We start from the raw sequence: 57,671 nt of genomic DNA on the forward strand, positions 1-57,671 counted from the left end.
ATTACTATAATCATAAAAGGATAAAAGGTAAATTAAATGGCATGAGCCCAGTACAATACCGAACTCATGCCAAAGTTGCATAAATTTAATAACGTGTCTAACTTTTTGGGGTCACTTCATATTATGCTTAGTACCTTTTTACATATATCTAATTATTCAAATATTCCTTTCACAATTACTTGCCTATCCTTGACCATCTGTTGTCCTTTTGCAAATACATGTTCAATATTAAGAGTTTGTTCATTTAGAATAACAATGTCTGCATCACTACCTTCTTTTAACAAACCCTTCTGTGGATACGCACTAATTGCTTTAGCAACATTAGAGGTTACGATTTTTAAAGCATCAGCAAGGTCGATATTTTTCTTCGTAACTAAATGCTTAAAAACAGTGTATAGAGTGTCCACTTTACCTACATCTAACCCAATGATGTTGCTGTTTTCATTATATACAGGTAAGCTTCCATTTCCATCAGAGCTTATCGTAATGTTTTCGACCGGAACTTTATGATTTAAACATTCTACTACGGCATCACTCGGTATGATTTCGTCATTGTTATAAACCTCTGCGTATGTTGATATATCAATACGACCACCAACTTGTGCAAACTGAATAGCTTGTTCAAGTAGCGCCTTCGTTCTTGAAACATGTGTAGGCATGAATTGAGTAATAGGAATGTCAGTTTCTTCTACAATTCGTAATAACTGATCAAGTCGAGCGCCTCCACTTCCTACATGGATATGCACCATACCACTTTTGCCACTTAACATACCTGCTACTCTTGCTTCAGAAGCTAAACGAATTATTTCTTGATCCGCCATTTGTGAAGACCGATGATCTGCAAGCGCGACCTTCACACCAATTACTTTATCAATAAACATAATATCCTTCTTCACACTACCTGTAATCGTGACACTCGGTATTGTATATGAACCTGTATGAATAAATGTCGTTATTCCTTCATGTTCTAAACCATGAGCCTTAGCGAGGAGGGATTCAATATGCCTTGTTTCACCATCTGTTCCGAGCAATCCAACGACGGTAGTGATCCCATTTTTCACAAGATCAGATAACACCACCTCAGGTGTTCTACTATAAAAACCAAGTTCGCCACCACCACCTATTAGGTGAACATGTTGATCAATAAACCCTGGAACGACGATCTTGCCCATTGCATCAATGACTTCCACATCAAATAAATCATGTTCTGCAGAAATATCCTCAGCTATCTTCACGATTTTATCGTTAACCATTAATATGTCTGCTTTTCCGTGATAGTTAGGATTGTATATTTTACCATTCTTAATTAATATGTATGACATCTCTACTCTCCTATCTATTTTTCACCAATCATAACATAATTCATAATACAGTCTACAGCTCGTTTTCGATATAAATCTTTATTGTAAGTATTCATATATGATAAAATATGTTGTTAGTATATATATCTCATATTTTAATAAAGGATTTCCACTGGAACCCTGTTAATTATGAATAAGTGAAGGAGAATATGAATGGAAAAGACACTCATTTTCGGACACAAAAATCCAGATACAGATACAATCTGTTCTGCAATAGCTTATGCGGAATTAAAAACACAAATTGGAATAAACGCTGAGCCTGTACGCCTTGGTGAAGTTAACGGAGAAACACAATTTGCTTTAGACCATTTCCATATAGATGCACCACGTTTAGTTGAAACAGTTTCAAATGAAGTAAACAGTGTCATTTTAGTTGACCACAACGAGCGTCAGCAAAGTGTGGATGATATTGATAAAGTTCGTGTACTCGAAGTTATTGACCATCACCGTATTGCTAATTTTGAAACGAGTGACCCTTTGTATTATCGTGCTGAACCAGTTGGTTGTACAGCTACGATCTTAAACAAGTTATATAAAGAGCACGGTGTAACATTAAAAAAAGAAATTGCGGGATTAATGTTATCAGCGATCATTTCTGATTCATTATTATTCAAATCACCGACATGCACAGAAGAAGACGTAGCTGCTGCGCGTGAATTAGCAGAAATTGCAGAGGTGAACCTTGAAGAATACGGCTTAAACATGCTGAAGGCTGGTGCAGATTTAAGCGATAAGGCTCCTAGTGAGATGATATCTCTTGATGCAAAAGAATTCCAAATGGGTTCTGCTAAAGTTGAAATTGCACAAGTAAACACAGTAGATACAGCTGATGTTCTTACTCGCAAAAGCGACTTAGAGACTGCGATGTCAAATGTCATAAATGAAAAAGGATTAGATTTATTTTTATTCGTTGTAACTGACATTTTAACAAATGATTCAACTGCTATTGCACTAGGTGAATCTGCTAATGCTGTAGAAAAAGCATTCAATGTATCATTACAAGACAATACTGCTATTCTCAAAGGTGTTGTTTCACGTAAAAAGCAAGTTGTTCCACAATTAACTGAAGCATTATCTTAAGAAATGTGTAAGTAAAGTGCTGAAGGAATTTCACTTTCGTGAAATGTAAAGTGAACTATAAAGTAAGCACGCTCCAATACGTTTATACTTTTCAACCTATAAAAAGCTGTTTTTTGCACGTCACTTGTTGGCATGCTTAAAACAGCTTTTGTTCAATCTAACATTTACACAATATAGATTAAACTTCTACGACTTTTGATCTCATGAGTATATTTTGTTACTCAAATTAAATAAGTTTCCCTACATAGTTCATCTTCTCAACATCAACTGAATCAAATGATCCATCTAGTATCTTTCTAACATCACTTAACGTATCCTGAAGACTTACCGTCATTCCTTTCTGTCCACTATAAGACTCAGCAACATAGAATGGTTGAGTTAAATATGCCTCAAGTCGTTCTCCTCTCTTATACGTCTGTACTTCAGAGACTGGTAGGCTTTTTGCTCCTTTAATATTTACTATTGAACGCAATTCACGGTAGCGACGCAATAATTTTCTTGCACGTTGTTGAATCGTAAGATGGGTTTGGTCAATATGTGCTCCTTCAAGAACTGAGGATGTTGAAAAAATGGGGTTCACTGCTGGAAACTTACGCCTTGCTGCAAGGTCAGCGTCAAATTGCCATAATGTTTCTAAAGGACCATACGGTAAGTCTTCATCGACTGCCTCTCCCTTTAGATCAACAAGGAAAGTAGTTACTGATTCTACTCCTACATCGTGTAGTCGTTCTTGCAAACGATGTATTTCACCTGAAATAACATGAGAGCGGTCTGATACAAAAGTAATTTCTTTCGTTTTCCCTATGCTAACCATCTTTTCATAAGCATCATCGATTGAATTTATTACGAGATCCACAATCTTTTCTATATCATTTATTTCTGGGTGCTCGCCTTCTGGTTTTAACATAATTGAATAATAGCCTTCTTTTTTTAGTCGCTCGAGCATTTCAGCAATGACGACTAGCTGCCCCATTCCAGGACGGGCTACTAAACCGATAGTTCCTCCTTTCGTTAACGGTGCAAATAAATCTAATGCTTTTATTCCCGTTTCAACCATGTTAACCTTCTCCCCTCTTAATATTAATTCGTCTAAACTACATTCTGCCAATGATGCAAGTGCAACCAACGTACGAACTTCAGAACGCCCAACAGGAATTTTTCCGGTACATAAATTAGATACAGTAGCTGGCCGTAAACCTACAGATTTTGCAGCACTCGTTAAATTCGGAACTCTTCTACGCAATAAAGTAACATTTAGTCTTAAATTTTCCATAATAACACCTCCTTACTTTATATAGTAATATTTATTTCTTTTGAAAGCAACATTAAATTACTTTTAAGAGTAATTTATTTTTCGTTACAGTTGTATTTTCTATGACCTTCAACGCATAAGATTATTTGTCATTCACAAAAAAATTGAGCTGTGTAGCATACGAACCCTTTTACTACACAGCTCTTAGTTAGCTTAAACATTCCTGACACTTCAGACAAAATAATTAAAACTAGATGCATTTAAGCCCTTATTTACAACAGTCTACATAGATGAAGCTCGATGTTTTCCATACAGCTCCATCGCTGGATGTGAGCCCTTTGTTATGACATCTCTTAATATGTTTGCTAGCACTCCGCTATAAACCATTCCGTTATCACCATATGCATATATAAAATAACAGCTTGGGAATTCTTCATATTGTCCAATCATAGGTAATCCATCATGGGTGCCACCATAAAAAGCACCTAAATAATAATCTGGATTAACTGCTATGTTTGGGAACAATTTATTGAATTCCTCTACTAATTTCTTCTTTTTATGAATAATTTTCGAATCACGATCATTAGCATAGTGGGTATTCTCGTCCAAGCCTCCAATAATTATTCGACCGTCAGTTGTTGTCCGCATATAAATGTAAGGGCGAGCAGTTTCCCAAATCAGTGTTTTGTTATACCAGCCTGAAAAATCATCTACAGGATTAGTTACGATAGCATAGGAACTAGTTAAGTACCCATTTTTTTCTTTTTTAAATTCTAATCCTTCATAGCCAGCAGCAATAATCACATGTTTTGCTTTAATAGCATGCTTATTTGCTGTAAAAAAAGTTGTTGAACCGTTCTCTAACTTATGACCGTTAATTCTAGTTCGCTCAAATATTTGAACTCCTCTCTGTTGAGACTCCATTAGCAGACCATGCGTATATTTATAAGGATTAATTTCCCCATCATCATAAATATGCAAAGCCAATTTCTTAGCAAAAGGATACCGCTCACTAATCTGTCTTTCAGTTAATAGATCGACATGAAAGTGATGTTTATGAAGAAAGTGATATTCTTTGTTTAACTTTTCTACTCCTTCTTCATCACTAGCATAATAAAGGCTATCTCTACGGTTGAATTCCGGGTCTATTTTCATTTGCATTGCAGCTTTTTCGATGTCATTCATTGCTTCTTCACATAATTTTGTATGTAAAATAGCCGATTGTTCACCAAAACTATTGACTAGTTCGAATAACATTTTATCTCCCAAATATTGTATTAAAGCAGTGTTTACAGCTGTACTGCCTTGTCCAATTTGTCTTCTATCAACAACAGCTACTTTTAAACCAGTTTCACTGAGTAAATAAGCACATTGTGCACCAGAACTCCCTCCACCTATAATAAGAACATCACAATTGATGTCTTCTTCTAACACAGGATATGATGGAGGATTGTTATAAGTTGTCGGCCAATAAAATTTACCACTTTGCAAGTCCATAAAATAGCTCCTCATATATAGTTTCTTATGCTCTTTTCGTAGGCTTCTTTACTACAATTTTCATCGTTTTAAAAGAGAGAAGGTACCAAAAATGCTACTGAAAGGCCCATGGCATAAAAGTAATTTTGCAAACTAGATCAACACCAGAGGCTTATTGCGACTCTCATTGTTTTATTACTTGTTTAGGCTCTACGTTTATCCATCCGAAAACAGCTTAAGTAAAATACTCAATTTTTGCTTCTGGAAAAAATTGATCTACATAACTTTCCAATGTATCTTTAAGTTCTGCCTCTTCATCTTTTTGATAGATATATTTTCCGATTCCATACCTCCCCCATTTATACCTTCTATCTTCTTCCTCCATTTTGAGCTTTGATTTTGGATAGTTTTTTTCAATTACCCGTTTAGCTGGCTTCGTAAATCTATGTTGAATCATCTCAAAGGTAATATCATTTCTTTGTGTTTTTGGTAGCTGTTCATCTAGTTTGATGAATAAATTTCGATATCCCTCTTTCCACCCTTCATGCAAATAAATAGGAGCTACAATAAAACCTAATGGATACCCTGCTTCTACAACTTTTTTAGCTGCATCAATTCGATCTGATAATGGCGATGTACCTGGTTCAAAATTTTTTATGACATAATCTGCATTGATACTAAAGCGAAAGCGAGTTTTTCCGTTATGGTTAGCAGTTAACAAATGATCTACGTGGGAAAATTTTGTGACGAACCGTAATTTACCTAAGTCACTTTGTCCAAAATACTCTATTGTTCGTTTTAATGTATGTGTTAAGTGATCGATTCCTACAATATCCGAAGTACAAGAAGCTTCAAATCTTGTCTCCTCTGGTGAACGCTCATCCATATATTGATGAGCTTGATCAAGAATTTCTTCTACATTGACGTACGTTCTAATATAAGGTTTACTTCCCATCGTCGTTTGTAAATAACAATAATGACAATGTCCCATACATCCAGTAGCCAAAGGAAGTGCATATTCAGCAGAAGGCTTCGACGAATCAAATTTCAACGTTTTTCTAACACCTATCACTAACGTTGATTTAGCGTTACGATATTGTTGCAAGTGACCTTCACCTGGTATATTTCTTACTTGATTATGAGAGGTCGTTTTTCTTATTTCGATACCTAAATCGTTAAATTTATCTAAAAGCTCTTCACCCAGCTTGTAAGTTATAGCATTAGGTTCATAGTAGACAAGCTGTGGCATAAAGGGCTTTACCATATATTTCACTTCCTTATCGTAAATTCGAGAGTAAATCGAGGCTTACTGTTTAGTCTAGTTCGTAATCAAATATATTATTGAACGCTTTCTCTGCTTCTTCATATGTAGGATAAACTGCATCATCCTCGTCAATTAAATGAAAAGATTCATGAAGAAAAAGTGCAACATCATTTTTATTTTCTGGATGTGCTACTATTTCTGCTTGCTCAATATTTGCAACATTCGGGGTATGAGGGTTGCGATATATCACATACACCTGATCTCCTGCTTTAACATGTTTATTATCCATATAGTTAACCTCCTTTTAAACAATATCGTTTCCTCCCATGGTGAATCTATGTATGATGCTATAAACAAGCTTTTCTTACATTAGTCATATATTCTGTTGTGTATGTATTAAAAAAACCTTTAAAACAGCTATTGTTATTTATTTAAATTTATTGTAATATATAACATATTTAGTTTTTATCAGCCTTGATAAGGATATGAGCTACTTTTACGGTTTCCAGAGAGGGAAGAAAAGCTGAGATCTTCCTAACGCAGGAAAGTATCTTACCACCTTTGAGCTGTATTGGGGAATAAAGTATCCAATACCGTCTTTGCTACGTTACAGCATTTGAGCCATAAGTTTTTTTACTTATGGGAAGTTGGGTGGAACCACGGATTTAACGCATTCGTCCCTTGTTGAGGGATGAGTGCGTTTTTTATTTATAAAAATAAATTGCTTGCTATGATGAGGACAACAATTATTTTTACGGCTTCCAGAGAGGGAAGGATTTGCTGTGACCTTCCTAGCTTAGGAAAATAATTTACCACCTTTGAGCTATATCAGTGAACTTTAGTAGCTGGTACCGTCTTTGCTACGTTACAGCATTTGAGCCATAAGTTTCTTTCTTATGGGAAGTTGGGTGGAACCACGGATTTAACGCATTCGTCCCTTGTTGAGGGATGAGTGCGTTTTTTATTTACAAAAATAAATTGCTTGCTATGATGAGGACAACAATTATTTTTACGGCTTCCAGAGAGGGGAGGATTTGCTGTGACCTTCCTAGCTTAGGAAAATAATTTACCACCTTTGAGCTGTATTGGGGAATAAAGTATCCAATACCGTCTTTGCTACGTTACAGCATTTGAGCCATAAGTTTCTTTCTTATGGGAAGTTGGGTGGAACCACGGATTTAACGCATTCGTCCCTTGTTGAGGGATGAGTGCGTTTTTTATTTCTCCAAATTTTTCGCATATTGTTGTTTGTCGTAATAAGAAATAAACATTCAATAAGGATTAGTGATATCTTTTCGTCAATATAACTGCGTCTAATGTTCTTATTATGATCTACAAAACAACATGTACGAAAGGAGCTTATCTATTTCAAAGGAGTGTATATGATAATGAGTGAAAAATTTATTAAGATCCAATTACCAGACGGAAAAATCAAAAAGTATCCTCCAGGTATGACAGTGGCAAATGTAGCACAATCAATTAGTTCTAGTTTAAGAAAAAATGCAATTGTAGGGAAGGTCAATGGGCAACTAGTTGATTTAAGCTACAGGCTACAAGAGGATGCAAAATTCTCTATATTTACTATAGATTCCGAAGAAGGAATACATGTTTTAAGGCATTCAGCAACACATATATTGGCACAAGCCGTGAAAAGACTCTATGGCAATGTAAAGTTAGGCGTTGGTCCAGTGATAGAAAGTGGGTTTTACTATGATTTAAAACTTGAAAACAGTTTAACTTCCGAAAACTTACTAGCTATTGAAAAAGAAATTTCAAACATCATAAACGAGAATTTGGAGATTACGCGAATTGAAGTTTCTTATGAGGAAGCTGTACGGTTGTTTAAAGAACGAGGTGAGTCATTTAAGTTAGAAATATTAAAGGACATTCCTTCAGATGAAAATATAACTCTTTATCGACAAGGAGAGTTTATTGACTTATGTCGTGGTCCTCATCTCCCATCCACTGGTTTGATAAAAGCCTATAAATTATCTCATGTATCAGGTGCTTATTGGCGGAGCGATAGTCAAAATGAAGTTCTACAACGAGTGTATGGATTAGCATTTAAAAAGAAAAGAGATTTAGATGATTATCTACATTTCTTAGAAGAAGCTGCTAAACGCGATCACCGTAAAATTGGAAAACAATTGGAGTTATTTATGTTTTCAGAAGAAGCACCAGGCATGCCTTTTTATTTACCAAAAGGTCAACTAGTTAGAAATGAATTAGAGAATTTCTCTCGTGAACTTCAAAGCAATGAGAACTATGAAGAAGTTCGCACTCCGTATATGATGAATCAACAATTATGGGAGAAATCAGGTCATTGGGAGCATTACCATGAAAATATGTACTTCACTGAAGCTGAACATAAAAAATTTGCACTGAAGCCGATGAATTGTCCAGGTCATATGCTCATTTTTAAAAACAATTTATACTCTTATCGAGATTTACCTATACGTTTAGCAGAATTCGGCCAAGTTCATCGCCAAGAATATAGCGGTGCTTTAAATGGTATGTTTAGAGTCCAAACATTTTGTCAGGATGATGCCCACATCTTTGTTCGAGAAGATCAAATTGAAAGCGAAATTAAACATGCATTTTATTTAGTTGACCAAGTATATCGTACTTTTGGCTTTGACTATTCAGTAGAACTTTCGACTCGTCCTAAGAATTCATTAGGTGACGACAACCTTTGGGAGATTTCTGAAAATGCTTTACAAAATGTACTTGAAAGCCTTGAAATTAATTATTGTATAAACGAAGGTGATGGGGCATTTTATGGCCCAAAAATTGATTTTCATATAAAAGATGCGTTAAAAAGAAGCCATCAATGTGCAACAATCCAACTTGATTTTCAAATGCCTGAAAAGTTCGATTTAACATACATTAATGAGCATAATGAAAAGGTTCGACCCGTTGTTATTCATAGAGCTATTTACGGTTCCATTGATCGTTTCTTCGGCATTTTAATTGAACATTTCGCAGGAGCATTTCCTGTTTGGCTTGCTCCGATACAAGTACAAATTATTCCTGTATCACAAGTTCATCTAGATTATTGTTTGCGAATTCAGTCAGAATTGAAACAAATAGGTGTTAAGGTGAAGATTGATTCAAGCAATGAAAAGCTAGGTTATAAAATAAGGGCAGCACAGATGCAAAAAATCCCGTATATGGTTGTGTTAGGAGATAATGAAATGAAAGAAAACAAAGTAAATATTAGAAAATACGGTAGTAAAAAATCAGAAAGTGTTCCCTTCAAATCATTTAAAAAGAGTATTGTACAACAAATAAAAGAGCGTCGTATTATTGTATAAGAAAATGTCGATTCCTTCACTAATGGAATCGACTTGTTTTTTCTGTTAAAGCTTACTATGCGGCTTTAATCAACACTTCTCATGAATATAAGAACAATCAATATGTTTCTCTTTCAAATACCGTTGTTATTCCTTCTTTAATATTATTATCATCAACTAACCTGTTTTGGATTTGTTCTTCCCATATACTTTTATGAGTTAAACTTCTCAAATCTATCCCATACCATTGTTCAAGACTTGTACGTGAAACTTTATACCTTTCATCATCAAGTGTAAAATATAAACCTTCTAAATTATCAATGAGCGCAAAAGCAGCTGTCGCATTGTAAATAAAAGCTCTTTCAACATTTTCTTTGTTACTTATATTTATTTTTTCCTGATAGATAATTTCAAAAGTAAGTAACTCTGGATACGATTGATAAGTTCTTTGAAAATCGTTTAATGGTAAGTGATCAAAAAGCATACCGAGATTTGCAGCATTTCCCATGTATTGATTTTTATAACTTAGAATACGGTCAAAGTCATGTGTTAATGGGTCTTGTTGTTCTATGGCATATTGTTTTTCATTCGCATTTATTTTTGGCAATACGATCACATTGACAACTCCATACAACCCTAACCCTGAAATTAATAACAATATAATTAATTTGCTTCTAAAATTCATTTCAGCCACCTACTTCATATTTTTGAATAAGCTTTACGGCTTTACTGAAAAGTAAAGGGATAATAATTGAAATGACCGGTAATACAAGGCTGATAACTAAAATCATAAATTGGTATGGTCCATTAATATCAATAGATCTCCCAATCCAAATATCACTTCCAAACTGCATGCCAATTGTACTTATTGAGCAAACAACTATAAATAATATCCATATATTCCAAACAATTTTTTTATATAAAAATGCTGATTTTAAATTGAATCTTGATACTTTATTAATGAAAGCCTCATCTTTCATACTACTGAATAGTAAGAACAATATCCCGATGATGAACAAGGAAATGAGCAAAACAGTCGACAGTAGCTTACCCATTCCAACAATGCTCATAGGTATCGTGACGATCCAAGAGATAATGACATACAACAAACCGTACTGGAGCATTTCAGTTTTATATTTATTTGTAAAAACATCCTTGTGATCTCCAATTAACATTTGGATACTGTCAATATTTTGTGTTGCAAGTTTAACTGCTTGATGATAAGCTATACCATCGTTAGTAAGATCTGTTACTTTTGCTTCTAGATTACTTAATATTTCATCCTTCAATTCTCTAATTTGTGCACTTTCCACATACCCTTTAAATAAGCGGTTTACATGCTTTTCTAAATCATTCACCTTGACGCCTCCTTTCACTCAATTAATTGATCAATTAGCGTTTTTGCAGTTTTCCAAGAACTAAGGTTCTTTTGATAAGTTTCTGTTCCCAATGATGTTATCTTATAATACTTCCTTCTCCCCCCTTGGCTTTCATTTCCCCAATAAGATTGAATTAGCTTCTGTGATTCCAGTCTTTTCAAACTTGTATATAACGAAGTTTCCTTCAATTCGTATGTTCCATTACTTTTCTTTGCAATTGCTTTTATTATTTCGTAACCATAATTATCGTGTTCCAACAGTACGCAAAGAATAATCGTATCAATATTTCCACGAATTAACTCTCGACTAATGCTTATCTCACTCATTGCACTCACCTCGCAATTACAACATATTACTATGTATGACGTAGTACTTTATTATAAGTAATAATAATACACTTTCTATAAATTGTAAATAGATTCCAATAAAAAAAATACCACACGTTTATGTATGGTATGTCATATTACTTAGCTTGCTGTATTTTGTTGTCACTTATTTCTTTAATCTTTACAGTACAGCAGTTCGATTCAGCTTTATCATTTTTTATCAATTTATTTATTAAACGTAACATCGACTTCACCTCCTTACTCGGATATTCCTACCTTAATGATTAGATCATATAGAAAATAAAGCCTGAAATGGTTGACATAATGACTACAGATAGAACAAACGTGGTAACTAGCTCTTTTTTGAAGATTGTTTTTAATAAAATGACTTCTGGTAAGCTGGCTCCTGCTGAACTGATCATCATTGCCATTACTGGACCTAACGCCATCCCTTTCATTATTAATATTTGAGAAATCGGAATCATGCTAGAAAGCCTTATATATAACGGTATACCAACGATAGCTGCAATAGGAATTAACCACCAGTGCTCATTTCCAAATGCACTAGAAATCCATTCTGTAGGTACAAGACCATGTATAACTGCACCAATTGCAGCACCAATAATAAGGTATGGGTATACATTTTTCATGAGATCAATGGTTTCCTTGATTGCTAGTTTAAAGTTAAATTTTTTCTGTTGTTCCTCATACCCAGACATCACAACATTTTTGACATACTTTTCAAAACCTAGTGCCTCAAGAATAAATCCAATAATAATTGAGATCATTGTTGTGACGATTGTATAAATAATCGTTACCTTCCAACCTAGAATAACTCCCATCATCGTTAAAATAGTCGGGTCAAGAACAGGTGAAGCAAATAAGAAGATCATTACGATCCCAAAAGGTAATTTCTTCTTTAACATATTAACTACAATTGGAATTGTCGAGCATGAACAAAACGGTGTTATAAATGCAAATATGACTGCCGAAAAAGCTGCGATTATTTTATTTTTTCCTATTAACTTTTTCTCAATTTTTTCGTATGGAATGAAGCCTTGTAATAAACTAATGACAAACGAAATTACGACAAATAAAACTGTTAATTCTAATGCAATGTACAAAAAGCTATGTAATGTATTAATCCACATTTTCTTCCTCCTAATAATTGGTTTATATATGAATATAAATCAAAAAAAGTTGATATATTAATCAAAAAAAATTGATTAATATCCTAAAAAAAATTACGATTTTGGCCTAAATAAGCAACATAGTTCCTCAGAAAGCAAATGGTTGACTTCGTCCATATTTAGCTCGTAGTAGCTCCATGTTCCTCTCGTTTCTCTTGTTAAAATATTTGCATCATATAATATTTTCAGATGATATGATAATTTAGATTGAGTCATATTTACTAATGGGGCTAAATCACATACACACATACCCCCTTTTTGAGTTAAAATATTCATTATTTGTAACCTTTTTTTGTCCGCAAGTGCTTTAAACTTCATTTCATAAGTTTCAAATGTTCGTTCTGCTGATATATCATTTAATGGAATAATGTTTTCCACCTTATCACTCCTTTTTATATATTGTTCTAAGTATACTGCTAGCACCTTTTCTTCTATATGACGATGATAAGCGTTGTCTTTCTGTTCGTAAACTTTGTTGCTTTTTTTCACTTGTATTTAAGTATCTACTTAATATAATTGTTATAGTCTTTAGTGAAGAAAAGATGCATCCGAAAATTAGTTTTATTTATGCTAAGCTCTTATTACGAAAAGCAACAATTAATCTGAAAACAGCCATCTATAAACAAAAAATTTACTAAGACTTCTTAAAACAATTTTTTTTGATATAACCATCATATATGGCATGTTATTAAATGTCAATGATTAAATCAATTTTTTTTGATGTATTTATTTATTTTTGAAATAATACTTTCATAATACACCTGCTCATGTGGCACAAATTCGGCTTTGCTCACAATTTGATCTATAGTCAATCTTCTCCCATTCTCATCAATTTCAAATCCAACTATGTTTAAATGTGTTCTATCTCCTAACCACAGTTCACTGAATTGCTTAAAATCGGCTTTCACAATTCCTGATACTTCTTCCTTTTGTAGCTTGAAGTTTTCCATATTACTTTTATAATCGAATAGAAAAACATTGGCTATTTCCTTATCGACTAATTGTTCATGAATCACACAATATTTGAAGATTCCTAATGAAACAAGTTCTTCCATCATTACTTCAATACCAAGCTCTTCATGAACTTCTCTCACTCCATCGCTCATCGTTTCATGAGCTAATATATGTCCAGCAGCTGTAATGTCTAAAAGGTTAGGATAATCCTTTTTAATTGCACTCCGTTTTTGAAAATAAATATAATCTTTTCCAGCATCTTTACTAATAAACCAGCAATGAAATGTTTCGTGCCAATAACCAAATTTATGTACTTCTTCTCTAGTGGCTACACCACATTCATGTTGGGACTCGTCAAAGACCTTAATTAATTCCTTTTCCATATTAAACTCCCGCTTATGTATATAGTTTTTGAGTTGACTCAGATGAACTTCCTACTACTTTTTTCGAATGCAAATTAACTTTCAGCCATTTATATAGCTATAATTCTATTAATTTCGTTTCCTACCTAAATTCACTTGGATCTGTTAATTTAACGAGGGTTTTCCCAATCTTCTAACAACCCCCATGTGACTACAGGATCCCCATTTAATGATTTCATTGACCCTACATATACGTTCTTTGATAGTTTTGCAGTTTTTTCATAATGCTTAGCAATTTCTTTAGTTGTCGCTGAGACATTAATGTTAGAAATTTCATTAAAATTTGTCCAACATAATGACCCTTCATCGCTTTCGATTAACTTAGAGTCTTTAGACACATTGCCAAAAAACACATATTGTATCCTTATTTCTTTAGTTTCACTCAATCGATGAACAATGTATCGCAAAGTTAAGTTATCTATGCAACTACTAGATAGACCTGTTTCTTCTTCTATCTCCCTTAGACAGGCCGATTTAGGATCACATAATTCTTCCCCTTCAATATGGCCACCAATTGGCACTAACAAGCCTGCTAGAAATGTGTCTTTTGGTTTTTTTTGAAGAAATAACACTTGTTGCTCCTCATTGATTAGAAAAGCCACTGCCATTTGCCGTAGTTTCAAATGCTCACCCTTCTCTATTTAAAAGGTCATTCTCGTATTGAATGTTCGTACTAAAGTTAAATATGTATATAACTAATGCTTGCGACATCTTTTCTTCTTTAAAATCAACCTCTATGGGATGAAATCTCCATTTTGCGTCAATATGTAAGGCTGTTTCGCATTGATTGTTGTTTTTCATTAAGCACATATACATCTAGCATTCGTGGCATCTTTGCTACTTTTACAATGGTTGAGCTCTTATAAAACTCATCATACAGTCCATTATTAATAAAATTAGCAACAAAGTTTACGAAAAGAGCTATTGTAATAAAAAATAACTACACAGCTTAATTCTTCATTTGTGGGGAATCAGGGTTCATTTGCATAAATTCAATTGCATTACCATCGGGATCTTTAACCCAACATTGATAGTTCAAATCTAACCCTTGCAAAGGCTCTACATCTAATTTTAAGCCATTTTTCTTTAAATGATTTGCAATTTCATGGATGTCAGTAACTTCTAAACATAAATGAGCATAACCAATTGTACTTCCATCTACTTCATTCGTTTTTTTACCACCATAAAATAACTCAATAAACTGCCCTTCTCTTATTTTCAAATAAACAATCCAAGGTTCATCATCACTATTCTTTAATTCAAATAACTTTTGAAACCCCAAAATATCACAGTAAAAATGGAGCGATTTTTCCATATTCTTAACAGTATAAGCGGTGTGACCTATCCCTTTAATCAAATTAATGCCCCCTTAAAATTATTAATATATTTAAATAGTACGATACCATACAATAGGTCTTCAACTATTTATCGACTACTAATTTAAAGTATGTAAATATTGTTTAGGGAAGAAATAATCATTAAAGAGATGATACTAAGTTACTTTTAACTTCTTGACCCTCACGTAAGGTGATGGCGTATCTTTGAATTATCATTAGTCAAAGGAGGAAGTAACATGGAATATTATCCAATGCCATTATTCGTCAAGCTTTCAGTAAAAAACATGGATGATTCTCTGAAATGGTACAACGAGGTTGTCAACTTTAACTCAATATTCGAGCTACCAGATAAGGAGGGTAACACAATTATGGCTCATATTCGTGGTGAAAAGTATCAAGATATTTTGTTGCTGAAGGATAATAGCCAAGATAAGTGTAGTAAACAAGGGATCGTTGTAAACCTATCAGTAGAGGATGTTCATCAATTTTTCGAAAGAGCTTTAGCAGCGAATACTAAAGTAATTGAAGGTCCCATTGACCAACCATGGAATGCACGTGAACTCATTTTAAAAGATCCAAATGGCTACACGATCACACTTTCTATGCAAATAAACAATGACAAATCAATGGATGAAATAACAAGGGGTCTGTCCCATCAACGTTAACACGTCAAAGCAAAAAGGGGGGCTGACCCCCTTTGTTATTTAATGTCAACGTTGTGATAAACTTGTTGAACATCTTCTAAGTCTTCTAATACATCTATTAACTTCTCGAATTGCACCTGTGCATCTTGTGGAAGTTCTACCTCGTTTTGTGCGAGCATTGTAATTTCAGCTACTGAAAATTCAGTGATACCTGCATTTGTACAAGCTTCTTGTATTGTATGAAATTGATCAGGTTCTCCATAAATGATAACAGCGTTATCTTCTTCTAATATGTCACGAACATCTAAATCAGCTTCCATTAGTAGTTCGAGTACCTCATCAGCTGTTTTACCTTCTAAACCAATAACAGCTGTTGCATCAAACATATATGCAACTGACCCACTGACACCCATATTACCACCATTTTTACCGAAGGCAGCTCGTACATCTGATGCAGTGCGGTTTACGTTATTCGTTAATGCATCTACAATGACCATAGATCCATTTGGTCCGAATCCTTCATAACGAAGTTCATCATAGTTTTCATCAGAACCACCTTTAGCTTTTTCAATGGCACGTTCAATAATGGCTTTCGGCACATTGTAAGTTTTTGCACGCTCTAGAACAAATTTTAAAGTTTGGTTTGCTTCAGGATCTGGTTCACCCTGCTTGGCAGCCACATAAATTTCTCGACCAAACTTAGCATAGATACGACTCGTATTCGCATCCTTTGATGCTTTTTTCTCTTTAATATTGTTCCATTTACGACCCATTTCTTTTCACTCTCTTTCATGTTTGAATCTATACAATATAACTAATGAAGTTCTTTAAATGATAGCAGTCAATAATTTTACACAGACATTCTTACCACTTAAATTAGTTTTAATTATTTGCAGTAACATCCAATTTAGCACGTATATTGATTATAGCATAATTAAGTAAGTGATTTTTGATTACATATTGAAGAATTATTGGCATTGCTCAATACTAAATTAGATTAAATTAGCTGTGAAAAAGCCTGCTGAATCAAAATTGATTTCAGCAGACTATATCATTAGTAAGAAACATTTCATAGTTCCTTTATTGCATCAAATGTATCGATACTATAATCGTATTGAGTAACTTCACCAAACCCATACTTAGCAAATACAAACGGTATTCCCGCAAACTTCGCTGCTGTTCGGTCACCTTCAGTATCACCTACATAAATCGGGTCTACTAATTGATTTCTGTTGATGACCAGCTTGATGTTTTCACCTTTTGATAGCCCAGTTCTTCCAGGATTCTCATAATCAATAAAATACTTATCTAGCTTATGATATTTGTAAAATGCTTCAATATAACCGTCTTGACAATTACTAACGATAAACAATTTGTAAGTTTGAGATAACTCACTAAGGACTTCTTCCACACGGTTATATAGTACCCCACCGTGATTTGCTAAGTGGTTACATTCAACTTGACAGCATTCTGCTAATATTCGTTGTTGCAAACTTGCCCCAAGATGAGGGAATAGCTTTTCCCCAATTTCCTTCGATTGCAAGCCCATCGTGCCAGTTAAATCGTCTACTGTTATACTGTAATTAACTTCATCATATCTGGCTAATACATCATTCCAACAAGTTAAAATCTCACGACTAGAATCCCAAAGTGTACCGTCCAAATCAAAAATAATGCTATCCATATAATGCCCTCCAACACAAAGGGACAAGAATTATAGAGGACTGCTCTCGTCCCCTTGCAAGTTAATTTTTTTGTCGATTACACACATACGATTGTCCAAAAAGTCACCTCTTTGTTTTCGTATATGATTACGGTTGTAGTCGAAGCAACCGGGAGGCATCCGCCGAAAAATCGATAAACCTCCTCCTCGTCAACTAGAGCAACTTACCTTACCTAGTTCAGGCGCTTTTTCACCAATCATTCTACCCTACCCTTCTATTTAAAATATAATTATTATTCTACAATACTTTCGTTTATGATACAATGCACAAATTGAAATTTTATTAAATTTATGAAATAATTACCATCAAGTATTATTAAAAGGAGCTAATGATAATTCTTACAATTTTTCTAAACCCTTTCGACCATTAGACATCTTTTATTCGAGATCCACCTTCTTACTTAAGCAATCTAATGAAAGTCATTCTTGCTTAATTGAGGAGGAATAACATGAATAAACATATAAAGATTTTACTATTAGGAAGAGTTATAACAAATTTTGCAGATAGTTTTTGTATGATCGCTACTATATGGGGTATGTGAAGACTATATCGAATTCACCAATGTTAATAGGGGCTACTAGTGCCATTGCCACCCTGCCAATAACTATACAGTTTCTTTACCGACCAGTTATTGATCGTCTATCAAAAAAGAAAATTCTTTGTATCGCTATATTAGGGCAAGGTAGTTTTATGTTTTGTTAGCCTTTTTACAATATTTTATTTATCTAATCTTATTTAGAAGGACATAATTACAAAAAACCCTTGGTTAAACACAATGAGGCTTAGGCGTTTTCTATAAGTATCATTATCAACTAATAACAGGTAACTGCTTTTTCTCCGCCCAATCGAGAATAAAAGCTTTTTGACGTGGGTTTAAGTTTGGGGGCAGTTCTTCTTTCAAAAAGAATCTATGCTCCCGACTTTCACTATCCATTTGCTTTAATTCTCCTTTATAACAGCTCGTTTTAAAGATGATTTGCACGCTAAAAACTTGATCACCATTAGGATATTTAACGAAACATGCTTCACCTGAATATATACCGAATAAATCTAATTTCTCTACTTGTAAGCCGGTTTCTTCAAACGTTTCTCTTTTAGCTGTTTGTTCAAACGACTCTCCTATTTCCATAACCCCACCAGGGATACACCAATTATCCTCATCATTTCGATGCTGTAATAAAATTCTTTCTCCATCTTCGATAATCACTCCACAGCCAACGGTAAAAAGAGTTTGGTGACCGATGAGCTTTCTCATATCCATAATATAATTCATCTGCGATACCTTTCCTTTGTGTTGTATGCATAATTGTTGTTACTTCATAAAATTTTTAAAATGTTATTTTCCTTAAAGAGCTTCTTTTTTCAAATACTCCTTTATAATGGGGTAATCAGGTGGACTTATATTTTCCGGGAGTTCATTAAGATGAAAAAATTGTAGCTCAGCTACTTCACTTACACCCTTCTTACACACACCATCATATGAAGTACATATAAAAACTGAAACTACATTATACACCTCGTCACCATTTGGATATTTATAATAATATTCTTCACCTGAAAAAACATTAAAAAGCTTAAGAGACTTTGCTGTTAACCCTGTTTCTTCAAACAGCTCACGTCTTGCCACTTCTTCTAGCGTTTCTCCCATCTCTGAAGAGCCTCCTGGCAACCCCCAACATCGATTATCTTTGCGCAATTGTAATAATACTCTATTATTTTTATCAAAAAGAATGACACATGCACCTACCATAATTAGGGGACGATTACCTACTAACTTTCTTAAATCCATGATATAGCCCATATTTTTTCTCCTCTAACACTATGTTTATTTGCTAAATTTTAGTAATTATATCATATTTTTATATTAGATTTAATAACAAAGAGGTTGTTTTCTTATTATATGAGCTAACCTTCTTTATAACACTGACATTCCTTTGAAGCTCCCATACAAATAAATTGTTTTCGCATTGGTTGTTGTTTTTCGTATTAAGAAATAAATACGCATACCAACTTGTATTCATGGCATCTTTAACTCTCTATAGCAGACGAAAGGCGCATATCATCTCATTTTACTATTCTAATAAAGTTAGTAAGAAGATTCTTACTAAAATAAAAACACATGAAAATTCGTTACATCTCATGTGTTTTCTTACAAGTATGCTATTGCCACGGTTTTTCTACTATCTTTTAACCTTTGCTTTCAATCCATATTTTTCAAACTCTTCGTGAATCATCTCTTCTTCTAATTGAAGAAGAAGTTCAGAAATATCAAATTCATTGATTTGTGGTATATCGACAATAATTTCAGCTAACTTCTTACTTAAAAAAGCCATTTCCTTGCCTGCAATTAATTTTTTCTTATATCGGTTGAAGGACTTATCTAAATCATCAATTTGTTCATATAGTTTATCTATGCCTTCATACATTTTCACTAAAGGAAGTGCTGCTTTTTCACCAACACCAGTGACGCCGGGAATGTTATCGCTTTTGTCCCCTAATAATGCCTTCACATCAACCCATTGATTTGGAGATATTTCGTATTCATTATGAAAGTCTTGTAATCTGTAAATGGTATCACCTTTAGATTTAATTGCAATAACTTGTGAAATATTTGGATCTAATAACTGCAATAAGTCACGATCATTACTGTATATATAACACTGCTTTTGATGCTCGCGACTCCATTTTGTTGCTAAAGCCCCTATTACATCATCTGCTTCATAGCGATCTACAGAAATTTGAGAAATCCCAATTTTTTCAAGTATTATTTTTGACGTTTCGAATTGCTGAATCAAAGGGTCCGGTAGTTCGCCTCTTGTCGCTTTATAATCTTCAAACATTTCACGCCTAATAACTTCATCACGCTTTACATCCCATACGATTGCTACATGTGTCGCTCGTAGGTCTTCAATTAACGCAAAGATTTTATTAAACTTGACTCGTAACGCGTTAATGTATAACCCTTGGCTATTTTTTGCAAGCTGATCCTCATCCCTACCATAAGAAGTTGCAAAATAACACCTACTTAATATATTGAACCCATCTATTAAAAGTAAACTATGATTTTCCATTTTATCGTCATACACCCTTTCAATAACAGCACTTACTTCCTATCATTTTATCATAACGATGTTGGATATAACTTGCTAAGATGTTGGAAAATCCGGAGACCTATTAACTGAACCATTACGTATCAGACGAAGAATTCACCTTGAATGGATAAAAAATCTTTCGGCATTGGTATGACAAAACATAGAGTCCCCCTCCATGCTCCATACAACCAAGCCTAATCATCTATCACTGTTATTTCTGCATTTTGCTAATACCATTAAGATATGTGCTTACGATATAATGCAGGCTATCATCAAGGCTCAGATTCAATCCAAACCCAGCATGCTGCTCTAATGAAGAAAATCCATGTAAGATGCTCCTTAGACCTCTAACGGTATGAAGTGCGGCTTCATCCTCTAATCGAAAAGTTTGCAGGACAGCTAACACAAGGTTAACGATGTTACGGCTTGCCTTTTGTGCTGCTTCATCAGATGCATCAGGTGCCATTAATGTCGCTTCATATAATCCACAGTTCGAACGAGCAAAGTTCACGTAGGCTTTCGCTAATGAATGTACAGCATCTTCCCCTGCGATCCCTATTACAGCACTGGTCAGTTCATTATGAAGTTTCTCAAGTCCATAAATGGCTAGCTGTTTCCTTAATCCAGGTAATCCATCAATATGGTTATATAATGATGGAGGACGAATGTTCAGCTTTTTTGCTAATACAGCTAAAGTTACTGCTTCAAGCCCTTGTTCATTTGCAATCTCTGCTGCAGTTTGTAATATTGTTTGTAAATCTAAACCTGTTCTAGGTGACATGCTCATACTCCTTTGTCAATTGAATTAACCGATCTTTCTTTCAGCTTCTCGAATAGCATGATTCATTGCTGAGGATGGATTGTTTAGTAGGTTTCCATGACCAACTGCTAGTAAGGCTGGTTTATACTTCATTAGCTTCTTTGCACTTTGAAGTGCTTGTTCTTTGTTCCATGTTGCCATTGCTGGGAAGGGGAACGAAACTCTTAATTGTCCAGCAACAGCTATTCCTCCCTTTATTTGAAATGTATCTCCAGCAATTAATGTGTTTGTACGTATATCTAAGAAGGTTAGGGAACCTGGGGTATGCCCAGGAGTCGAAATTGTTAGTAATGAACCAATTGCATCTCCCTCATTAAGTAGCACATCTGGTTTTGTTTGAATACCTTTAGGAACTCCACCTCGAATAGGAGTGTTTGGTTCATCAGCTTGTAAAGATTTGTCTCCAGCTAATAGTTTAGCATCACGACTTGAGATATAAACCTTTGCATTTGGGAGTTTATTTTTCAAGTTATCTAAACCACCAACATGGTCATCATGGGCATGGGTTAAACATATTTTTGTAATCGGTTTACCAATTGATTCAGCAGTACGCAAAATCTCCTTGGCACTGTAGGGCAAGGCTGCATCAATTAATGTCAATTCATCATCTTCCTCGACAAGATAGCTATTCACAGGCAATAAACGGGGTAAAAACGTCAACTGATACAAATATTTTTCTTGCTTTTTCCTCATTTCATTCTCACCTCATAATCATAAACTAATAACGTTAGTTTTATATTAACTAATGGTATTAGTTTTGTCAAACATTATATTTAATAAGGCAGTTTTAGAAATAAACCTAACATAACTTGTTGGCTCCTTTTCTTCTGTACAATAATGACTAACAATATAAAAATATTTTTTGTTACTAAATTGATATAGCAACAAATTTTAAGAAAAGAGCCTTTAGTAAAATAATATGTAAAATGAGCAATATTAGCTATAATCTCCAGTCATTTGAGCAATATATCCGACATAAAGAAAATAATTTTAAAAAAGGTAAGACTCCACATATCCAGTGAGTCTTACCTTTTTTAAAGAGCTTCATATAACTTTATTCGCTAAAAAAATCTCCCTGATCTTTTCAACATTATTTGCAATGTAAGTAGGTTTAACATTACTCAGTTCTTCAAATGAGCCGTAACCATATGTAACGCCTACGGAATCAATTCCCGTATTATTCGCGCCGATTATATCATGCTTACGGTCACCAATCATAATAAAATCATTCAGCTCATTTTCGTTGTACTCATCTAAAACGTGTTGAATAATTTCTGTTTTTGATGCCCTTGATCCATCAAGATTGCTACCAACTACTAGGTCGAAAAACTGTTCAATATGGAAGTAGTTGAGTATTTTTTCTGCAAAAACTGTCGGCTTTGAGGTTGCTACAACTAACTTATAATTTTGTTCCCTAAGTTGACTTAACAGGAGAGGAATATTTGGATATAGGACATTCTCAAACATCCCCTTATCCTTGAACCTCTCTCTATATAATTCAATTGCTCGTTCAATTTTCTCCTCATCAAAATGATAATAATCTGCAAAAGAAACTTGTAAAGGTGGACCAATAAAGCATTCAAGCTTATCGAGATCATCCTCAACAATATCCATGTTCTTCAATGCATATTGAACTGATTTGGTTATGCCTATTTTAGGATCTGAAAGTGTTCCATCTAAATCAAAAAGAATTACTTTGTAATTACCCATGTTCAAGTCCTTTCTTAACACATTGTATTTGTTCTATTCTGCTAACGATATGAGATTCCTAGCTCTTCACTTAATAATTGCTGGTTTTCCTTATGGAAATCTTTCATCATTCTAGGAAAGCAATATTTCTCTATCATTTTTTCAATTTGTTCCTTGTTGTTTTCCTGGAGCAACGCTCTAAGCTGTTTTATGTACGTCATTGATTCTAGTTTTCTTTGTTTGATAATGGACTTATCTTCAGTTACAGCCCCATGCCCTGGAATCATTAATTTGATATCGTGCTGCTCTAAAATTCCGTCTACTTTATTTAGCGTGAGTTCATACGCTTTACTGCTATGGTATATGAGAGGGAATTCGCAATCTGAAAGATAATCACCTGCTAGAAAAAAGCCTATAGGTTCAATAACTGTGAATAATCCACAATCAGTATGACCTTGTGCTTTATAAAAAGTAAGTGTTGTACCTTCTATAGTCAATTGCTCTCCATCCACTTGAATGACGTGGTTAACTTTCGGATAAGTAATTTCATACCCTCTCTCAATGTAGTTCCTATCATCGAAGGAATAGATTTGTTCAAGAATACGTTCCTTTTCCTTATGGTCTTTGTTTACTAGCTCAAAACTAGCAATGATCGTTGCATCTGGAAAAGCTCCATATCCGATAATATGGTCCCAGTCCGAGTGAGTAAATAATAGATATAACTTTCGATCGCCTTTATTTCGATATACATATTCTTTTATTTGTTCTACCTCAGCTGGTAACCATGTTGGGTCAACAACTAATACAAATTCTGGCATCTCAATAACTGTTGATGTCGTTTGAAATAATGCGCTTTGAAACACTGTAATATATTGATTTTTAAATATTATCATCTAACTCCCCCTCGTTAAGTCGATCTTTTATATTTGATAGTCATTGTTTTAAACGTACACGCAAATTGATTTGTATCGTTCTTAGTACAATAACATTATGGCTCCTTTTGTAAACTTTGTTGCTATAGAGACTAACTTAGGACAGCAGCAAATAAATTTTTGCAATTGACTATATGTTAAAAGAGGATAACTTGATTTGTACGTACTTATTTCTTAGGGCAACAGCAACAATCGATGCGAAAACAGCCTATAATTAATGAAAAAATACTCTATTAAAAAACCCTATGCTTGTAAGCTAGTACGAAAACAAATTCAACAATTGACAATCTCTTACTATTATAAGGTTATCCTCTAACGGTTAATAGTACCTTTCCTATATTCTCTCTTGATTCAATATATTCATGGGCTTTCCTTGCTTCTTGTAAAGGAAACTCTTTGCCAATTTTCATCGTTAATTGTTTGTTTGATAAATATTTTATAATTTGCTTAGCAGCTTGTTCTAGCAGCTGAGGCCTTTCCTTTCGGGTGGTACCTAAACTGAACCCTAGTACAGATCTACAACTTGAGTGAAGCTCACTTGTTTGAAAATGTCCTACTTCACCACTGGAATTTCCAAATTGGATCAGCCTGCCATACTTCGCTAAGCATGCTAAATTTTGTTCCGTAATTCGACCAGCGATAGAATCTAAAACAATATCTACACCTGTCCCATTCGTAAGCTCTTTTACTTTGTATGAAAACCCATCATATAACATGACCTCATCAGCCCCAGCTTCTCTCACAACTGAAAATTTAGCCTCATTGCTAACTGTACCAATCACTTTTCCTGCACCTAGTAACTTTGCCAATTGAATCGCTGTTGTCCCTACTCCTCCTGCGGCCGCATGTATAAGGACCGTCTCCTCTTTTTGAACCCTAGCAATATCATGAAGTAGCTTATACGCTAAGATTGAAACTGTTGGGCAAGTTGCAGCTGTTGAAAAATCAATATCTTCATGAAGAACAAAGGTTAATGATTCTTTAGCCACCACGTAATCAGCATAAGAGCCATTTGAAGGAAACGCGATCACTCTTTGGCCAACAAATATCCTCTCAACTTCATCCCCAACAGCTTCCACCGTTCCTGCTACATCCAAGCCGATCGATAATGGAAAGCTTCCATGACCTTTGTTCCCTTTTCTTTTTTTTATGTCTGCAAAATTAACACTCGTTTTCTCTACACGAATTAATACTTCATGTGGACCTGCGACAGGAATTTCAACGTCTGTTAATTCAAGTACTTCAGGACCACCAAATTGATTAATAACAATACTCCTCATTCTAATCCACCTCTATAATCAATTTCCATAGAATACCCCATCAATTATTTTATCTTACACTATAAAAAATCTATAATAGCAATATGTTATTACAGCGGATAAGAATTAATTATTATACGTTCTTTTATAAAAAAAAAGAGACAGGGTATGTATTGTGGGAGTCTGAACAAGTTTTCAGGGTGGTTTCCTCGTTCTTTGCTATCTTCATTAGGTGTGTATTCAAGCACTAATGAATTCTTCACTAACTATTGTAGGAGATGCTCCATAGTGGTTTGTCGATATGCACACGATGATGGACTTTAACCATGTAGATATGCTATATCTGTCATATAAAAAATAGAGACACAAATAGTGCCTCTACTTCGCCATTAAAATATCATCTAACACCTTTTGAACTGCATAACCTTCTTTAAAAGATACTAGCTTAGCTGCATCGCCTTTGATCGCCTTCACCAGTTCGTCCACTACGTTTTCTTTGTCAACACTATCAACCGTAATGATGTTTCCATTGTCATCAGCTCTAGTCTGTGAAAGGATTCCCCAATTTTCAATTTCCAATGTTCCTTGGTCTCCGAAAACTTTTAGAGAAAGGTGCTCCTTTTGACCAATACCTGCTAACCCGTTAAATAGAACGGGAATTCCACCTGATAGCTTCATAGAACTGATAAAGCTTGTTTCACACAAGTTTTCATTTTCAGGATATTCAACACTTGATCGAACAATGCTCATTTCCCCGAAAACGTCATGTATGATTTGAATAAAATGAGGAGCAACTTCTCGAATAAATCCTCCTTGTTCCCTGTTAGAAATCCATTCGTTTTGCTGCCATTTGCGAGGCCACTCCGTAAAGTGCAAGTTAAGCTCAATTTTTTTTACCGACCCGAGCTCACCATCCATGATCTTATTTTTGAATACTTGGAAAGCCTGACTATATACCATCGGAAAATTCATGGCATGCACAATATTAGCTTTTTCAGCCTCTTCTACCATTTCCAATGCTTCTTCAGTAGAATTTGCAAGCGGCTTTTCGCATAGCAGGTGTCGGCCGTTTCTTATTACATCTATTGCTATTTTATGATGGAATTTAGGAGGAACTCCCACATAAATTAACTGAATACTTTCATCCTTAAGCATATCTAAATGATCCAAGTATAGAGATACATTTGGTAATTCGTCCTTAAATTTGTTTAAACTTTCTGCGTTTCGATCACAAAGTGCCGCAATATCGATTTCATTCTGCTGTTGAAATTGTCGTAACACTCTTTCACCGATTGCTCCCATGCCAATTAAACCTACTTTTATTTTCCCGCTCAAAACCGTCACCTTCTGTCTCGTTGTTTTATTAGTCTTTTTCGTAAACTTTATAGCTATTTAGTAAGGCTTTCGTTTCGGAAGCTTTGTTGCTATTGTTCCTAAATTTGAAGGTAAAGATGTTGTTTAACGGAACAGTTATCCTTTTTAAAAAAGAAAAGATGTCACGAAAGCTAGTTGTATTCATTTTTAATTGTTGTACGAAAAACAACAACTTATGCGAAGACAGCCTTTAGCTAAAAGATACGAAAGGGCAGAAGATTTCTGCCCCTTGATGCTCATTTTCCACAGCACGGGCGGTGAGCGTCCATAACACCTTCCTCACTTTTCCCGTGGTTTCAAACACATTGGAGGTTAACCTCTGACATTTCGAATAAAGCTTTCTAAATTTGATACATCTGTTATGTTCTGATTACACTCTTCACTGTTCATACACATATAGTTTCCATAAGATTTATAATAATCAGGTGAAGTATTTTTAGGTTTTGTTTTAGATATTGCTGAAACGAACACAACCTTACTGAATCCTTTACATAACGAGCATATATTCTTTTTGTTCGTTATAGTAAAGTTACCTTCTATACCCATTAGTTCATTGTCTAGTTCATAAACGATAAACAGTTTATTTTTTGATATATCAAGCCAACCGAGATAGGTCAAGAATTGAAAATCTATACTTGCTAAATCAGGTAGCTTAAGTTTTTTATTTTTTGAGAATAGTTTTGTTAATTGTTTTTTAGTCACTTGTGGAAATTCTAACAGCAATGGCTCTAATGAATTTATATACTGTTGAAACTCCTCAGCTGTTTCTAAATCTATCATTTTCCTTAACATTTTATCTTGTGAATCCGTCGTATGAGAAATAGCATCAAGAACTTTAGATAGCGCACTATATTTCGCTACTTCCATTACATTTAGATCAGCTGTAGTCTTTAAAGCATGTTGAATAATCCCTGCTTGTCTCTGAATTAGATTATATTGATGGTTCCTAATAAATGGTTTACTCATAATATCTTCCGCTCCTTATTTTATAAATAAAATGAAGGTGCAAAGCCACATTTAGGAAAGAGCTTACGGGCGACGTTAAGAGGTTGCTTAAGCTTTGAACACTCGAGTTACCTCAATGTCCACCCATGCAAAGAATCGCCCCCAACCGCAGGCTTTGCATGGGACATATTTAACTTTGGCAAAGATAATTCGTTTGCCATTTTTCATCCACCCCCTTAATTGTTCATTATATATAAAATTTAGTCTTCATACATCATTCTTAAAAACTTTTACTCGATCATACAAATTTCTCTGCTATTTGGTATTATATCAAAGGAATAAAAATTTGACTGCGTTAAAACAGAGGGTTAAGATACTATTCCATGAGCCTAAACCATGACCACCAGTCTGTTATATAGTAATGGAAGCGCGCCTTACTCGACATAAAAATTTATGAGAAAATATAATCTATGTCACTCCACCCATAAACGACTTCATTCAATTTCTTCCCGGCTATTTCAATTTCCAACGAGTCAATTTTTTTACCACCAAGAGCTTCATAAAATTGACACGCGCTATTATCTTCCAAGACAAACACAACCATACTATGTATCTTTAATTGTTTTAGATGTTCGATAACTGGCATTATAAGTTGTTTCCCTATGCCACATCCTTGAAAATCTTGCAACAGATAGATGGCATATAACTCTCCCTCGTAGTCATCATACTGTCTAGACCTCTCCCTTCCACCATTTGCAAAGCCAACAATTTGACCTTGATTATTTTCCGCAACATATACGTTTCCACTTGGGATAATCTCTTCCCATAGTTGTTCCCGACTTTTATAGGATAACTTGTTTAAATACTCGTCTGTTACAATATGTTTGTATGTAGTCTTCCAACTATCTACATGTACTTTTGCAATTGACTTTACATCTTTTAAAACTGCTTTTCTAATTTTCACCTTTTCTCTCCCCATCACTATTCAGACTTAGCTCCCAACGTTCCTCAACCATATTAATGTTAGATAAAACAACTTCTTGTGTTTCTACTATTTTAAATCCAAACTTTTTATATAGATTTCTTGCAGCTGTTAAGTCACTATTTGTCCACAAAATTATTTTCTTATACTTTTTTTCTATTGAGAATTTGATGGCTGTCTTTATTAATTCGCTACCTATACCTAGACCTCTTGAAAGGGGGTCTATAAGAAATAAACCTAGCTGAGCAATTTCGCTATCAAACTGATTAATACAAACTGAACCTTTCAGATCTCCATCTTTTTCTACTACCCATATATTTTCTCTAACATGGGATCTATTGACGATATCCCAAACTTTTTTCTGAATAAATTCTTTAAATGATTCATCATAATGGTATTCCTTATGATAAATCTCGTAATGAGCACTAATAATATAATTGATATCTTCAAGCTTATATCTTCGAATCACTGTTATTCCCCTTTGAATAAAATATAACTTAATATATGTTGTACCATGACCTATGTTGGATTCTCAAGTTGACCAGCTCTCTTCCATACCTTCCGATAATCGACTCTTCCGTTACTATCGAGTTCTAAATTTACATATCGACTGTTTTTAGACTTGTACACAGTATGATAACGATGGTATAAAAAACAGATAGCGTAGTTTCCTTTCAAATACTCTTCTGTTTGAAAGTACGTTTTCCATCGGTCAGATTCATCAGTTAATTGTTGTATGTAGGAAACTTGTCGGTCAACGTATTGTCTCATTGGTTCATTTAGAAAGTGATAAATATTTATGACTTGTGATTGAAGTGCAGTAATTACTGATAATAGCTGGTCATCTGCAAGAGCAATCCCTCCGACAAATAGATCAAAATCTTGAAACTCTTCATATCCGCTAAAACGATGAAAATCTACTAGTTCAATATGTGAAGTGATATTTACTTTAAGTAATTGCTTTTGCAGGATTTTGGCTTCCTCCTCAAAATTTACTCCATCTCGAATTTGCTGCACTCCAATCTTCAGTATTATTTCTGTATCACTTACCATGCTACAATTCTTAACATTAATAACACTGTTTTCAATTGACCGATCTGTTACAAAACTACACGCAGCTCGTCTACTTTCTTTTTCGGCTAAATAATCCTGCTGATTTAACGAGCTACTGATTACCTCACGAAAATCTTGATCTCTCAGTGGCCCATTTTCCTTACAGTTAAATGCAATAAAGGCTGCTCCTTTTTCTAGCATTCTTACTTGCTCCCATGATTCGTCTAAAGAATGTAATAATAACGGAAGTCCCTCATCTCCTTTAAATGGAGTTGGGGTTTTAATAATCTCTATTCTATCTAACCACGGCCTAACTCCAAAATATTTGGCAAATACCTCTAACCGAATTTTATTTTCATTGTGTTGCGTAATTTTATAAGGTCCGCTTCCAACAGGAAATCTACGGAAGTTCTCATAATCATTTTTAACCACTTCTAGAGGTACAATGGAGAATTTCATTCCCGATAAATGACGCGGAAATAAATAATCAACATTCTTTAATTGAAACTGGATAACATCCTTGTCAATTATTTCTATATATTCTATGTTAGTCATAAGAATATCCTTTTTCGGATACCTACTAAAAGTTAATTTTACATCCTCACTTGTTAACGCTCTACCATGATGAAACTTTATCCCTTTGTGTAAATAAAAGGTCCACAGCTTTCCATCAACACTTTCCCAGCTATGGGCAATACTTGGTTTTAGCTGACTTGTATTTGGATCATATTCTACAAGCCTATCAAAAATTTGTTGTACCATATGGGAATCGTGACGGGATTGAATATGTAGTGGATCCATCGATAAATCAGTTTCATAAAAAGGGTATGTCAGAATATCTAAATTTTCGCCAGCTTTATTTCTTTGTTGTAGTCGTGAGAAGCCTACATGCTTTATAAACCACTCTTGGATATCAATTCGTGAAGAATCACCTAAATTTTCCACAATGCGAAATGCTTGTTGATATTGACCTTGTTGAATTTTTTGTTTTGCGTAATTGAGACAAAGCTGCTCATTAGAATAAATAATCGTAATTGTTGGCTTCTTCCCTCGCCCTCTCTGGACTTTCCAATTAATATAACCTTCTTCATTTAAATACTGAACAATCGTTTTCACATGACGCTCTGAACAAGTTAAGAGCTTAGATATATCAAAGATGGTTGTTTCATTCCCAACTCCAGGTTTAAAGTGTTCAGTAAGTTTTATTAAATAATCAAAGTATTTCATCTTATCCCCCAATAAAAGGTGAACAATTTAATTTAAACATCTCACTTTTTATTCACCTTTTTATATTTTACACTACTAATGCGTGTTTAAAAAAGAGGACAACAACGACTGAGAAAGAAAGGGGAAGAACACCCTCAACTACTACACTAAACGACAAGGGGGATATGAATGTCAGTTCAGACCGCACAACAGCGGAGCGCTCAATTAACATTATGGAGAAATAAAAACTTTCTACTTATTTGGTTTGGTTCAATGATTTCAAATTTCGGCATGCAAATGTATATTATTACAATCCCATTGCTCATTTATGATATAAGTCAATCAGCACTAGCGATGAGTACTATGCGTGCGATAGAGTTTTTCCCAAATATTTTTATTGGGATGATTGTGGGCGTGTTTGTAGATCGATTTAATCGCAAAAAAATGATGGCCTGGACGAGTTTTATACAAGTTGCATCAATGACTGGAATTATCTTACTACTCCTGACCGATCAGTTGGCCATCTGGCATTTATACATACTAGGATTTATTCTTTCTTCGGCAGGATATACATTTGGAAATGCTAACCATTCAGTTTTACCACAAATTGTTACAAAGGAACAATTAACTTCTGCAAATGCACAAATGTCATTCGTTAATACTTTTATCCAAATGATCGGGCCTGGATTAGCTGGTGCTGCTCTACTAGTATTTTCTTACACTTCAACTTTGATGGTATACATGGTATGTTTATTCATACTTCACATTTGTGTACAGCTTATCAGTTTGCCTGCAGATAACCACGCGACAAAACAGCATAATTCAATGTTACGTGATATAAAAGAAGGTATTGATGAACTGTTCTTTAATAAGACGTTATTAACACCAACAATCACCATACTATTTGTAAATTTCGCAGCGAGTCTTGTAACAGGGGTACTTATTTTTTATGTAAAAGATCAACTAGGAGCTACATCTGCTCAAGTCGGGTTAATGTTTAGCATTTCTGCTATTGGAGGGTTACTAGGTGCTGCGATTATTAACCACATTCGTAAACAATTTGGAAGAGGAAACATTTTTACATTTTGTTTACTCATTGATGCATGTGCAATGGGGGTACTTATAGTTGCTCCAACATGGTGGGCAATTGGAATTTCACTAGCCATCCGCACGTTTGCAATTACAATGAGTAATATTGTATATTTTACAATCCGACAAGAATTTACACCTAATCACCTATTAGGTCGTGTTTCAGGTACGTCATCAATGCTTATGAAACTTACACTACCTCTTGGATTATTCATTGCAGGTTTGTGGGCAGAGTGGTTTTCAGTAAGAATTTTATTTGTTTTCTCAACACTAATTATCCTAATTATGTTTATAATGCTTTATTTTCATTCTTTTCGGAAGCTACAATAGTTAAATAATAGTGAAAGAACAGGCGGAATAACCAATCCACCTGTTCTTTCACTAATTATTACTTATTTAAAACTAGAAATATATTACCCACATAGAAAAGATGATTAACTATTTGAAGTAGTTAAAGCATCTTTACATTTCATCTTTTTTCCAACAGTAGCGATATATGTTTCAACTATAAATCTTTACTTACCGTAATTTAATAAGTAACTTTCTACATATTGCTAGCTTAATCCACCCACATCTAGTCATGCCTACTATACTATGTACGATACATGCACGACTGATGAATGATATAGATATTACTTATTTATGAAACAGACAAAACTCTATAAATTACTCAAATAAAAGAATATTAGGATCCTGCTTGTAAAAATGAACAAGTATCGCATGTAACTGCCCTCTATGATGATATAGGTGAGCGACAATTTCTAATAACCAATCAAAACGGGTATATGTAACTCCCCAGTATGAAGTAGTCCTCACCATTAATTCTTCCTCACTATATAATGCGTACCTTTCTTGCAATAACTGAACGTTATTCATTAACTCCTGGTTAATTTCCTCTTTGCTACTAATTACTTTTGATGAATAATAACTTTCCATTTCTTCTATCGTCTTTTCATCTGAAATATGTAAATCAGCTTCACAAATCATGGAGATATGTTTTAGTAGTTCACCGATTGACTGTTTATTTTCAGTAGGTCTTCTTGTTAAATCAGTATCCTCTAGCTTGTCAAGTATGTCACATATTGATTGAGCAAGAACATTTATTTGCCTAAAGGCACTTTTACAAAATAGATTCATAACCTCACCTCAGTTGACGCTCCTAATTGAGTGTCTATATATTAGTAATTATTTGTTATTTTACTAGATAAGATATCCACCAAAAACATTGACCAATCGCTATGTCTAAATTTCTAGCATAAGGTGTAAAAATTTCACCCAATTCAGCTTCGTTATAATAATTTTTAATTACTTCATATTGTGAACCGTTTTCTAATGTTCTTAATTTATATGTATCTTTACTACCTGCTTTTTCAATTAAGGAACCACCAACTGATTCAATATATATATTATCAGCCAAAAATATTTGTGCTCCTGTACCAACTCGTGTATGAAGTTGTTTTAAGAATTCTTCAATTTGATTTTTAGGAATATGAGAGAACCAAAAGTTAGCAAAACTCGCATTAAAATTTCCTTGAACTTTATTCAACTCGTATGCATTTGCCTGCTGAAAAAGAACTTTATTAGATGGTAGATTTTTTTCTACTGCTATCTCTAATACTTCACTTGAAAAGTCAATAGCAGTAATTTTGGATGCAACTTGAGCAACAAACTGCGTCCAATAACCCGTTCCACACGCAACTTCTAGCACATGTTTGTTTACAAATAGTGTACTCATCGATTCACGAATCGCCTTTTGCTCCTTCTGTCGTACTTCATCATTTCTGTAATATACCCTTTCATACTCTTGAGCACGATTACTATAATATAAGTTCAATTGAATTCCCCCTTTGCACAAATTGGTTTATTTTAACATAACAAAAAGGCTATTTCAATACAGATATCCATTTAAATTTGCTTTTATTTAGTTTCTTAACTTGCTGTTTTTTCCTCAAATTTGAACAGCTACGCATCGTTTTGTTTTGGTTATTTTCATCTAAAAATTTACAGTAAAATGTTTTTTGATGAATGCTCATTAATTATAAAAGTAGAAAAAATGCCATGAAATCTTATTGTATACAGATAGTATCACCCAGCACTGACCATTAGTGAATTTACTTTTTTATTTTGTAGAAAATATTGTAATTTTTCAAAATATTATGGAACTTTTTCTATTTAGTTCCGTAAAAATAATTAGATAAATAAAAAAAGTGCTATTCGGCACATAAGACTTTTATCATCTGGTAGTTTAATAACTTATATTTCAACGTAATTACTACAAATTGGAGGGATAGTATGTTTTCGGAAAAGCACAATTTGATGTTTGCAATAGGGTTGGTATTCACTTTATCAAGTATAATTGCTCCTGTTTATCTTTATTTTTTCCAAAGGTTATTTGGTATAGCTGACAATTTTAACCATTCATGGTATTTTACCCCTCTTACTCCAGGGTACATAATGCTAGCCTTAGGATTCGGACTGATCGGAGTGGGGCTGTTCATTTATGTCTTTTTAGTAAGTAAATTAGTGAAAAAGATAATTGCAAGAACAGTACTAGTTATCTTTACTACTGCCTCAATCATTTTGATGTATTTTAGTTTGCATAGTTACTTATATATGACGACTGATGGGATATTACTTAATGATAAATTTTCATTAACAGAAGAGTTATATAAATGGGAGGATATTGAAGTTGCTTCTTTTATTGGCATTGGTAATGGACATAAGGTTATTAAGCTTACATACACGAACGGAGTAGAGCTTGAGCTTCAAGATGCAGTTTACAAAAGTAATATGAAGATTATTAATGAAACTTTAAAGAAACATGATGTAACAATAAGAGTCAGTAACGAAAATGATAGGAAATAGTACTTCCTTACCTTTCTACAATTCCCAATAAAAATTCTCTACTATATTGCAATTTTTGTAGATAAATGGTAAATTTTTTGTAACTTTGAAAAGGAGGATATTATGTTTTCATCTAAACACACTATACTATTTTCAATAGGAGTCATTTTATTATTATCTTGCTGGCTAGCTCCTTTTTTCATTATTCGGATTTTTCAATCATTGTTTGTTGAAGGTTTGGAATATTCATGGTATTTTGCGCCGAACCTATCAGCATACTTTCTAATTGGAATAGCATTAGGTCTTATAGGGCTAGCCTTAATGCTTTATGTATTTTTATCAAGTAAAAAGGTGAAGAAGCTTATTACAAACAGTATGTTGCTAGTTGTAACAGTGGTTTCTGCAATCTTGATCTTCTTTGGCATGAATGATTATCTTTATATGACAAATGATGGTATTGTAGTCAATCAAACCGCCTCTACAAAAGAAAAACTATACAAATGGGAAGATGTTGAAACTGCTAATTTAATTGCAAAAGAAAATGGAAAAAGAGTGATAGAATTTAAATATAGCAATGGTGAAGTAAATGAATTCCGTGATAGAGTTTATGTTCACAACGGTAAAATGATCAACCATATTTTAAGAAATAATGGTGTTGTAGTAGAGTTCATTAACAATAGTAAATAATGCTGAAACATTTAAAGTACTGCCTCATAAGCCAAATTTTTAGCTTATGAGGCAACACTCTTACAGATACATTATGAATAACTCATTATTAGTACATCACCTAACTTTACTTTACTTTCTTCCTACCATCATTCAATTAATCTATCCCACCATTCAGTCATGTATAAGTAATTATGAATCATGGCATGAAAAGCTACATTGTTAATTAAACCTTTCATTCTTTTATTCTCAAAATGATACAAGATTAAATTCTATTGTTGTTAGAGAGCTTAACCGAGTGATTAAGGACTATACTTTCTTACAAACATAGATCATTTCTTGACTACTTTCATTTAACGGAGTTTGATCCCAAGAGCCGTATTCATCAATAATAATGAACCCATGTTGGTTTAATAACCTTTCCATTTCTAGCGGAAAGACATAGCGTAACGAAATACTATCTTTTTCTGTAGTAATCACATCTCCATCATTATTAATAATTTCTCTTCGAGATTCACAATGTAAAACTTGTGTAAGTGAATGATACGACTCACTGCGATATTCAACTACGCTTCGGTTACGCTTATCTATATACGTAGTTTTCTTTTCCGCTTGGTCGTCCCAGTCCCTTACATTTGGATACCTTGTTCCAAAAATAAATATCCCTTCTTTTGAAAGGTTACTATGTACAGAAGTTAATAATTGATCTTGTGAATCATTCGTTAAAAAGTGTTGAAATGAGTTTCCCGTCATGTACATAAACGAGCTTTTATTTTCTAGGGATAGCTTCATACAATCCTGCATCATCCATTGAATTGAAAACTTCGTATCATTCGTTTTCTCTTTTGCTCTTTTCAACATACCATCATTTATATCGATACCTATCATGCTAAAGCCACGTTTAGCTAATGGTATCGTTATTCTACCGGTACCACAGGCTAGATCAACAATAGTACCTCGCTGCTTCTCTGCCCATTCCAACAGTAGTGGTAAATCTTTCATATAATGTTCAAACTGGAGGTCGTAGTATTCTGGATCTCGATATTTTTCCATGTTATCTGCAAAAATATTGTTTTTGTGTTTGCTCATCTTGTTACCTCGTTCTCATCTTTAAATGTATATAACTCTTCTACAGTCGCATTTAATATTTTTGCGATATCCATTGCTAACTTAAGAGACGGATTATATTTACCGTTTTCAATATTCCCTATTGTCTCACGCCTTACACCAACAGCATTAGCAAGCTCACTTTGTGAAATGTTATGCTTAGCCCTATATTCTTTCATTCTAGTGATCAAAATCAATGCCATTTTGTAAACCTTTCTTCTCTCTTCGTTCGTATATCTCTAACGTAGTAAAGAAAATTAATACCGAAGTAATGAATGGAAATAGTAGTAAAAATCTAAATTTCAAACACTGCAAGACTCTCTTTTACTACGATAAAATCAGACTTTCTATTGAAAAACCTCTCGTTCCATCGCACAATTGGTACTCTCACTTGAAAAGTGACACCTATATTCATTTATAACTAAATCCCCTTCAATTTAATCATTCGCTATTATATTCCAAATAGCACCTTTTTTTATATTATGTAACAGCGAATGATTATATAAGAAGATTAGAAAGATCATACTTCACCATTTAAATACGCTTATTCTGGCTGGCAACAAAGTTCGCCTTCACCCTTCTCTAATGCAGATTTCAGACTTCCGAGCGCTCCCTGCCATGCCATTTCATGCCATTTAAATGCTTCTTCCCAAGATGCTCCGAATCCCCACCCAAAATGTTCAAGTGTAACCTTAGTTTTTTCTTCCTCTTCTTCAAAAAGAACATTTACAAGTGTAAGGTCATCTTGGTTGTTCATAATGGAAGCAAACTGATCAGGACCTTTCCAAGTGAATTCTAATTGCTTTGTTGGAACAAATCTTTTTATTTTGCAACCTTTCGTATTCATACCTTCAACATTTTCAGGATCAAAATATAACTCAAATGCTCCACCTTCCTTAGGTTCAACTACAGTTATAGGTGCAAACCATTTGGAAACTCTATCGGAATTCGTCCATGCATACCACACAAGATCTAATGGAGCATTAATAAGAACATCCTTTTTCAAGATACTTTTTCCTGTAGATGTTTTCAACAAAACCCTCTCCTTATATATGGAATTAATTTTATTGATTGCGAGAATATGATGTAATACTATACCCTCACGCACTATTGACCTTAGTCTAGGATGTTTTTACGTTGATTGTTGTTTTTCGTATTTAGAAATACACCGTACACAACTAGAGTTCGTAGCATCTTTACTTCTGTACAACGATGACTTACAATATATAATCACTAAATGGATAAACAATAGGAATAAATTTCAAGAAAAGAGCCTTAGTTAAGATTAGTAATTTCCTTGTTGTTTTTCTAATCATAACGTACACTTGCTTCATGAAAGTAAACAGATTGATTTGTGAAGCTCAGCGAAAATAAAATCCTTTGACAGTTCTGAATGTACAAATATAATCAATTAAAGTTTGAAAACTCAACAAGTTCAATTTGATTTCCTGCTGGATCCTCTATGACAAGGTAACGACCTGGTGGGCATGGTTTAGGTTCACTGAATAGGAGCCTTACCCCTCTGGATTTTAACTCCGTCAAATCCTTATCAAGATCCTCTGATATAATACCAAATAACACATTTTGGTTTGATGCAGTATTTTTCTTCCCTGTTTCCTCTAGAACAATTGGTACTTCATCTTGTACTAAACTAACTATCTTGTCACCATAATGCTCAGACACTTTAAAGTCCAACATCTTTGTATAAAAGTGAATTGCTTCTTGTAAATTATCTACTTTAACCGTAATGACACAAACTTTGTTTAACATAACATGACCTCCTTATTGTTTACATCCTTATTTTATCAATAATTCAGAGATAAAATTTCTCCTAGTTTGCTTTTTTATAGTAACTACGGACAAGGTATTGTGTATCCTCTGCAATGGGAAAAGAAGGAATGTGCCCCCTCATTATAAGCAAATACAGTCTAAGACAAACGTATTGATATGCACATCCTTTTCAAGTGATTTTTTACAGTCATTTTTTCCGCACTTTTTGTACCTCTTCTAATAATAATTGTGGTAAGTTAATTAAGATCGGAGGATCGAACGGCAAAGGGCTCCTTAACTTAATGTGTACCTCCTTATCTGTAGTACCTGTAACTTGAATCGGGTCATCGTACATCCCACGGAAGGCATGTTCTAGCAAGAAATAATCTTTAGGATTCAAGCTTAGTGGTATACCTACAGCAAGAGCATAATAAGTCCCAGTAGGGATTTGAGAAAATATACAGCTCGATTGTTTTTGAGTAAATGCAGTTCCAATAACTGGTCTTTCGTCAGGGATCGGTCGAGGAAATAAGCCAACAAATATAAACCCTTTAAATCCAGCTGGTGCTTCTATATGACAGGTGAGAACTGGTGGGTGAAAGTATTGATTAACTGAATTTTCTCCTTCTGTGTATTGATTAACAAAATGATATAAGTCGTTTGTAGTTACCTGAAACTGCTTCGGTGGTAAACCTACAAATTGTTTGAATTTTGCACTAAAGCTTCCTAGGCTGCTAAAACCTATGGACATCATCGTCTTGACAATAGATGGAGAGGAATGTCTGACAAGCATTTGCTTACCCGCCTCAATGCGTAGCGCAGACAAATAATGACGAGGTGATATTCCTGTTACTTCTTTAAAAAACCTTGAAAAATGGAAAGAGCTATAGCCCACAAGTGATGCTAATTCTTCAGTCGTAATCTCTTTATCTAAGTTTTTTTTCATATATTCTACCGCTTGGACAACAGCTTTGACATGATCATCATTACTTGTCAAGTTGTTCACCTGCTTCAAAAAATCTATTTTTCTTTTTCAGTATGAGTTTTCTACATCACATCATTTCTTCTTCTAGTTGACAGAATGCATTACAGGTATCATTAGCTGAAAATAAGTAGCATCCTCACTTTCGTAACGCTCCATTTTTTGACCCTTAGGAATAAACCCATACTGCTGGATAACTTTCATATAATGAAAACAAATATACTCATTATGAATAGGATACTTGATCGTAGTGAAAAGCGTAGGTGGATAAGATTGGAAATTAATTCCTTCTTCGCTTACTTCATTATAATAACTCTTAATTTGGAAGCCAATTTCTCCTGTCATTTGAGTGTTATTTGTTTCATGTGTTCTTATGTAAATTTCAGGCATAATCGTCAAACCAAGTTGTAGAGCTTTATGTCGATCAGACTCAATAAATGCGTGAAATGGACTCATTTTTCGTTCAACTGTATGTGTAAACCATATAAAATCTTTAGGTTCATTCCATTTAACTAAGTAAATACCTTCATTCTCTGGATGAAAGCCTCCTAAGTACTTTTGTGCAATATGTAATGCAGAAAGCTTTGATTCGATATTTTCTCTCCAACCCATAACAAGCTTTGATTTTGTTTCTTGATCAGCTGTTAAATATAGTTGAATATCAGTGATAGAAACATCTGCCTGTCGAAGCGAATGTATAAACTGAGCTTGCTTAATTTGATTTTCTGTATACATACGGTATCCGTTAGCTAATCTTTCTTCAGGGACAAGAACTTGTTTCCGGTCATAAAAACGTAAAGTACTAGATGGTATACCTGTTTTTTGAGCAAAATCGTTTATCTTCATCTACATTCACATCCCAATTAAAGTTAGCTGATCTGATACGTCCACAGATTTATGCGGTTACCATCTGGATCATACACATGAAAACCAGCCCACATATTTGGATTCCCAGCAATTTGGGACGTTGTTACTCCTCTTTCTTTAAACAATTCATACGTGTTGAAAAACATGTTCTTTTGTTTTAAATCAAAATAAACTCGTACAGTTGGGTTAGATTGTTCAAAATCACTGTCTATCATTTCTTCTAATAATATTTGTATTGGTTTTCTCTTCCCATTCCATGATGAAGTAAAAGCGTGCATAAGGACTGCTCGAGTATCTGGAAATCTAGTTATTATTTCCATTCCAAAATTATCTATATACCAGTTTGCTGATCGCTCAAGATTAGAAACTCCTATAATGGTAGATATTGTAGTTCCAAATTTAATTAACCTAGCCTGAGGGTACTCTCCTTCAAGCTCGGGGTTATGTATAGCTGTTAATCTCGCACCATTAAAAGCGCTTATATCAAATGTTTTTATCCCATTAGCGAGTTCCCTTACATCAGAAACAATAATATTGTTTGTTTGAAAATAATCCAGCGTCTTATCAATATCTCCAACATCAAATGTTAGCCGAGCATGACCTTCATTTTGAGCATCCTTTTGAAAATGCTCTATATTTGATTCAAACGATTTCAATGTAATTTGTTCAAAATGATCACGAATAGGAAGACGAAAGAATGCTTTTTTTCCTACATGAGTTTGGAATTGGTCGATACATTCCCACCCCATATACTGCACATACCATTCAACCCCCTCTTCAAATTTATCAGAATCGACCATAATGAAACCACCGTCCCAACCAATAGATGAACATAACATATTGAGCACCTCTTTCAAAAAAGATATTTTCATAAGAGAAAGAATGGGTAGATTATAGGTTTTTCGTACTTAGATATTAGCACGTATACATCTAGTGCTCGTGGCAAACTTTTAAAATTATTGAGTTCAAAAAATAACTATTTATATTGTCCATTTTTAGTAAAAGTAGTAACCATATTTTACGAAATAAGCCCATTCCACATACAATATTAGAAATTTTTCTCTTATTGAAATTTATCATAAAGGTTGAAGTTGGTTTAAGGTCAATGTACTTTATAAACGATCTTGTAGAAGAGATACTATCTCTCGAACAGGTTGGCAAATCATCTCTCAATTTTGTGTGAGCCTAAGTAATGAAGTCTCCATCATAAATTTTCTACTTTTTTTCAATAAGTCCTTCTTTTAAAGACAAAGGTAAGAAATCAGAAATTCTACTTAATATATTCGTTTAGCTCTTCTATAGCATGGAGAGGTAATGTATACAATGTATGTGTGTCTGCTCGATTCATAATAGAGCCACTATCTGAATCTAACCATAAAAAATATTGTTCAGTCGATTCATCTTCAAAATTTAATGAAACCACATAGTCAGAACGACTAACATCAACTATACCAGGCATTCTATTTGCATCTTTAATTGCTGCCACAAATGTTTGAATGGCTATGATATTTTCTGATGTGTAATAAATTTGAGGTTTGTTCACATTGTTCGTAATAGTGACTAATACACTTGAAATCGTTTTGCCACCTAATGTTACAATCGAAGCGTTGGGTTGTTCGTTTCTTTGTGATTCGCTACAACCTATTAAAGCAAAGGTGAATATCAAAACAGAAAACAACGTATATCTATGAAAGGTCATTTCATTGCCTCCTACCTTTTATTTTTTATAGACGATATCCATCATCAAACGTTACAAATTAAAGTTAACTAGAAAAAATCCAATTCCGCTCAAAGGAACTGGATTTTTTATTAACAGTTAGTTTAAGAAATTTCACGTAATTTCACACTATAAAACCTCATTGCTTTTGGTACACCTTGGATCTCGAAAATTCCGTTCAAGATTAAATGTCTCACTCGATATTCAAAAAACAAATCACCGTGGTATTGCTCTAAATGACCAATGGCATGACCTATCACTGTAGCACACTTCAAAAAATCAGTATGTTGTCGTTTTTGATGTAATTCTTTTGCGGTATTAATAATATATTCATCATAGTAATCTTCATCAACACTAAGTATTTTTCCTTGTTCCCATATTCTCAGTACTTCATGAGTCGTTGATAGCTCTACCCATACTTCCTCAAGCTGTTTTCGTTCTTCCATAGACATAGGCTGCTGAAGCTCACTATTTTTCTCATAAATACTTAATAATTTATCAGTAGCAAGCTCTCCTGTATGCAAAGGCTTATAATTAATTTCATGATTTTTATATACGTCTATATAAGATAAGGAAGAATTTATACAAAATATAGGGTTACGCTTATCTTTTAACAAGTGCAAAACAAATCTTAATCCAGTTTGTTCATGAGCATTTTCTCCAGCCCAAATAACGATGGGAATATGTAAAGGAATTGCAATCAACTCGCGTATTGTATCTTTAAAGCGTATAATATCTTTCTCTATTTCCCCATCTTCAAAAATTAAATGATTTTTTAACCAGTGATATCTATTGCTTAAACCGTTAGAATCCCCTAAATCCGTTAATGGACCTACAGAGAAAGTGTCTCGGAAAGAGATAATCTTCTCAGTATGATGCTTGTCTAAATTTTTTAACCCATTTTTAAGACTACCTCCAGCAGAGACACCAAAGACGATATGTACTTTTTCAAACTCTTTATAATTTATAGGTTGTTCTCTTTTTATACGAATAAAGTCATCAATAGTCTGTTGAAGATATTTTATGAGATGCTGTGCCTCTTCATTGTTTGGTTCTTTTTCCATATCGATTCTACGTAAAATAAAATACAAAAATGTTTTTGCTTCGTTTTCTGGTAGGTTTTCAATCATGTTTTTTAGCTCTAACATCGTTTCATCTCCCCTTAAGTTAAGCTATTCTATGTAAGAAGAATATCTCCTTTCAAAGTTACACAGACAGTTTGGTAGAATTTTGTTGATTGTCCGATATCTATTTGATTTTGACCCAATAATATACGAATTTGACCTATAAATATTCAAAATTGACCGAATTAATTCGAATGTTGACCTATAAAGCCTTATATTTGAACCATAAAAAATATTAACTTTCAGTTTTTTATAATTGGTGACAAACATAATGTCACTAATACCTTGTTATAATGTCTTTAGATACTTGTTAAGGAGGTGACACAATGTGAAAAGGGCTGACAGGCTGATGGCAATACTCATTGCATTACAGCATAAATCAGAAACTGCACAATCTTTAGCAGCTAAATTTGAAGTATCAAAAAGAACCATCTTACGAGACATGCAAGCATTATCCGAAATCGGCATTCCTCTATATTCTATGACTGGTCCTAGTGGAGGTTTTCATTTAATGGATGGCTATCAGCTACCACCACTACAATTTGATGTAAAAGAAGGGTTAGCTATACTATTCGCTCTTCGTGCAATGACAAAAATACAAGACACTCCTTTTAATCAAGAAAGATGGACAGCACTAGATAAAATTAAAGCAATCATACCTGATGAAACATTGGAACAAATAGACCCAATTCTTAATCATGTCGAATTAGAAGTTCCTAATAGAAATTACAAAACCCCTTTGTTAATGTCATTGCTAGAATATACGGTAAACTCACAGTGGTTGAACATAAAATATAGATCCAAAAATCATCACCGCTGGGTCAAAATCCTCCCTAAAAGAGTATACACTGCTCACGGATTTTGGTATTGCGAAGCCTACTCTCATTTGCATCAAGAAGATCGCATTTTTAGAGTTGACCGCATGGACAACATTGAAGTCATTGAATCAACAGACAACATGACACCTAGTCAAAAACCTAGTGAAGAGGACGCAACAAGCCCTGCCCCTCCTATACGAGTTATTGCAAAATTAACTTATCAAGGTGCATTACAATTGGAGCAAGACCCTCATATCGGACATCTAGTAAAAAACATCACAGATAACGAATGGGAAATTGATTACATGTGTCCAACAACAGAGTGGAATTATACTGTGAACTATTTTTTCTCTCTCGGATTAAATGCTCATGTGGTAGAACCAGAAGCTATGCGAAATGAGATTTTCCAGCTTGCACAGAACATGTGTCATCGTTATTCAGATAAAAGGAATTCAATTGGAAAAGAAAAATCAGAAATTAATTTAAAGGAGCAAATCTAATGAAACTAAAAAAATTCACAACAAACTTTATTGTGGAAAATATTAACCAATCCATAATATTCTATCAAGATGTGTTAGGTTTTCAGATCGAGATGATCGTAGATCGTAATCAAAATACCGACAATCAAATAAATGAAAATAAAGACTATGTTTTTTCCATTATGAGCAAGGATCAAATACAGCTTATGTTTCAAACACCAAAAAGTATGGCAGAAGATGTACCTGCATTTAAAGACATAACATTTGGAACATCTGCCTGCTTTTATTTAGAAATAGAGGGAGTGAAAGAATTCTATGAAGAAATCAAAACAAAAGTTGAAGTCGTAAAAGACTTATACACAACTTGGTACGGTATGGAAGAATTCCATATCAAAGACTGCAACGGGAATATAATAGGGTTTGGAGAAAGAAGAGAAGACACATAGTTAAAGGATTACCATGTGGAGAGCCTACCCCACATGGTTTTTTATAAGACTCTTTTCGTAAACTAAAGCTTTTCGAGCTACATTTGTTGCACTTTCATTCAATAAGTTCTGTCAGAGAAAATTAGTACAAAAACAACACCTAATGCGTAAACAGTCTTACAAAATATAAGTTATTGATCGAATTTCCCTCTTAAGCTATCATGCTTTCAAACATTCAACTAAACCGTTTCTCTCTTTTAATCTTTCATTGTTTCCACCATATCGATACCTCACCCTCTTTCATCATGCCCAAGTACTCCTTGCCATTATTGCTTCACAACAATAGTTTTACTAGCCTTCATCTAAGCACTTCATTACTGTATCACCGAAAGACCTAATATCCGCTAAGTAGTCGTTCCCAGGGGGTGAACCAAAACTATTAAACATACGGACTGCTACAGTATCATATTTAGGAATAACCAACACGGCAACATTTGTGTATCCTAAAATCTGATACGACCCTTGTGGAACAAGTGCTCCAATCTCTGTCTTTTTTGCGGGCAAATCTTTAACAAACCATAAAAAGCCGTTCTGCGGAAGGTCATCATGTATTAATTTTGGACTTTGAAGGGATGTAGCTAACCTCAAAAGCTCTTTATTAATTAGCTGTTTCCCATTTATTTCACCTTGCTTTAAATGAATATACCCCCAATATGCAAGATCTCTCGTAGATACATACATATTCATTTTGTCGCCGTCTTCACTTTTGTGAGATGACCAATGTCTGTCACTATCTCTAATTACTTCTACTAACTTGTCATTATATTCTCCATGCCACCCTGTTTCATTTAGTTCTAAAGGACGGAACACTTGTTCATTAAGAATTTGAGCGACTGTTTTTCCTGTAGTATTTTTGACAATTTGCGTTAATAAATTTACCCCTATATTTCGATAAGCCCAATTTTCACCCGGTAGAAATTCTCTAACGATCGTTCCGTTAGCAGTTTCCATTAAACCATGTGTATGTGTAAGCAAATGTCTTATCGAAGTGTACTGTAATGACTCTGAAGTTTTCATTGGAAGATACTTTGTCACTTCATCATCTATTGATTTAACGAATCCATGATGGACAGCATACGCGACAGCAAAACCAATATAGCTTTTTCGCACAGATGCGACATGAAATTGAGAATCTTCTTGAATTAGTCTTGCAGTCGGAGCTTTTGAATGCTTACCCCAATATTTTTCTAAAACCATTTTATTCTTGTGAATAACCATCACACTTGAACCTGTACAATTTACATTATTGGAGGAATTTCTCACATGAGTGAGCAAAGAGTTGAATTGGTTAGTGATTTTTTTATCAACGTTCATACTTGATTCCCTGCTTTCAATAAAATATCCTTTTATTACACCAGTATTATACGATGGTGTAAATATCCAAAAATTACGATAAACGCTATTATATGTCGATAAGACGCTATTTAGTTGATATATATACATCATTCATACCAAATACTTACTATTTCGTTAATATACTCCTAATATTGTTCAAGCTTATTGAAAGCGCATTCAATACCGTGGTAGCATAATTTTACATAGCACATAAGGAGGGTAATCAATGGCAAGCTTATCAATTACATCCTATCTATTACTATTTAGTATGCCTTTGTTAATTGCATTATCTGTTTTGACTTATCTACTTGAAAGGAGGAATTCATAATGCATGAAGCAACTCTTATTACTTTCATTGTATATCTCATTTTAATGCTCGTTATCGGTTTTATCTCCTATCGTTTAACAAAAAACTTATCAGATTATGTATTAGGTGGGAGAAATTTAGGTCCAGGAGTAACGGCACTTAGCGCTGGGGCTTCTGATATGAGTAGCTGGTTGTTATTAGGTTTACCTGGATCAGCCTATCTTTCAGGTATGAATGCGCTATGGATTACAGTAGGATTAGCTATCGGTGCCTATTTAAATTGGCAATTCGTTGCTCGACGACTTAGGGTTTATACTGAAATATCCAACAACTCAATTACGATTCCAGATTTCTTAGAAAACCGCTTCAAAGATCGATCAAAGATTTTACGCATCACGTCTGCTGTTGTTATCCTCATATTTTTCACCTTATACATATCTTCAGGAATGGTTGGCGGAGCCATTTTGTTTGAAAACTCATTCGGTTTATCGTATAGCTCTGCTTTATGGATTGGTGCACTCGTCATTGTTTCATATACATTTTTAGGTGGTTTTCTTGCTGTTAGTTGGACGGATTTTGTGCAAGGTATTTTAATGTTTCTTGCTTTGGTTATTGTCCCTATAGTAGCCATCACCGAAATGGGGGGGATCGGTGAAACGATAGATCGAGTAGCATCGATTGATCCAACTTATTTAGATGCTGCTGCCGATACAACCTTTATTGGAGTTGTTTCCTTATTAGCTTGGGGACTTGGGTATTTCGGTCAGCCACATATTTTAGCAAGATTTATGGCTATAAAATCCGTAAAAGATATTCCCACTGCTAGGTTAATAGGGATGACTTGGATGATACTAGCTGCGTTAGGTGCAGTTTTTACCGGGTTTGTCGGAATTGCCTATTTTGCAGATGTACCTTTAGCAAATCCCGAAATTGTATTTATTGAATTTACGCAAGTATTATTTGATCCTTGGGTTTCTGGGTTTTTATTAGCTGCAATATTAGCTGCAATTATGAGTACAATTGACTCTCAGTTACTCGTATCATCAAGTGCAGTCGTTGAAGACTTTTATAAATCGTTGTACAAAAAGCAAGCTGGCGATCGTGAGTTAGTGTGGATTAGTCGATTATCTGTTGTAATCATTGCTATTATTGCCATCCTTCTAGCCTCAAATCCTGAGAGCTCAGTACTAGAGCTAGTAAGCTACGCTTGGGCAGGTTTTGGTGCTGCATTCGGTCCAGTAATCCTCTTTTCGCTATTTTGGAAGCGGATGAATGGAAGTGGAGCGGCTGCTGGGTTGTTTGTAGGGGCACTGACTGTTATGCTTTGGAAAAATGCTGAAGGTGGCCTGTTTGATCTTTACGAAATTGTACCAGGATTTATTTTTGCATCATTAGCCATCGTGATCGTAAGTTTAGTAGGAGAAAAGCCCTCTAAAGAAATTGAAAACGAATTTGAACAAGTAAAATGAATTATCGTATAAAATATAAAGAAACTACTCTCGTATCCTAAGGGAGTAGTTTTTCATTTGAGCTATAGAGAGATATTTTCATAACATTAACACTTACAAATCATTAAGTGATTTCCGTCAGGATCTTTGAAATTAAAATAATGATTATGTTCAATTTCAGAAGTTAACTGAACCCCTTTTTGTTTCATATATGTATAAGCTGCCTCAATATCTTCTGTATTAAAATGAAATAATGGCGTTTTAAAAATATTTTCCTCTGAAAATATTTTACTGTCTAATACAATACCCGAACCTTTCATAGGCATTACATATATATGACCAAACTGAACTTCTCCGTCTACAGGTAAACCTAAAATGTCACAATACCAATCACGTGCATTTTCTATATTACTTACTGGAATAAAAACGGTCCCAATTTCATTTAAAACAGGAATACTCATCACCATACCTCCTACTTTTTTTAAAGACTCATTTTGTAAACTTTGTTGCTATAGTTCCTAAATCAAAAGTAATAAGATAGACTTTATAGCTATCGTTTTACAGTACTACGAAAAACGACAATCAATGCGAAAATACCGCTTGATCCCCTTCTAAGTAAGATACCATAAATACAATTATTTCAAATAATAAGAATTTTTACAATATATTTTTTTAGTGTTAAACTCTAAAATATTTATCAAAAATGAACTTATTTGATGACTACGAATAACATTATATTCATTTGAACTTTAACTACTTGTTCCTTCTACGTTTTTTTATTGTTGCGAAGTCCTAGTACAAGTAGAAAAAGAACAACGATCATGCGAAAACAGCCTGTTTTAAAAGAGGAAATGGCTCTTATAATCAAATTACAGTAATAAAAAAAAGTGGGTGATGAAAGGCTAGATTTTTAGACGAGAAACCGTCAAACGTTGCGGTAAGCTTGGAATGAAAGAGGTATTTGTTGTTTCTATTAATTATGATAATGATGTATGGAAAATTGTAAAATGAGTTCAAGTTCTTAAAACAAGCGCATGAAAACGAAACCTGATCATGTTAAAGAATTGAACAAGTCGGAATACTTTTTTCGATTCTTCAAGATCAGCTAATGTTTCAACAATTAAATCTTCAATCTCATCTACTGTTTTGTTTGAATAATCAATCCCTAAATCCTGTGCATATCTACGGAATGGTTCTGATGGAGATACCATATATTGTTTGGCAGTTTTCATGACTTATTCCTCCTTGTAAATTTGGGTTTAGCTTGATTTGCTACATATTATTATTGTTCTATGATTCTAATCGTTTGCTTTACATACTAATTATTGTACAAGCTAAATCTTAAATCTAAAGTATGATAAAAATGAAGAATTTCTTAAGAACATTTATTTCAAAATCTTAAATACAAAAAGCACAAATCATGCCTTACTGTGCTTTGTTGAAATGAGACAGTATAGAATATTGTAAGTTATAAGGGAGCTTTGTATATTTCATTAATTTCAGACACCACACGCTCAGCTGATCGTAAAGCTCCTTCAAGATGTCCCCCAAACTCAGAATCAGTTTCTGTACCTGCAAAAAATAACTTCTTTTCCCACGCACGAATTCCTGTCGGTGGACCATACCTTGGAAAATCGCTAAGTGAAGTGATATCCTCTGCTACCGCTGTCTTATTATCAGTTGACCAATCCTTATATAGCAAATCTACCGGGTTATTCGCTGGTGCTCCAAATAGCCGAGTCAACTGCTCCACGACTAGTTTGAATATCTTTTCTTCGCCTAGTCCTTGACGCATTTTCGCTGTTATCCTAAAGAAACCGAAAAGTGCTCCTGAACCAATTTGAGGTGAAGCATCATGTATTTCCTGCAATGGACCAATCCAGCTCGTTACTTGACCAGAAAGTCCATGTTCTCTCCAAAAAGGTCGGTCATAAACCGCAATCACCTTTGCCTGTCCTCCCATCCACGTAGGCTTATTAAGGAGGCTCCCCATAAGTTCCGTTGAGAGAGAAGGTGAAAAATCAATGTGATTTGCTACAAGTCTAGGAGGCAATGCAAGAATGACAGCTCTTGGTCGAAAATATTTTTTTTTGCTTCCAACGAGCGCTTCAACAGTAATTTCTTCAACACCTTCCCATCGAATTGTTGTTACACGCGTGTTCATCTCGATTGTCCCGGGAGGTAGCGTAGCTGCCACGGCATCAATGAGAGATTGTACTCCACCTTTGAAGCGGGTAGACCTCTCAACAGCTCCTTCTGGTAACAAATATCTCTGTGCTGGTTCATTCTTAAACCGTTCCAAAAGATTAGTTCCTTTGATGTGCTGATCAAATGTATGTAACCCAAGTTCTTTAACAAGGCTAGTTATAACCGGCTCATAGTGCGGCCAGAACCATGTCGGTCCCAAATCAAACTTGTCAAGACCGTGAATACCTAGCCCCAAATTACTTAAAACTCTACCTCCAATTCTCCCTCTACTTTCCAAAACCCTACAATTGATGCCTTGTGCAATTAATAAAGAAGCAGCACGTAGACCACTTAAGCCAGCACCCACAATTATGATAGGATCGTTCATCTTTTTTTACCTCCATTTTGAAACTTTAAACTTGATATAATATTAAAAGCCTTAGATTTACTATTAATATATTTTATCTACTAATAGGTAAATTTTCAACAGAAATGATTATAACCATCAACCAAACCCCAAGCTTACGTTTAAAATTCATTTGAATATAGAGTTTAGCGTACGCTCAGCACAAAGTATGACAACAAGGCTGACTCCATATCACCAAGTGAAAGGTGGTATGGAATCATCAATGGAGCGTATATCATATCCTTGATCAAGTAGATAAACAATTACTGCTTCTATATGTTCACATGTAGCTTTTGTATCATGAAATAAAATAACTGGTTGTTCATTCTTTAGCTCAAGGTTCTTGACATCATTAATAACATTTTCAACCATTCTTTCATCTTGGGTTACCCAATCTTCGCTATCTATGTTCCAATCCCATATTTGATAGCCAATATCTTGAATCGCTTCCTTCCACCCTTCCTCAAAAAAGGGTTTACTTCCATATGGCGTACGAATTAATGTAGTATCAATACCGGTTATTGTTTGGAGCGTTATTCGTTCTTTTTCCATTTCATTAATAACATTTTCCAGTGATGCATATACATGACGAGCATCATGGGTCACACCATGAAGGCCGATACTGTGACCTTTCTTTATTACTTCTTTAACGATGTTTGGATATTTTCTCATATAGCCATCGAGCATAAAGAAGGTTACTTTTACATTATATTTATCAAATAGATCTAAAAATTTCTCAGTATATTCCGAAGGGCCATCATCTATAGTTATATATGCAACCTTACTTCTCGATGTAGTTTCCTCTGAATAATCTTGCTCAGCTTTTACAGGACTAACCGAATAGAATAAACAAGAAAGTAGAATGAAAAGAATCATGAAAACCCTGAAAAATATAACGACGATGTTTAACTTAAAAATTGGTATAATACAAAGTTTCTTAGTATAATGTTGATTCACTTTCCTTCTCCTCCCTCATTATTATCTATATTCTTCCACAATTAACAGGCCGATTATCCTTGTACAAAAAAATAAATAGTTGAATTTTGTTTCTATTCAACTATACAAACATTTTGTTTGTAGACATGGCTCTCTTTGTAACTATTTTCACTAAGACAACATTGTTGCTATTCTTATTAAAAATGGACAGTATGAAGAGTTTTAATGAAACTTCACTTATTGTATATTAGTAGAAAAGATGCCATGAACGCCAGGTTGATACGTGCTTAAATCTTAGATTGAAAAGTAAAAATTAACTCGAAAACACCTATAGTCATTTAAAGACACTTATCGGTATTTTTTCTGTTAATAAAATCAGCAAGGACCTGCATAAGAATAGTAATAAATGCCAACTTCATGATTCATTTTCTGATGATGTAGGGAAATTGCAAATTTGATGGGTAAGAGAGCTATAAATGTTCCTACAAAAAGGAAAGTAGGTGAATTTGTGCAAATCTTTGTTTATTCTTTTGTTGCAGTTATTATTATTGTTGGGTTTTCTTCCACATTGGTTAGCAAGCGGAAGCCAACATTGTACTGGTTACCAGGAACAATTTTATCCGTTATTACTTTGGCATTCGCGATAATTAGTTTTTTTACCCTTAATGGCTGGGAAGCTATGGGCTTTTTCTTTTTGTTTATTAGTGTGCTTTTCGGCTCCGTAATAGGAACATTCATTGTAAAGTTTAAGAAAGCGTCGATACATTAACAAATAGTAGCTATCTATATGCACTTTAATTTCTCAGCAAGGTTTTTTTGTAAGGTTGCTGTCTATCATACAATAAATACTCCTTCTATATATACCGACAATCTAGCACTAAAACCTATTCTAGCTGTTCTAATGTAGCACAAGTAGCAACTAAAGATTTTAAAGAAGAACCTTCAATTGAAGGTTCTCAACAATTTATGTGATTCTACGAATTTATCGGAGTTACTCACTTTAGATGCTCAATGATTTTATATTGCATTTTTCATATATCACACAGTTTGTATCGTAAATAGGAATAGACTTTATACAATGGTCAGTATTCTTATATAATTTGGAGAAATTATTAATGCTGAAACAAGTGAAGTTACAGTTAAGTTTCAATAGACTAAGTCTCACTAACTTAATAATTTGCTAACATGCTCTATAATACTTTCACTGTTTTCGAATTGTATTATTTTATCTTTATAATCCGTATTTCTAATAAAATTCGGTAGGAAGTCTTGATTATATTTTTTGTTCCATTCAATTAACTGTTGTATGCTTTGAGTTGTTTCTTTTTTAGTTGAAGGTAATAAACCTGTTTTTCTTTTTTGGAATCTACTCCAAATTCTATTTTCCTGTATTGATAACGGTGTTTGAAGGACAAATATTTGATCAGCCAGTGCGAAGCTAGGGGCTAACCAAGTGAAATATACTCCTTCTATAATCCATGAAGGGTGTTCCACAAACCCTTTCAGATTGTTATCCCGCATAGGTGCAGAAGCTTTTATACCATACTCTTCTGCTTGATGATCCCAAAATATTTGATCTAAATCTAAGTGTGGTATTTTATACATTTCACTTAACTGCTTAGCAGTATATGTTTTCCCACTCCCTGCTCCACCAATAATATGAACTCTTATATCCATTCACCCCTTTCAACTACTCTAAAGTCAATCATTTCTGTTCTTTCACTTACAATGTAATTTCCTATTAGACAGGTGAACTCCTGTCATTTATACTACATTGTTGCCCTATGATTTGAGCAATAAAGTAGATTTAATTACGCAATAAATGCTAGATAAGAGTTCCAGTAATCTAACTAAACAATAGAAATAGAATGTTAATTAATAATTCTACTCTTTACTATATAAACCTTCTTTATAGGTTTTTGCACATCAAATGTTGTTTAAGTCTAAAGCCATACAAACTTAACGTTTGTGGCTTCTTTTCCCCATTAATATGGTGACAACTGTATAAATCTATATCTGGTGTCTTATGTTAGTAACATGAGCAATATATAAGACTTTCGTTAATAATTATAGAATCGTCCCTCATCATAACCGACGATTACATTTATTTGAGATATCTTTTACACTATAAATTCATAAACATCAAAAAAACAGCAGCTTCCTCAGCTACTGCATCTAATCATTTGTACATCTCATTTCATTTAAATATTTTTAATATCCCGAACATGAAAGCAATAGCTAATCCTATAATGGAGATGAATCTGAGGAAATAGAGCTCAAACATGAAACTAATTATTACAATAGGTAGTCCAATCATAATCATAAGAGATACAAACTTCCTATAGCGAATCACTTCTTCTGAAAGCTCTGGTTCTCCCTTGTACATCCATCTATTCCCAAATAACATACTTTCCTCGGGAGAAATATAAGCCCAAATTAACAATGCATATATAGGAATCATAAAAATAACTGTTAAAATCGCTGTAGTCATTAAGTCTCCTCCATGAGTATTACATTTTACTTTATATTAAATATAGTAGACCCCCACCCACCTGAAGGACCTCATATAATGGCACCATACTTAAGTAAATAACGGCTGTTGTTGCATTGATTGTTGCTTTTCGTTCTAAGATAAGTACTGATACATCTTTTTTTACTTTTATTAACATTGAACTCTCTTAAAACTCATCGCACTGTCCATTTTTAATAAAAAATCCTTTAAAAAGTAATACGTTTTCTTGCTACAAAGGTTTCACCTATTTCGCTATTTTACTGAGCAGTCTTATTAATATGAAGAAATATAACAAAACAATTGGAACAATGGCATGAATAATAGCCCGAACAATAACAATCCAAATGCAAACTGCAAAAGTAAATCACCTCAGGGTAATAGCATTTTGATAGTGTCATTACTTGTACACTCCCCTAACCTCCTTCTCTTTACTATCCTTTTGGCAATTGATTCATTTTGCTTAACAAATACTTATAAAAAAATAGGGGAATTTCCCCCTTCGAATAGAGAAGTTCCCCGATATGTAATCTCCTTTCCCTCATTTACAATTGAATTATGGTAATTGTTCGTGAATAAGGAGGAGTTTACATGCAAGCAAAAGCTGCAGTCAATCAAAAAACAGGAAGCCATCTAAACAATGCGTTTGCATCGAACTTTGCTAAGTCAATGTTCTTATCAGTAACAGCACTTGCAATTTTATCTTTTATAGGGACTAGGATGTTTACACATATAGATTTGAACCTCTATGGATATATGGTTGGAACAATCGTCTTTCTAGGAGGCTTCTTCTATCGATTTATTGCTTGGGGAGAACGTCCACCAACAAAGATCATTTTGAAAAAAGGGCTAAAATTGTTATTTAGAAAGTCTACACCAAAAACTTCCGTTGATCATCTTGCAACATACAATTTCATCTGGAATAGGGGAATTTACCGATGGACTCAACACGTGTTAATTGGATGGGGATGTATTCTATCTTGCCTCGTCACCTTTCCTCTCGTTTTTGGATGGATGTATTTTACGATGGATGACAATGGCTTCTATAACATTATTGCATTCGGCATAAAAGTAATGACTGTCCCTGCGGAGGGCATCATTGCAAATCTTTCTTATAATGCACTAAACATCACTGCGGTTATGGTCATTACAGGCGTATGTATGGCATTGTACCGTCGCCTAAAAAATATGCAAGCAAGAGCAGAGCAGAAATTCCTTTATGACTTCATGCCTCTATATATGCTACTTCTTGTGAGCATAACAGGTTTATCTCTAACGTTTATGAACATTTTTTTAGACGGTGCGGGACAGCCAGCAATGTCATTAATTCATCAGTGGTCAGTCATTATTACGTTAATCTATCTACCATTCGGCAAGCTAGCACACATTCCTTTCCGTCCAATGAGTGTACTTGCTCGAAACTATAGAGAGCATTATGCTGAGAAGTCGATGAAAGAATGTAAAGTTTGTGGAGATCAATTTGTATCATCAGAACAATCGCAAGATGTCGTCGATGTTCTTAACGTGAATGATATTCAATTCACAACGAAAGATGGTCATCAGCTAGCGGAATTGTGTCTTCCATGCAGAAGAAAGTATCGAATTGCACAATTTTCAGGGTTCCCTACCCATGAAGTGAAGGTCAAGGAGGCAAACCAGAATGCAAAGGGATAAGTTTTATAAGGAAGTTGAGAATGTATACCATCCAAATGAAACATTAGTCAAAACACATTGCAGCTATTGTGGTATGCAATGCGGGATGAATCTGCGTGTTAATACCCATACAAATAAAATAATTGGGGTTGAACCTCGTTATGATTGGCCAGTTACGGTCGGAAAGATGTGCCCTAAAGGTGTAACAGCCTATCAGCAGACAAATCATAAAGACCGCTTGTTAAAGCCGTTGATCCGTGATAATGCTGCACTCAAAGGTACTACGGAAGGTTTTCGCGAAGCAAGCTGGGATGAAGCGTATGATCTGATTTCAAAGAAATTCATAGAGCTTCAAAAAGAGTATGGTAAAGATACTTTATCGGTATTCAGTGGCGTGTCCATGACAAATGAAAAGTGTTATTTAACTGGGAAATTCGCTCGGGTTGCTCTCGGAACACGCTATATAGATTATAACGGTCGCTTTTGTATGTCAAGTGCAGCTGGAGGATTTCTCCGTACATTTGGTGTTGATAGAGGCTCTACGCTTCCATGGACAGATATCCATGAGACAGACTGCTTATTTATCGCTGGAAGCAATACTGCTGAATGTCACCCAACATCCATGTTTAGGATTTGGAACGTGCAAGAAAGAGGCGGCTATATCATTGTAGTTGACCCGCGTGAAACACCAATTGCAAGAAGAGCTGACCTTCACCTAGATCTACAGCCTGGTACTGACCTGGCACTTGCTAATGGCATTGTGAATCAGCTAATCCAATTGGGCTATATAGATGAAGATTTTATCAATAACCACACAAATGGTTTTGAAGAAACGAAAGAGCTTGTAAAAGATTACACACCAGAATACACGAGCATGCTGACAGGTGTAGCACCTGAAAAAATTATTCGTGCAGCAGAGCTGTACGGTAAGGCACCAAATGCAGTTGTTATGTTTGCCCGTGGAGTGGAACAGCAACACAAAGGGGTAGATAATGTTTCTGGTTATACAAATATGGCGCTTGTTACAGGGAAAATCGGCCGTCCGAAGTCAGGTGTTGCAACTTTTACAGGGCAAGGTAACGGTCAAGGTGGCAGGGAGCACGGACAGAAATCAGATTTACTTCCAGGTTACCGCAAAATTACTAACCCTGAACATGTAAAAGATATATGCAAGGTTTGGAATATTACACCTGATGAAATGCCACAAGCTGGTGTATCAGCTTATGAAATGTTCGAGCTAATGGAGGAGAAAACAATTCGAGGTTTATACCTCCTCTGCTCTAATCCGGCAGTTTCTGCACCAAATCTAAACTATGTTCGCAAAACATTAAAGAATTTAGATTTCATGGTTTGTGCGGATTTCTATCTATCTGAATCAGCACAATTTGCTGATGTCGTTCTCCCTGCAGTCACTTGGTCAGAGGATGAAGGAACAGTTACTAATATTGAAGGGCGTATTATCAAGATTAATAAAGCTCAAGAACCTGTAGGAGAATCGAAGCCTGATTGGCAAATACAAGTTGAACTCGCTGAACGCCTAGGACGTGGTAAATACTTCTCTCATTTGACAACAGCTAAAGCTATTGCAGATGAGTTCAGATTGGCAACAAAAGGTGGTAATGCAGACTACTATGGTGCAACATGGGACAAAATCGATAAGCAAGATGGGGTGTTTTGGCCTTGTAAGGATGAGCATGATGAGGGTACTCCACATATGTTTTTAGATAAGAAATTCTATCATCCGGACGGAAAAGCAAAAATATGTGCACTTCCTTATCGTCCTCCTGCAGAGGAGCCATGTGATAAATATCCTCTTCGTTTAACAACTGGACGAGTTGTCTATCACTATCTATCTGGAAACCAAACAAGAAGAATATCGTTCCTTCAT

At 34.4% G+C, this 57,671-nt stretch carries 61 protein-coding genes and 3 other annotated features (1 of these 64 running past the window's edge); of the genes, 13 read left to right on the forward strand and 48 right to left on the reverse strand.

Annotated features, from left to right (window positions below; genetic code table 11):
* Positions 1-83, forward strand: an 83-nt coding sequence (locus ACSVDA_RS14900; protein ID WP_485884303.1) for an IS3 family transposase, incomplete at its 5' end; no start/stop codon positions are given.
* A 69-nt stretch (positions 84-152) separates the two neighbouring features.
* Here ACSVDA_RS14900 and iadA read toward each other — a convergent pair.
* Complete coding sequence (iadA, locus tag ACSVDA_RS14905; RefSeq protein WP_485884225.1) at positions 153-1,322, reverse strand: beta-aspartyl-peptidase; 1,170 nt, start codon at positions 1,320-1,322, stop codon at positions 153-155.
* A 192-nt stretch (positions 1,323-1,514) separates the two neighbouring features.
* On the opposite strand from iadA, the gene ACSVDA_RS14910 reads away from it, so the two are divergent.
* Positions 1,515-2,441 carry a manganese-dependent inorganic pyrophosphatase gene (locus tag ACSVDA_RS14910; protein WP_485884226.1) on the forward strand — a complete coding sequence of 309 codons (927 nt, stop codon included), beginning with the start codon at positions 1,515-1,517 and terminating at the stop codon, positions 2,439-2,441.
* 226 nt (positions 2,442-2,667) lie between these two features.
* Here ACSVDA_RS14910 and ACSVDA_RS14915 read toward each other — a convergent pair whose 3' ends face one another.
* From ACSVDA_RS14915 to ACSVDA_RS14930, 4 genes are all read right to left on the reverse strand, one after another.
* Positions 2,668-3,714 (reverse strand): ATP synthase beta subunit C-terminal domain-containing protein, encoded by a 1,047-nt coding sequence (locus ACSVDA_RS14915; RefSeq protein ID WP_485884227.1) that lies wholly within the window; start codon positions 3,712-3,714, stop codon positions 2,668-2,670.
* Between the two features lie 261 nt (positions 3,715-3,975).
* Entirely contained in the window at positions 3,976-5,190 is a 1,215-nt protein-coding gene (locus ACSVDA_RS14920) for an NAD(P)/FAD-dependent oxidoreductase (protein WP_485884228.1), read from the reverse strand.
* A 214-nt stretch (positions 5,191-5,404) separates the two neighbouring features.
* Positions 5,405-6,433: a spore photoproduct lyase gene (splB, locus tag ACSVDA_RS14925; protein WP_485884229.1), complete on the reverse strand. Its 1,029-nt coding sequence runs from the start codon at positions 6,431-6,433 to the stop codon at positions 5,405-5,407.
* A gap of 49 nt (positions 6,434-6,482) precedes the next feature.
* Entirely contained in the window at positions 6,483-6,722 is a 240-nt protein-coding gene (locus ACSVDA_RS14930) for a transcriptional regulator SplA domain-containing protein (RefSeq protein ID WP_485884230.1), read from the reverse strand.
* 176 nt (positions 6,723-6,898) lie between these two features.
* Positions 6,899-7,118, forward strand: a binding site (T-box leader).
* Positions 7,119-7,154: 36 nt separating this feature from the next.
* Positions 7,155-7,375 (forward strand) — a binding site (T-box leader).
* A 36-nt stretch (positions 7,376-7,411) separates the two neighbouring features.
* Positions 7,412-7,631: a binding site (T-box leader), on the forward strand.
* Positions 7,632-7,821: 190 nt separating this feature from the next.
* Between ACSVDA_RS14930 and thrS the strand changes: the two genes are divergently transcribed.
* Positions 7,822-9,747 (forward strand): threonine--tRNA ligase, encoded by a 1,926-nt coding sequence (thrS, locus tag ACSVDA_RS14935; RefSeq protein ID WP_485884231.1) that lies wholly within the window; start codon positions 7,822-7,824, stop codon positions 9,745-9,747.
* A gap of 97 nt (positions 9,748-9,844) precedes the next feature.
* On the opposite strand, the gene ACSVDA_RS14940 is transcribed toward thrS, so the two are convergent.
* From ACSVDA_RS14940 to ACSVDA_RS14980, 9 genes are all read right to left on the reverse strand, one after another.
* The gene (locus ACSVDA_RS14940) at positions 9,845-10,411 is read right to left on the reverse strand and encodes a DUF4825 domain-containing protein (protein ID WP_485884232.1); all 567 of its coding nucleotides are present in this window, start codon (positions 10,409-10,411) and stop codon (positions 9,845-9,847) included.
* Between the two features lies 1 nt (position 10,412).
* On the reverse strand, positions 10,413-11,084 hold the full coding sequence (locus ACSVDA_RS14945) for a permease prefix domain 1-containing protein (protein WP_485884233.1): 672 nt from the start codon (positions 11,082-11,084) through the stop codon (positions 10,413-10,415).
* Positions 11,085-11,098: 14 nt separating this feature from the next.
* Entirely contained in the window at positions 11,099-11,431 is a 333-nt protein-coding gene (locus ACSVDA_RS14950) for a PadR family transcriptional regulator (RefSeq protein WP_485884234.1), read from the reverse strand.
* Positions 11,432-11,715: 284 nt separating this feature from the next.
* Entirely contained in the window at positions 11,716-12,582 is an 867-nt protein-coding gene (locus ACSVDA_RS14955; protein ID WP_485884235.1) for a permease, read from the reverse strand.
* A 93-nt stretch (positions 12,583-12,675) separates the two neighbouring features.
* Complete coding sequence (locus ACSVDA_RS14960; protein WP_320210698.1) at positions 12,676-12,939, reverse strand: ArsR/SmtB family transcription factor; 264 nt, start codon at positions 12,937-12,939, stop codon at positions 12,676-12,678.
* Between the two features lie 389 nt (positions 12,940-13,328).
* Positions 13,329-13,958, reverse strand: a complete 630-nt coding sequence (locus ACSVDA_RS14965) for an NUDIX hydrolase (RefSeq protein WP_485884236.1) — start codon at positions 13,956-13,958, stop codon at positions 13,329-13,331.
* Positions 13,959-14,107: 149 nt separating this feature from the next.
* The gene (locus ACSVDA_RS14970; RefSeq protein ID WP_485884237.1) at positions 14,108-14,620 is read right to left on the reverse strand and encodes an NUDIX domain-containing protein; all 513 of its coding nucleotides are present in this window, start codon (positions 14,618-14,620) and stop codon (positions 14,108-14,110) included.
* A gap of 4 nt (positions 14,621-14,624) precedes the next feature.
* Complete coding sequence (locus ACSVDA_RS14975) at positions 14,625-14,807, reverse strand: hypothetical protein (RefSeq protein ID WP_485884238.1); 183 nt, start codon at positions 14,805-14,807, stop codon at positions 14,625-14,627.
* Between the two features lie 139 nt (positions 14,808-14,946).
* Positions 14,947-15,354, reverse strand: coding sequence for a VOC family protein (locus ACSVDA_RS14980; protein ID WP_485884239.1), 408 nt, complete (start codon positions 15,352-15,354; stop codon positions 14,947-14,949).
* Between the two features lie 216 nt (positions 15,355-15,570).
* Between ACSVDA_RS14980 and ACSVDA_RS14985 the strand changes: the two genes are divergently transcribed.
* Complete coding sequence (locus ACSVDA_RS14985) at positions 15,571-15,999, forward strand: VOC family protein (protein WP_485884240.1); 429 nt, start codon at positions 15,571-15,573, stop codon at positions 15,997-15,999.
* A gap of 35 nt (positions 16,000-16,034) precedes the next feature.
* On the opposite strand, the gene ACSVDA_RS14990 is transcribed toward ACSVDA_RS14985, so the two are convergent.
* From ACSVDA_RS14990 to ACSVDA_RS15060, 15 genes are all read right to left on the reverse strand, one after another.
* Positions 16,035-16,751: a YebC/PmpR family DNA-binding transcriptional regulator gene (locus ACSVDA_RS14990; RefSeq protein WP_214484193.1), complete on the reverse strand. Its 717-nt coding sequence runs from the start codon at positions 16,749-16,751 to the stop codon at positions 16,035-16,037.
* Positions 16,752-17,047: 296 nt separating this feature from the next.
* Positions 17,048-17,662 (reverse strand): HAD family hydrolase, encoded by a 615-nt coding sequence (locus ACSVDA_RS14995; RefSeq protein WP_485884241.1) that lies wholly within the window; start codon positions 17,660-17,662, stop codon positions 17,048-17,050.
* 848 nt (positions 17,663-18,510) lie between these two features.
* Positions 18,511-18,963 (reverse strand): NUDIX hydrolase, encoded by a 453-nt coding sequence (locus ACSVDA_RS15000; protein WP_485884242.1) that lies wholly within the window; start codon positions 18,961-18,963, stop codon positions 18,511-18,513.
* Between the two features lie 84 nt (positions 18,964-19,047).
* On the reverse strand, positions 19,048-19,503 hold the full coding sequence (locus ACSVDA_RS15005; RefSeq protein WP_485884243.1) for an NUDIX hydrolase: 456 nt from the start codon (positions 19,501-19,503) through the stop codon (positions 19,048-19,050).
* 379 nt (positions 19,504-19,882) lie between these two features.
* On the reverse strand, positions 19,883-20,773 hold the full coding sequence (locus ACSVDA_RS15010) for a 5'-3' exonuclease (RefSeq protein ID WP_485884244.1): 891 nt from the start codon (positions 20,771-20,773) through the stop codon (positions 19,883-19,885).
* Positions 20,774-21,005: 232 nt separating this feature from the next.
* Complete coding sequence (locus ACSVDA_RS15015; protein WP_485884245.1) at positions 21,006-21,575, reverse strand: TetR/AcrR family transcriptional regulator; 570 nt, start codon at positions 21,573-21,575, stop codon at positions 21,006-21,008.
* Positions 21,576-21,599: 24 nt separating this feature from the next.
* Entirely contained in the window at positions 21,600-22,307 is a 708-nt protein-coding gene (locus ACSVDA_RS15020; RefSeq protein WP_485884246.1) for an MBL fold metallo-hydrolase, read from the reverse strand.
* A gap of 351 nt (positions 22,308-22,658) precedes the next feature.
* The gene (locus tag ACSVDA_RS15025; RefSeq protein WP_485884247.1) at positions 22,659-23,324 is read right to left on the reverse strand and encodes an HAD family hydrolase; all 666 of its coding nucleotides are present in this window, start codon (positions 23,322-23,324) and stop codon (positions 22,659-22,661) included.
* Between the two features lie 41 nt (positions 23,325-23,365).
* Positions 23,366-24,196: an MBL fold metallo-hydrolase gene (locus ACSVDA_RS15030; RefSeq protein ID WP_485884248.1), complete on the reverse strand. Its 831-nt coding sequence runs from the start codon at positions 24,194-24,196 to the stop codon at positions 23,366-23,368.
* A gap of 344 nt (positions 24,197-24,540) precedes the next feature.
* Entirely contained in the window at positions 24,541-25,515 is a 975-nt protein-coding gene (locus ACSVDA_RS15035) for a quinone oxidoreductase family protein (protein ID WP_485884249.1), read from the reverse strand.
* A 357-nt stretch (positions 25,516-25,872) separates the two neighbouring features.
* Positions 25,873-26,838 (reverse strand): Gfo/Idh/MocA family protein, encoded by a 966-nt coding sequence (locus tag ACSVDA_RS15040; protein ID WP_485884250.1) that lies wholly within the window; start codon positions 26,836-26,838, stop codon positions 25,873-25,875.
* A gap of 342 nt (positions 26,839-27,180) precedes the next feature.
* Complete coding sequence (locus ACSVDA_RS15045; RefSeq protein ID WP_485884251.1) at positions 27,181-27,834, reverse strand: FusB/FusC family EF-G-binding protein; 654 nt, start codon at positions 27,832-27,834, stop codon at positions 27,181-27,183.
* A 430-nt stretch (positions 27,835-28,264) separates the two neighbouring features.
* Entirely contained in the window at positions 28,265-28,777 is a 513-nt protein-coding gene (locus tag ACSVDA_RS15050; RefSeq protein ID WP_485884252.1) for a GNAT family N-acetyltransferase, read from the reverse strand.
* Entirely contained in the window at positions 28,767-29,264 is a 498-nt protein-coding gene (locus ACSVDA_RS15055) for a GNAT family N-acetyltransferase (RefSeq protein ID WP_485884253.1), read from the reverse strand. The genes ACSVDA_RS15050 and ACSVDA_RS15055 overlap by 11 nt, the downstream gene beginning before the upstream one ends.
* A gap of 50 nt (positions 29,265-29,314) precedes the next feature.
* On the reverse strand, positions 29,315-31,075 hold the full coding sequence (locus tag ACSVDA_RS15060; RefSeq protein WP_485884254.1) for an ABC transporter substrate-binding protein: 1,761 nt from the start codon (positions 31,073-31,075) through the stop codon (positions 29,315-29,317).
* A gap of 168 nt (positions 31,076-31,243) precedes the next feature.
* Here ACSVDA_RS15060 and ACSVDA_RS15065 point away from each other — a divergent pair, with 168 nt between their 5' ends.
* Positions 31,244-32,473, forward strand: a complete 1,230-nt coding sequence (locus tag ACSVDA_RS15065) for an MFS transporter (protein WP_485884255.1) — start codon at positions 31,244-31,246, stop codon at positions 32,471-32,473.
* A gap of 336 nt (positions 32,474-32,809) precedes the next feature.
* On the opposite strand, the gene ACSVDA_RS15070 is transcribed toward ACSVDA_RS15065, so the two are convergent.
* Complete coding sequence (locus tag ACSVDA_RS15070) at positions 32,810-33,280, reverse strand: DinB family protein (protein ID WP_485884256.1); 471 nt, start codon at positions 33,278-33,280, stop codon at positions 32,810-32,812.
* A 55-nt stretch (positions 33,281-33,335) separates the two neighbouring features.
* Positions 33,336-33,977, reverse strand: a complete 642-nt coding sequence (locus tag ACSVDA_RS15075) for a class I SAM-dependent methyltransferase (protein ID WP_485884257.1) — start codon at positions 33,975-33,977, stop codon at positions 33,336-33,338.
* 458 nt (positions 33,978-34,435) lie between these two features.
* On the opposite strand from ACSVDA_RS15075, the gene ACSVDA_RS15080 reads away from it, so the two are divergent.
* Positions 34,436-35,008 carry a hypothetical protein gene (locus ACSVDA_RS15080; RefSeq protein ID WP_485884258.1) on the forward strand — a complete coding sequence of 191 codons (573 nt, stop codon included), beginning with the start codon at positions 34,436-34,438 and terminating at the stop codon, positions 35,006-35,008.
* Positions 35,009-35,110: 102 nt separating this feature from the next.
* Positions 35,111-35,674 carry a hypothetical protein gene (locus ACSVDA_RS15085; protein WP_485884259.1) on the forward strand — a complete coding sequence of 188 codons (564 nt, stop codon included), beginning with the start codon at positions 35,111-35,113 and terminating at the stop codon, positions 35,672-35,674.
* Positions 35,675-35,962: 288 nt separating this feature from the next.
* Here ACSVDA_RS15085 and ACSVDA_RS15090 read toward each other — a convergent pair whose 3' ends face one another.
* The 9 genes from ACSVDA_RS15090 to ACSVDA_RS15130 form a co-directional block, all read right to left on the reverse strand.
* Positions 35,963-36,742 (reverse strand): class I SAM-dependent methyltransferase, encoded by a 780-nt coding sequence (locus ACSVDA_RS15090; protein ID WP_485884260.1) that lies wholly within the window; start codon positions 36,740-36,742, stop codon positions 35,963-35,965.
* Positions 36,739-36,957 carry a helix-turn-helix transcriptional regulator gene (locus tag ACSVDA_RS15095; RefSeq protein WP_485884304.1) on the reverse strand — a complete coding sequence of 73 codons (219 nt, stop codon included), beginning with the start codon at positions 36,955-36,957 and terminating at the stop codon, positions 36,739-36,741. The genes ACSVDA_RS15090 and ACSVDA_RS15095 overlap by 4 nt, the downstream gene beginning before the upstream one ends.
* 347 nt (positions 36,958-37,304) lie before the next feature.
* On the reverse strand, positions 37,305-37,793 hold the full coding sequence (locus ACSVDA_RS15100; RefSeq protein WP_485884261.1) for an SRPBCC family protein: 489 nt from the start codon (positions 37,791-37,793) through the stop codon (positions 37,305-37,307).
* 374 nt (positions 37,794-38,167) lie between these two features.
* Positions 38,168-38,530, reverse strand: a complete 363-nt coding sequence (locus ACSVDA_RS15105; protein ID WP_485884262.1) for a VOC family protein — start codon at positions 38,528-38,530, stop codon at positions 38,168-38,170.
* A 208-nt stretch (positions 38,531-38,738) separates the two neighbouring features.
* On the reverse strand, positions 38,739-39,527 hold the full coding sequence (locus ACSVDA_RS15110) for a helix-turn-helix domain-containing protein (protein WP_485884263.1): 789 nt from the start codon (positions 39,525-39,527) through the stop codon (positions 38,739-38,741).
* 72 nt (positions 39,528-39,599) lie between these two features.
* On the reverse strand, positions 39,600-40,358 hold the full coding sequence (locus ACSVDA_RS15115) for a helix-turn-helix domain-containing protein (protein WP_485884264.1): 759 nt from the start codon (positions 40,356-40,358) through the stop codon (positions 39,600-39,602).
* A 23-nt stretch (positions 40,359-40,381) separates the two neighbouring features.
* On the reverse strand, positions 40,382-41,218 hold the full coding sequence (locus ACSVDA_RS15120) for a VOC family protein (RefSeq protein ID WP_485884265.1): 837 nt from the start codon (positions 41,216-41,218) through the stop codon (positions 40,382-40,384).
* Between the two features lie 431 nt (positions 41,219-41,649).
* A complete protein-coding gene (locus ACSVDA_RS15125; RefSeq protein ID WP_485884266.1) occupies positions 41,650-42,078 on the reverse strand; it encodes a YhfM domain-containing protein in 429 nt (142 codons plus the stop codon).
* 122 nt (positions 42,079-42,200) lie between these two features.
* Complete coding sequence (locus tag ACSVDA_RS15130) at positions 42,201-43,244, reverse strand: DUF1835 domain-containing protein (RefSeq protein WP_485884267.1); 1,044 nt, start codon at positions 43,242-43,244, stop codon at positions 42,201-42,203.
* A 304-nt stretch (positions 43,245-43,548) separates the two neighbouring features.
* Between ACSVDA_RS15130 and ACSVDA_RS15135 the strand changes: the two genes are divergently transcribed.
* Together ACSVDA_RS15135 and ACSVDA_RS15140 are read left to right on the forward strand one after the other, a co-directional pair.
* Positions 43,549-44,538 (forward strand): helix-turn-helix transcriptional regulator, encoded by a 990-nt coding sequence (locus tag ACSVDA_RS15135; protein WP_485884268.1) that lies wholly within the window; start codon positions 43,549-43,551, stop codon positions 44,536-44,538.
* Positions 44,538-44,963, forward strand: coding sequence for a VOC family protein (locus ACSVDA_RS15140; RefSeq protein WP_485884269.1), 426 nt, complete (start codon positions 44,538-44,540; stop codon positions 44,961-44,963). Before ACSVDA_RS15135 ends, ACSVDA_RS15140 begins: the two co-directional genes overlap by 1 nt.
* Before the next feature lie 330 nt (positions 44,964-45,293).
* On the opposite strand, the gene ACSVDA_RS15145 is transcribed toward ACSVDA_RS15140, so the two are convergent.
* Entirely contained in the window at positions 45,294-46,445 is a 1,152-nt protein-coding gene (locus tag ACSVDA_RS15145) for a serine hydrolase domain-containing protein (protein ID WP_485884270.1), read from the reverse strand.
* Between the two features lie 219 nt (positions 46,446-46,664).
* Between ACSVDA_RS15145 and putP the strand changes: the two genes are divergently transcribed.
* Positions 46,665-48,113: a sodium/proline symporter PutP gene (putP, locus tag ACSVDA_RS15150; RefSeq protein ID WP_485884271.1), complete on the forward strand. Its 1,449-nt coding sequence runs from the start codon at positions 46,665-46,667 to the stop codon at positions 48,111-48,113.
* Positions 48,114-48,199: 86 nt separating this feature from the next.
* Here the strand turns inward: putP and ACSVDA_RS15155 are convergent, their stop codons facing one another.
* The 4 genes from ACSVDA_RS15155 to ACSVDA_RS15170 all read right to left on the reverse strand — a co-directional run bounded on the left by ACSVDA_RS15155 (position 48,200) and on the right by ACSVDA_RS15170 (position 51,642).
* On the reverse strand, positions 48,200-48,553 hold the full coding sequence (locus ACSVDA_RS15155; RefSeq protein ID WP_320210671.1) for a VOC family protein: 354 nt from the start codon (positions 48,551-48,553) through the stop codon (positions 48,200-48,202).
* A gap of 552 nt (positions 48,554-49,105) precedes the next feature.
* Positions 49,106-49,324 carry a hypothetical protein gene (locus tag ACSVDA_RS15160; protein WP_320210672.1) on the reverse strand — a complete coding sequence of 73 codons (219 nt, stop codon included), beginning with the start codon at positions 49,322-49,324 and terminating at the stop codon, positions 49,106-49,108.
* A 236-nt stretch (positions 49,325-49,560) separates the two neighbouring features.
* Positions 49,561-50,667, reverse strand: coding sequence for a flavin monoamine oxidase family protein (locus ACSVDA_RS15165; protein ID WP_485884272.1), 1,107 nt, complete (start codon positions 50,665-50,667; stop codon positions 49,561-49,563).
* Between the two features lie 210 nt (positions 50,668-50,877).
* The gene (locus ACSVDA_RS15170; RefSeq protein ID WP_485884273.1) at positions 50,878-51,642 is read right to left on the reverse strand and encodes a polysaccharide deacetylase family protein; all 765 of its coding nucleotides are present in this window, start codon (positions 51,640-51,642) and stop codon (positions 50,878-50,880) included.
* A gap of 436 nt (positions 51,643-52,078) precedes the next feature.
* On the opposite strand from ACSVDA_RS15170, the gene ACSVDA_RS15175 reads away from it, so the two are divergent.
* Positions 52,079-52,390, forward strand: a complete 312-nt coding sequence (locus tag ACSVDA_RS15175; protein ID WP_485884274.1) for a YesK family protein — start codon at positions 52,079-52,081, stop codon at positions 52,388-52,390.
* A 395-nt stretch (positions 52,391-52,785) separates the two neighbouring features.
* Here the strand turns inward: ACSVDA_RS15175 and ACSVDA_RS15180 are convergent, their stop codons facing one another.
* The 3 genes from ACSVDA_RS15180 to ACSVDA_RS15190 all read right to left on the reverse strand — a co-directional run bounded on the left by ACSVDA_RS15180 (position 52,786) and on the right by ACSVDA_RS15190 (position 54,290).
* Entirely contained in the window at positions 52,786-53,298 is a 513-nt protein-coding gene (locus ACSVDA_RS15180) for a P-loop NTPase family protein (protein WP_485884275.1), read from the reverse strand.
* A gap of 520 nt (positions 53,299-53,818) precedes the next feature.
* Positions 53,819-54,112: a hypothetical protein gene (locus tag ACSVDA_RS15185; protein ID WP_485884276.1), complete on the reverse strand. Its 294-nt coding sequence runs from the start codon at positions 54,110-54,112 to the stop codon at positions 53,819-53,821.
* Between the two features lie 31 nt (positions 54,113-54,143).
* Positions 54,144-54,290, reverse strand: coding sequence for a hypothetical protein (locus ACSVDA_RS15190; protein WP_485884277.1), 147 nt, complete (start codon positions 54,288-54,290; stop codon positions 54,144-54,146).
* A gap of 431 nt (positions 54,291-54,721) precedes the next feature.
* Here ACSVDA_RS15190 and ACSVDA_RS15195 point away from each other — a divergent pair, with 431 nt between their 5' ends.
* Positions 54,722-55,804, forward strand: coding sequence for a hypothetical protein (locus tag ACSVDA_RS15195; protein WP_485884278.1), 1,083 nt, complete (start codon positions 54,722-54,724; stop codon positions 55,802-55,804).
* Positions 55,791-57,671: the 5' portion of a molybdopterin oxidoreductase family protein gene (locus ACSVDA_RS15200; protein ID WP_485884279.1), read on the forward strand. 288 nt of this gene lie beyond the right edge of the window; 1,881 of the gene's 2,169 nt are visible here — the first part of the coding sequence; the start codon lies at positions 55,791-55,793; its stop codon lies beyond the right edge, outside the window. Before ACSVDA_RS15195 ends, ACSVDA_RS15200 begins: the two co-directional genes overlap by 14 nt.

It is taken from the genome of Cytobacillus sp. Hm23 (assembly GCF_051842895.1).
Classification (GTDB): Bacteria; Bacillota; Bacilli; order Bacillales; family SM2101; genus Nanhaiella.

Bases quoted from the DNA above. Each gene is read 5' to 3' on its own strand.
- iadA (WP_485884225.1), bottom strand. From the start codon at position 1,322: ATGTCATACATATTAATTAAGAATGGTAAAATATACAATCCTAACTAT.
- ACSVDA_RS14910 (WP_485884226.1), top strand. From the start codon at position 1,515: ATGGAAAAGACACTCATTTTCGGACACAAAAATCCAGATACAGATACA.
- ACSVDA_RS14915 (WP_485884227.1), bottom strand. From the start codon at position 3,714: ATGGAAAATTTAAGACTAAATGTTACTTTATTGCGTAGAAGAGTTCCG.
- ACSVDA_RS14920 (WP_485884228.1), bottom strand. From the start codon at position 5,190: ATGGACTTGCAAAGTGGTAAATTTTATTGGCCGACAACTTATAACAAT.
- splB (WP_485884229.1), bottom strand. From the start codon at position 6,433: ATGGTAAAGCCCTTTATGCCACAGCTTGTCTACTATGAACCTAATGCT.
- ACSVDA_RS14930 (WP_485884230.1), bottom strand. From the start codon at position 6,722: ATGGATAATAAACATGTTAAAGCAGGAGATCAGGTGTATGTGATATAT.
- thrS (WP_485884231.1), top strand. From the start codon at position 7,822: ATGAGTGAAAAATTTATTAAGATCCAATTACCAGACGGAAAAATCAAA.
- ACSVDA_RS14940 (WP_485884232.1), bottom strand. From the start codon at position 10,411: ATGAATTTTAGAAGCAAATTAATTATATTGTTATTAATTTCAGGGTTA.
- ACSVDA_RS14950 (WP_485884234.1), bottom strand. From the start codon at position 11,431: ATGAGTGAGATAAGCATTAGTCGAGAGTTAATTCGTGGAAATATTGAT.
- ACSVDA_RS14955 (WP_485884235.1), bottom strand. From the start codon at position 12,582: ATGTGGATTAATACATTACATAGCTTTTTGTACATTGCATTAGAATTA.
- ACSVDA_RS14960 (WP_320210698.1), bottom strand. From the start codon at position 12,939: ATGAAGTTTAAAGCACTTGCGGACAAAAAAAGGTTACAAATAATGAAT.
- ACSVDA_RS14965 (WP_485884236.1), bottom strand. From the start codon at position 13,958: ATGGAAAAGGAATTAATTAAGGTCTTTGACGAGTCCCAACATGAATGT.
- ACSVDA_RS14975 (WP_485884238.1), bottom strand. From the start codon at position 14,807: ATGTGCTTAATGAAAAACAACAATCAATGCGAAACAGCCTTACATATT.
- ACSVDA_RS14985 (WP_485884240.1), top strand. From the start codon at position 15,571: ATGGAATATTATCCAATGCCATTATTCGTCAAGCTTTCAGTAAAAAAC.
- ACSVDA_RS14990 (WP_214484193.1), bottom strand. From the start codon at position 16,751: ATGGGTCGTAAATGGAACAATATTAAAGAGAAAAAAGCATCAAAGGAT.
- ACSVDA_RS14995 (WP_485884241.1), bottom strand. From the start codon at position 17,662: ATGGATAGCATTATTTTTGATTTGGACGGTACACTTTGGGATTCTAGT.
- ACSVDA_RS15000 (WP_485884242.1), bottom strand. From the start codon at position 18,963: ATGGATATGAGAAAGCTCATCGGTCACCAAACTCTTTTTACCGTTGGC.
- ACSVDA_RS15005 (WP_485884243.1), bottom strand. From the start codon at position 19,503: ATGGGCTATATCATGGATTTAAGAAAGTTAGTAGGTAATCGTCCCCTA.
- ACSVDA_RS15010 (WP_485884244.1), bottom strand. From the start codon at position 20,773: ATGGAAAATCATAGTTTACTTTTAATAGATGGGTTCAATATATTAAGT.
- ACSVDA_RS15015 (WP_485884245.1), bottom strand. From the start codon at position 21,575: ATGTCACCTAGAACAGGTTTAGATTTACAAACAATATTACAAACTGCA.
- ACSVDA_RS15020 (WP_485884246.1), bottom strand. From the start codon at position 22,307: ATGAGGAAAAAGCAAGAAAAATATTTGTATCAGTTGACGTTTTTACCC.
- ACSVDA_RS15025 (WP_485884247.1), bottom strand. From the start codon at position 23,324: ATGGGTAATTACAAAGTAATTCTTTTTGATTTAGATGGAACACTTTCA.
- ACSVDA_RS15030 (WP_485884248.1), bottom strand. From the start codon at position 24,196: ATGATAATATTTAAAAATCAATATATTACAGTGTTTCAAAGCGCATTA.
- ACSVDA_RS15035 (WP_485884249.1), bottom strand. From the start codon at position 25,515: ATGAGGAGTATTGTTATTAATCAATTTGGTGGTCCTGAAGTACTTGAA.
- ACSVDA_RS15045 (WP_485884251.1), bottom strand. From the start codon at position 27,834: ATGAGTAAACCATTTATTAGGAACCATCAATATAATCTAATTCAGAGA.
- ACSVDA_RS15060 (WP_485884254.1), bottom strand. From the start codon at position 31,075: ATGAAATACTTTGATTATTTAATAAAACTTACTGAACACTTTAAACCT.
- ACSVDA_RS15065 (WP_485884255.1), top strand. From the start codon at position 31,244: ATGTCAGTTCAGACCGCACAACAGCGGAGCGCTCAATTAACATTATGG.
- ACSVDA_RS15070 (WP_485884256.1), bottom strand. From the start codon at position 33,280: ATGAATCTATTTTGTAAAAGTGCCTTTAGGCAAATAAATGTTCTTGCT.
- ACSVDA_RS15080 (WP_485884258.1), top strand. From the start codon at position 34,436: ATGTTTTCGGAAAAGCACAATTTGATGTTTGCAATAGGGTTGGTATTC.
- ACSVDA_RS15085 (WP_485884259.1), top strand. From the start codon at position 35,111: ATGTTTTCATCTAAACACACTATACTATTTTCAATAGGAGTCATTTTA.
- ACSVDA_RS15090 (WP_485884260.1), bottom strand. From the start codon at position 36,742: ATGAGCAAACACAAAAACAATATTTTTGCAGATAACATGGAAAAATAT.
- ACSVDA_RS15105 (WP_485884262.1), bottom strand. From the start codon at position 38,530: ATGTTAAACAAAGTTTGTGTCATTACGGTTAAAGTAGATAATTTACAA.
- ACSVDA_RS15115 (WP_485884264.1), bottom strand. From the start codon at position 40,358: ATGAAGATAAACGATTTTGCTCAAAAAACAGGTATACCATCTAGTACT.
- ACSVDA_RS15120 (WP_485884265.1), bottom strand. From the start codon at position 41,218: ATGTTATGTTCATCTATTGGTTGGGACGGTGGTTTCATTATGGTCGAT.
- ACSVDA_RS15125 (WP_485884266.1), bottom strand. From the start codon at position 42,078: ATGACCTTTCATAGATATACGTTGTTTTCTGTTTTGATATTCACCTTT.
- ACSVDA_RS15130 (WP_485884267.1), bottom strand. From the start codon at position 43,244: ATGTTAGAGCTAAAAAACATGATTGAAAACCTACCAGAAAACGAAGCA.
- ACSVDA_RS15140 (WP_485884269.1), top strand. From the start codon at position 44,538: ATGAAACTAAAAAAATTCACAACAAACTTTATTGTGGAAAATATTAAC.
- ACSVDA_RS15145 (WP_485884270.1), bottom strand. From the start codon at position 46,445: ATGTATATATATCAACTAAATAGCGTCTTATCGACATATAATAGCGTT.
- putP (WP_485884271.1), top strand. From the start codon at position 46,665: ATGCATGAAGCAACTCTTATTACTTTCATTGTATATCTCATTTTAATG.
- ACSVDA_RS15155 (WP_320210671.1), bottom strand. From the start codon at position 48,553: ATGAGTATTCCTGTTTTAAATGAAATTGGGACCGTTTTTATTCCAGTA.
- ACSVDA_RS15160 (WP_320210672.1), bottom strand. From the start codon at position 49,324: ATGAAAACTGCCAAACAATATATGGTATCTCCATCAGAACCATTCCGT.
- ACSVDA_RS15165 (WP_485884272.1), bottom strand. From the start codon at position 50,667: ATGAACGATCCTATCATAATTGTGGGTGCTGGCTTAAGTGGTCTACGT.
- ACSVDA_RS15175 (WP_485884274.1), top strand. From the start codon at position 52,079: ATGGGTAAGAGAGCTATAAATGTTCCTACAAAAAGGAAAGTAGGTGAA.
- ACSVDA_RS15180 (WP_485884275.1), bottom strand. From the start codon at position 53,298: ATGGATATAAGAGTTCATATTATTGGTGGAGCAGGGAGTGGGAAAACA.
- ACSVDA_RS15185 (WP_485884276.1), bottom strand. From the start codon at position 54,112: ATGACTACAGCGATTTTAACAGTTATTTTTATGATTCCTATATATGCA.
- ACSVDA_RS15190 (WP_485884277.1), bottom strand. From the start codon at position 54,290: ATGTTAATAAAAGTAAAAAAAGATGTATCAGTACTTATCTTAGAACGA.
- ACSVDA_RS15195 (WP_485884278.1), top strand. From the start codon at position 54,722: ATGCAAGCAAAAGCTGCAGTCAATCAAAAAACAGGAAGCCATCTAAAC.